At 49.5% G+C, this 57,671-nt stretch carries 52 protein-coding genes and 1 tRNA gene (2 of these 53 only partly in view); 24 read left to right on the forward strand and 29 right to left on the reverse strand.

The features are described 5' to 3' along the window. Both V7P87_RS01235 and V7P87_RS01240 read left to right on the forward strand, forming a co-directional pair. A protein-coding gene (locus tag V7P87_RS01235) for a putative bifunctional diguanylate cyclase/phosphodiesterase (RefSeq protein ID WP_333795795.1) crosses the window boundary here: on the forward strand, nucleotides 1–1,235 show its 3' portion. The gene continues 910 nt to the left of window position 1, outside the view; 1,235 of the gene's 2,145 nt are visible here — the last part of the coding sequence; its start codon lies beyond the left edge, outside the window; its stop codon occupies nucleotides 1,233–1,235. A gap of 36 nt (nucleotides 1,236–1,271) precedes the next feature. Next, entirely contained in the window at nucleotides 1,272–2,855 is a 1,584-nt protein-coding gene (locus V7P87_RS01240) for a methyl-accepting chemotaxis protein (RefSeq protein WP_333795796.1), read from the forward strand. An 83-nt stretch (nucleotides 2,856–2,938) separates the two neighbouring features. Here the strand turns inward: V7P87_RS01240 and V7P87_RS01245 are convergent, their stop codons facing one another. Continuing rightward, nucleotides 2,939–4,660, reverse strand: coding sequence for a M1 family metallopeptidase (locus V7P87_RS01245; protein WP_333795797.1), 1,722 nt, complete (start codon nucleotides 4,658–4,660; stop codon nucleotides 2,939–2,941). A 170-nt stretch (nucleotides 4,661–4,830) separates the two neighbouring features. On the opposite strand from V7P87_RS01245, the gene ggt reads away from it, so the two are divergent. Continuing rightward, nucleotides 4,831–6,570 carry a gamma-glutamyltransferase gene (gene ggt, locus V7P87_RS01250; RefSeq protein WP_333795798.1) on the forward strand — a complete coding sequence of 580 codons (1,740 nt, stop codon included), beginning with the start codon at nucleotides 4,831–4,833 and terminating at the stop codon, nucleotides 6,568–6,570. A gap of 107 nt (nucleotides 6,571–6,677) precedes the next feature. On the opposite strand, the gene V7P87_RS01255 is transcribed toward ggt, so the two are convergent. Next, entirely contained in the window at nucleotides 6,678–7,052 is a 375-nt protein-coding gene (locus V7P87_RS01255) for a DUF3718 domain-containing protein (RefSeq protein WP_333795799.1), read from the reverse strand. 305 nt (nucleotides 7,053–7,357) lie between these two features. Here V7P87_RS01255 and V7P87_RS01260 point away from each other — a divergent pair, with 305 nt between their 5' ends. Beyond that, a complete protein-coding gene (locus V7P87_RS01260; protein ID WP_333795800.1) occupies nucleotides 7,358–8,221 on the forward strand; it encodes a S1 family peptidase in 864 nt (287 codons plus the stop codon). 219 nt (nucleotides 8,222–8,440) lie between these two features. Here the strand turns inward: V7P87_RS01260 and V7P87_RS01265 are convergent, their stop codons facing one another. The 10 genes from V7P87_RS01265 to V7P87_RS01310 form a co-directional block, all read right to left on the reverse strand. Continuing rightward, on the reverse strand, nucleotides 8,441–8,908 hold the full coding sequence (locus tag V7P87_RS01265; RefSeq protein ID WP_333795801.1) for a hypothetical protein: 468 nt from the start codon (nucleotides 8,906–8,908) through the stop codon (nucleotides 8,441–8,443). Nucleotides 8,909–9,091: 183 nt separating this feature from the next. Next, a complete protein-coding gene (leuE, locus tag V7P87_RS01270; RefSeq protein ID WP_333795802.1) occupies nucleotides 9,092–9,748 on the reverse strand; it encodes a leucine efflux protein LeuE in 657 nt (218 codons plus the stop codon). Nucleotides 9,749–9,837: 89 nt separating this feature from the next. Further along, nucleotides 9,838–10,635, reverse strand: coding sequence for an MBL fold metallo-hydrolase (locus V7P87_RS01275; protein ID WP_333795803.1), 798 nt, complete (start codon nucleotides 10,633–10,635; stop codon nucleotides 9,838–9,840). 40 nt (nucleotides 10,636–10,675) lie between these two features. Beyond that, entirely contained in the window at nucleotides 10,676–11,092 is a 417-nt protein-coding gene (locus tag V7P87_RS01280; protein WP_333795804.1) for a GFA family protein, read from the reverse strand. Nucleotides 11,093–11,510: 418 nt separating this feature from the next. After that, entirely contained in the window at nucleotides 11,511–11,999 is a 489-nt protein-coding gene (locus tag V7P87_RS01285) for a peroxiredoxin (RefSeq protein ID WP_333795805.1), read from the reverse strand. Between the two features lie 75 nt (nucleotides 12,000–12,074). Further along, on the reverse strand, nucleotides 12,075–12,839 hold the full coding sequence (locus V7P87_RS01290; protein ID WP_333795806.1) for a class I SAM-dependent methyltransferase: 765 nt from the start codon (nucleotides 12,837–12,839) through the stop codon (nucleotides 12,075–12,077). Further along, nucleotides 12,836–13,570: a DNA-3-methyladenine glycosylase I gene (locus V7P87_RS01295; protein ID WP_333795807.1), complete on the reverse strand. Its 735-nt coding sequence runs from the start codon at nucleotides 13,568–13,570 to the stop codon at nucleotides 12,836–12,838. Before V7P87_RS01295 ends, V7P87_RS01290 begins: the two co-directional genes overlap by 4 nt. A gap of 91 nt (nucleotides 13,571–13,661) precedes the next feature. Then, nucleotides 13,662–14,213 carry a hypothetical protein gene (locus tag V7P87_RS01300; RefSeq protein WP_333795808.1) on the reverse strand — a complete coding sequence of 184 codons (552 nt, stop codon included), beginning with the start codon at nucleotides 14,211–14,213 and terminating at the stop codon, nucleotides 13,662–13,664. Continuing rightward, entirely contained in the window at nucleotides 14,213–16,264 is a 2,052-nt protein-coding gene (prlC, locus tag V7P87_RS01305; protein ID WP_333795809.1) for an oligopeptidase A, read from the reverse strand. The genes V7P87_RS01300 and prlC overlap by 1 nt, the downstream gene beginning before the upstream one ends. A gap of 156 nt (nucleotides 16,265–16,420) precedes the next feature. Beyond that, a complete protein-coding gene (locus V7P87_RS01310; protein ID WP_333795810.1) occupies nucleotides 16,421–16,858 on the reverse strand; it encodes a GNAT family N-acetyltransferase in 438 nt (145 codons plus the stop codon). Between the two features lie 363 nt (nucleotides 16,859–17,221). Here V7P87_RS01310 and V7P87_RS01315 point away from each other — a divergent pair, with 363 nt between their 5' ends. The 4 genes from V7P87_RS01315 to V7P87_RS01330 all read left to right on the forward strand — a co-directional run bounded on the left by V7P87_RS01315 (nucleotide 17,222) and on the right by V7P87_RS01330 (nucleotide 21,675). Continuing rightward, on the forward strand, nucleotides 17,222–19,405 hold the full coding sequence (locus tag V7P87_RS01315) for a M3 family metallopeptidase (protein WP_333795811.1): 2,184 nt from the start codon (nucleotides 17,222–17,224) through the stop codon (nucleotides 19,403–19,405). A gap of 343 nt (nucleotides 19,406–19,748) precedes the next feature. Beyond that, the gene (locus tag V7P87_RS01320; protein WP_333795812.1) at nucleotides 19,749–20,474 is read left to right on the forward strand and encodes a LytR/AlgR family response regulator transcription factor; all 726 of its coding nucleotides are present in this window, start codon (nucleotides 19,749–19,751) and stop codon (nucleotides 20,472–20,474) included. 174 nt (nucleotides 20,475–20,648) lie between these two features. Continuing rightward, nucleotides 20,649–21,152 carry a chemotaxis protein CheD gene (locus V7P87_RS01325; RefSeq protein ID WP_333795813.1) on the forward strand — a complete coding sequence of 168 codons (504 nt, stop codon included), beginning with the start codon at nucleotides 20,649–20,651 and terminating at the stop codon, nucleotides 21,150–21,152. Nucleotides 21,153–21,339: 187 nt separating this feature from the next. Then, nucleotides 21,340–21,675, forward strand: coding sequence for a DUF3718 domain-containing protein (locus tag V7P87_RS01330; RefSeq protein ID WP_333795814.1), 336 nt, complete (start codon nucleotides 21,340–21,342; stop codon nucleotides 21,673–21,675). A 106-nt stretch (nucleotides 21,676–21,781) separates the two neighbouring features. Here the strand turns inward: V7P87_RS01330 and pulA are convergent, their stop codons facing one another. Together pulA and V7P87_RS01340 are read right to left on the reverse strand one after the other, a co-directional pair. After that, a complete protein-coding gene (gene pulA / locus V7P87_RS01335) occupies nucleotides 21,782–25,762 on the reverse strand; it encodes a pullulanase-type alpha-1,6-glucosidase (protein WP_333795815.1) in 3,981 nt (1,326 codons plus the stop codon). A 60-nt stretch (nucleotides 25,763–25,822) separates the two neighbouring features. Next, nucleotides 25,823–28,753, reverse strand: a complete 2,931-nt coding sequence (locus V7P87_RS01340; RefSeq protein ID WP_333795816.1) for a TonB-dependent receptor — start codon at nucleotides 28,751–28,753, stop codon at nucleotides 25,823–25,825. Nucleotides 28,754–29,078: 325 nt separating this feature from the next. Here V7P87_RS01340 and trhP point away from each other — a divergent pair, with 325 nt between their 5' ends. Both trhP and V7P87_RS01350 read left to right on the forward strand, forming a co-directional pair. Further along, nucleotides 29,079–30,446, forward strand: a complete 1,368-nt coding sequence (trhP, locus tag V7P87_RS01345) for a prephenate-dependent tRNA uridine(34) hydroxylase TrhP (protein ID WP_333795817.1) — start codon at nucleotides 29,079–29,081, stop codon at nucleotides 30,444–30,446. After that, nucleotides 30,446–30,673, forward strand: a complete 228-nt coding sequence (locus tag V7P87_RS01350) for a 4Fe-4S dicluster domain-containing protein (protein ID WP_333795818.1) — start codon at nucleotides 30,446–30,448, stop codon at nucleotides 30,671–30,673. The genes trhP and V7P87_RS01350 overlap by 1 nt, the downstream gene beginning before the upstream one ends. A 64-nt stretch (nucleotides 30,674–30,737) precedes the next feature. Here the strand turns inward: V7P87_RS01350 and rsmI are convergent, their stop codons facing one another. Next, nucleotides 30,738–31,604: a 16S rRNA (cytidine(1402)-2'-O)-methyltransferase gene (gene rsmI / locus V7P87_RS01355; RefSeq protein WP_333795819.1), complete on the reverse strand. Its 867-nt coding sequence runs from the start codon at nucleotides 31,602–31,604 to the stop codon at nucleotides 30,738–30,740. A gap of 143 nt (nucleotides 31,605–31,747) precedes the next feature. Here rsmI and V7P87_RS01360 point away from each other — a divergent pair, with 143 nt between their 5' ends. The 4 genes from V7P87_RS01360 to dolP are packed head-to-tail and all read left to right on the forward strand — an operon-like array spanning nucleotide 31,748 to nucleotide 35,251. After that, a complete protein-coding gene (locus tag V7P87_RS01360; RefSeq protein ID WP_333795820.1) occupies nucleotides 31,748–33,679 on the forward strand; it encodes a penicillin-binding protein activator in 1,932 nt (643 codons plus the stop codon). Nucleotides 33,680–33,693: 14 nt separating this feature from the next. Further along, nucleotides 33,694–34,041, forward strand: coding sequence for a YraN family protein (locus V7P87_RS01365; protein WP_333795821.1), 348 nt, complete (start codon nucleotides 33,694–33,696; stop codon nucleotides 34,039–34,041). Nucleotides 34,042–34,064: 23 nt separating this feature from the next. Next, complete coding sequence (locus V7P87_RS01370; protein WP_260655485.1) at nucleotides 34,065–34,649, forward strand: SIS domain-containing protein; 585 nt, start codon at nucleotides 34,065–34,067, stop codon at nucleotides 34,647–34,649. Nucleotides 34,650–34,663: 14 nt separating this feature from the next. Beyond that, nucleotides 34,664–35,251 (forward strand): division/outer membrane stress-associated lipid-binding lipoprotein, encoded by a 588-nt coding sequence (gene dolP, locus V7P87_RS01375; RefSeq protein WP_333795822.1) that lies wholly within the window; start codon nucleotides 34,664–34,666, stop codon nucleotides 35,249–35,251. Nucleotides 35,252–35,346: 95 nt separating this feature from the next. Here the strand turns inward: dolP and V7P87_RS01380 are convergent, their stop codons facing one another. The 3 genes from V7P87_RS01380 to V7P87_RS01390 form a co-directional block, all read right to left on the reverse strand. Then, complete coding sequence (locus V7P87_RS01380) at nucleotides 35,347–36,369, reverse strand: DUF4382 domain-containing protein (protein WP_333795823.1); 1,023 nt, start codon at nucleotides 36,367–36,369, stop codon at nucleotides 35,347–35,349. A 208-nt stretch (nucleotides 36,370–36,577) separates the two neighbouring features. Continuing rightward, a complete protein-coding gene (locus V7P87_RS01385; RefSeq protein ID WP_296294651.1) occupies nucleotides 36,578–37,264 on the reverse strand; it encodes a DUF599 domain-containing protein in 687 nt (228 codons plus the stop codon). Nucleotides 37,265–37,274: 10 nt separating this feature from the next. Beyond that, complete coding sequence (locus tag V7P87_RS01390) at nucleotides 37,275–39,173, reverse strand: ATP-binding protein (protein ID WP_333795824.1); 1,899 nt, start codon at nucleotides 39,171–39,173, stop codon at nucleotides 37,275–37,277. A 132-nt stretch (nucleotides 39,174–39,305) separates the two neighbouring features. Here V7P87_RS01390 and pyrC point away from each other — a divergent pair, with 132 nt between their 5' ends. Then, the gene (pyrC, locus tag V7P87_RS01395) at nucleotides 39,306–40,340 is read left to right on the forward strand and encodes a dihydroorotase (protein WP_333795825.1); all 1,035 of its coding nucleotides are present in this window, start codon (nucleotides 39,306–39,308) and stop codon (nucleotides 40,338–40,340) included. Nucleotides 40,341–40,418: 78 nt separating this feature from the next. Here pyrC and V7P87_RS01400 read toward each other — a convergent pair whose 3' ends face one another. After that, nucleotides 40,419–41,351, reverse strand: a complete 933-nt coding sequence (locus tag V7P87_RS01400) for a LysR family transcriptional regulator (RefSeq protein WP_333795826.1) — start codon at nucleotides 41,349–41,351, stop codon at nucleotides 40,419–40,421. Between the two features lie 152 nt (nucleotides 41,352–41,503). Here V7P87_RS01400 and V7P87_RS01405 point away from each other — a divergent pair, with 152 nt between their 5' ends. From V7P87_RS01405 to V7P87_RS01415, 3 genes are all read left to right on the forward strand, one after another. Next, on the forward strand, nucleotides 41,504–42,523 hold the full coding sequence (locus tag V7P87_RS01405; protein ID WP_333795827.1) for a zinc-binding alcohol dehydrogenase family protein: 1,020 nt from the start codon (nucleotides 41,504–41,506) through the stop codon (nucleotides 42,521–42,523). Nucleotides 42,524–42,636: 113 nt separating this feature from the next. Then, nucleotides 42,637–42,713, forward strand: a tRNA-Arg gene (locus tag V7P87_RS01410). A 289-nt stretch (nucleotides 42,714–43,002) separates the two neighbouring features. Then, on the forward strand, nucleotides 43,003–44,094 hold the full coding sequence (locus V7P87_RS01415; protein ID WP_333795828.1) for a type I restriction endonuclease: 1,092 nt from the start codon (nucleotides 43,003–43,005) through the stop codon (nucleotides 44,092–44,094). Between the two features lie 294 nt (nucleotides 44,095–44,388). Here the strand turns inward: V7P87_RS01415 and V7P87_RS01420 are convergent, their stop codons facing one another. From V7P87_RS01420 to V7P87_RS01440, 5 genes are all read right to left on the reverse strand, one after another. Further along, nucleotides 44,389–44,616 carry a hypothetical protein gene (locus V7P87_RS01420; RefSeq protein ID WP_333795829.1) on the reverse strand — a complete coding sequence of 76 codons (228 nt, stop codon included), beginning with the start codon at nucleotides 44,614–44,616 and terminating at the stop codon, nucleotides 44,389–44,391. Nucleotides 44,617–44,660: 44 nt separating this feature from the next. Next, complete coding sequence (locus tag V7P87_RS01425) at nucleotides 44,661–45,044, reverse strand: hypothetical protein (protein WP_333795830.1); 384 nt, start codon at nucleotides 45,042–45,044, stop codon at nucleotides 44,661–44,663. Further along, nucleotides 45,031–45,603, reverse strand: coding sequence for a hypothetical protein (locus V7P87_RS01430; RefSeq protein ID WP_333795831.1), 573 nt, complete (start codon nucleotides 45,601–45,603; stop codon nucleotides 45,031–45,033). The genes V7P87_RS01425 and V7P87_RS01430 overlap by 14 nt, the downstream gene beginning before the upstream one ends. A gap of 80 nt (nucleotides 45,604–45,683) precedes the next feature. Beyond that, nucleotides 45,684–46,751 carry a hypothetical protein gene (locus V7P87_RS01435; protein ID WP_333795832.1) on the reverse strand — a complete coding sequence of 356 codons (1,068 nt, stop codon included), beginning with the start codon at nucleotides 46,749–46,751 and terminating at the stop codon, nucleotides 45,684–45,686. Between the two features lie 369 nt (nucleotides 46,752–47,120). Beyond that, complete coding sequence (locus tag V7P87_RS01440) at nucleotides 47,121–47,465, reverse strand: hypothetical protein (RefSeq protein ID WP_333795833.1); 345 nt, start codon at nucleotides 47,463–47,465, stop codon at nucleotides 47,121–47,123. A 324-nt stretch (nucleotides 47,466–47,789) separates the two neighbouring features. On the opposite strand from V7P87_RS01440, the gene V7P87_RS01445 reads away from it, so the two are divergent. The 3 genes from V7P87_RS01445 (at nucleotide 47,790) to V7P87_RS01455 (ending at nucleotide 49,849) form a co-directional block, all read left to right on the forward strand. Continuing rightward, nucleotides 47,790–48,191, forward strand: coding sequence for a group I intron-associated PD-(D/E)XK endonuclease (locus V7P87_RS01445; RefSeq protein ID WP_333795834.1), 402 nt, complete (start codon nucleotides 47,790–47,792; stop codon nucleotides 48,189–48,191). 205 nt (nucleotides 48,192–48,396) lie between these two features. Further along, complete coding sequence (locus tag V7P87_RS01450) at nucleotides 48,397–48,768, forward strand: hypothetical protein (RefSeq protein ID WP_333795835.1); 372 nt, start codon at nucleotides 48,397–48,399, stop codon at nucleotides 48,766–48,768. A gap of 97 nt (nucleotides 48,769–48,865) precedes the next feature. Further along, nucleotides 48,866–49,849 carry an alpha/beta hydrolase gene (locus V7P87_RS01455; RefSeq protein WP_333795836.1) on the forward strand — a complete coding sequence of 328 codons (984 nt, stop codon included), beginning with the start codon at nucleotides 48,866–48,868 and terminating at the stop codon, nucleotides 49,847–49,849. Nucleotides 49,850–49,922: 73 nt separating this feature from the next. On the opposite strand, the gene V7P87_RS01460 is transcribed toward V7P87_RS01455, so the two are convergent. Then, nucleotides 49,923–50,714, reverse strand: a complete 792-nt coding sequence (locus tag V7P87_RS01460; protein ID WP_333795837.1) for a thioredoxin family protein — start codon at nucleotides 50,712–50,714, stop codon at nucleotides 49,923–49,925. Between the two features lie 195 nt (nucleotides 50,715–50,909). On the opposite strand from V7P87_RS01460, the gene V7P87_RS01465 reads away from it, so the two are divergent. Further along, complete coding sequence (locus V7P87_RS01465) at nucleotides 50,910–51,626, forward strand: DUF445 domain-containing protein (protein ID WP_333795838.1); 717 nt, start codon at nucleotides 50,910–50,912, stop codon at nucleotides 51,624–51,626. Nucleotides 51,627–51,728: 102 nt separating this feature from the next. Here V7P87_RS01465 and V7P87_RS01470 read toward each other — a convergent pair whose 3' ends face one another. The 4 genes from V7P87_RS01470 to V7P87_RS01485 form a co-directional block, all read right to left on the reverse strand. After that, nucleotides 51,729–52,556, reverse strand: a complete 828-nt coding sequence (locus tag V7P87_RS01470) for a hypothetical protein (protein ID WP_333795839.1) — start codon at nucleotides 52,554–52,556, stop codon at nucleotides 51,729–51,731. Nucleotides 52,557–52,763: 207 nt separating this feature from the next. Beyond that, entirely contained in the window at nucleotides 52,764–53,942 is a 1,179-nt protein-coding gene (locus V7P87_RS01475) for a GGDEF domain-containing protein (protein ID WP_333795840.1), read from the reverse strand. Nucleotides 53,943–54,190: 248 nt separating this feature from the next. Beyond that, the gene (locus V7P87_RS01480; RefSeq protein WP_333795841.1) at nucleotides 54,191–54,418 is read right to left on the reverse strand and encodes a DUF2798 domain-containing protein; all 228 of its coding nucleotides are present in this window, start codon (nucleotides 54,416–54,418) and stop codon (nucleotides 54,191–54,193) included. A 90-nt stretch (nucleotides 54,419–54,508) separates the two neighbouring features. Further along, entirely contained in the window at nucleotides 54,509–55,399 is an 891-nt protein-coding gene (locus V7P87_RS01485; RefSeq protein WP_333795842.1) for a pirin family protein, read from the reverse strand. A gap of 162 nt (nucleotides 55,400–55,561) precedes the next feature. Here V7P87_RS01485 and V7P87_RS01490 point away from each other — a divergent pair, with 162 nt between their 5' ends. Then, entirely contained in the window at nucleotides 55,562–56,413 is an 852-nt protein-coding gene (locus tag V7P87_RS01490; protein WP_333795843.1) for a universal stress protein, read from the forward strand. A 199-nt stretch (nucleotides 56,414–56,612) separates the two neighbouring features. After that, nucleotides 56,613–57,671, forward strand: the 5' portion of a protein-coding gene (locus tag V7P87_RS01495) for a methyl-accepting chemotaxis protein (protein ID WP_333795844.1). 642 nt of this gene lie beyond the right edge of the window; the window shows 1,059 of its 1,701 coding nt (coding positions 1–1,059); its start codon is at nucleotides 56,613–56,615; its stop codon lies off the right edge, out of view.

The following is a 57,671-nucleotide window of genomic DNA, read 5'->3' on the forward strand; positions in this document are numbered from 1 at the left end:
TTGATAATTTTAAAGCCATTAACGACACCAAAGGTCATTTGTTTGGTGATCTATTGATCAAAGCCGTCACAGCCCGTATTGCCGCTTTGCTTGACCAGGATGATTTTCTCGGACGGATGAGCGGCGACGAGTTTTTACTGATCTTCAGCGCATCTTGTACGCTGTCTGAGGTTGAACTTCGGCTCAACCGTATTCTTGAGGTTCTGCGTGAACCCTTTGCGCTGGAAGATAGCAGCCAGCATGTCAATCTGAGCATTGGTGTCAGTCTGTATCCAACAGACGGCACTGACTGTAAAAGCCTGATCGCCAAAGCAGATATCGCCATGTACCACGCCAAAAAAAGTGGCGGCAGCCATGTGCGTTTTTATTGTGCTGAGGTGGGGGCACAATTTTTTGAACAAAGTGATATTGAACTGCATCTGGCCGAAGCCATCAGCCAGGGCGCTATTGTGCCGAAGTTTCAACCCAAAATTGCACTGCAGCACGGTACTATTAGCGGCGCTGAGATCCTGGCGCGCTGGTGCCGCCAAAACGGCGATTATGTTGCCCCTGATAAGTTTATTCCGGTGGCCGAACAACAACGGCTGATCCACAAGTTATCCGATTCGTTATTAAGCCAAAGTGCACTCTGCCTGCAACAGCAGGGCATCACAGTGCCCATCACACTGGCATTTAATGTGTCAGCCCAACAATTGTTAGACCCCAAATTTGGCCGGGATTTTCTCGCTTTACTGCATCACAGGGGGTTGTCACCACAACTTTGTGAAATTGAAATTACCGAATCTTGCCTGATAGAAAACTTTGGCCAGGCCAAAGACTGTATTAACCAGTTACGTCAGCAAGGCATCAAAGTGTCGATTGATGATTTTGGCACAGGTTTTTGCTCGCTCAATTACCTGCGTTCTCTGTCGGTTGACACCATCAAACTGGACCGCAGTTTTATCGCAGAACTGGACCCACAGAATCTGAACAACATCATAGTGGTTAAAGCCATTATTGATTTGGCACACCAGCTTGGCATCAGGGTGCTGGCAGAAGGTGTGGAAACCAGGAGCCAGCTGCACATCCTCAAAACACTGCAATGTGACGAAGTGCAGGGATTTTATTTTGCTCCGGCACTGGCGTGGCGTGATTTTTGTCAGTTTGTCAGCGGCTTTGATGCCAGCAGCATTCAGCAGCTGAACCACAACCTGCCACACTCAGCCCTGGCCGCACTTTTAGCAGACAAGCAATAAGCCTCTCATTTAAAACAACAATAACCAGGGGTCTCCATGAGAATCAACCAACCCATAACAGGCCGTGAGATACAGCTTGCTGACGGCGATATTATTTTGTCTACCACCACACCGGATGGTTTTATTAAATATGTGAACAACGACTTTGTCCGGATCAGCGGTTTTACTGCAGCTGAGTTAATAGGCCAGCCACACAATATAGTGCGCCATCCTGATATGCCGCCTCAGGCTTTTGCCGAAATGTGGACCAGTTTAAAACAAGGCCGCAACTGGATGGGGCTGGTGAAAAACCGCTGCAAAAACGGTGATCATTATTGGGTCAGCGCCTTTGTGACGCCGATTTATAAAAATGGCCGGCTCGCCGAAGTACAGTCGGTGCGAACCAAAGCCCAGCCGGCACAAATAGCCTTAGCCGAGCAGCATTATGCCAGTGTGAAAACATCAAGCAGCAGGCCAAAGTCAGTCAGAGCGCGCTGGCAAGGCTCTTTGCAGCTGCGGCTATTGCTCAGCATGTTGCTGGTTTTTGTTTTTCTGGCCACAGTGCTGGGGCAAGATGCAGCCAGTACGGCACTGCTGCTTGGTGCAGGTGCCGGCCTTGGCTTTTTTATTTATAGCCAGCTGCGACCTTTACGCCAGCTGGAGCAGCAGGCCAAACAGCTGACTGATAACCCACTGTGCACCCCCCTATATACTGGACGAAGCGATGAATGTGGCCGGATCGGCTTTGCCATGCAAATGCAACAGGCGGAAACTGCCGCTGTGGTCGGCAGACTCAATGATGCAGCGCAGCAGCTTGGCAACAATGCCGGCGAACTGTTACAACAAGTGGAGTCAGGCCGCCAGGCATGCCACACCCAACAGGCCGAAACGGATCAGATAGTGGGGGCTGTCACCCAAATGGCGGCCAGTATAGTGCAGGTGGCACACTCGGCCGAAAGTGCATCTCAGGCAGCCAACCAGGCTGATCTGGCGGCAAACACAGGCCAGCAACTGGTCAGCAGCACCAACAATGCCATAGCGCAGCTGGCTGAGAATATCCGTCAGGCCAGTACCATTATGTTGCAGCTGGAGCAACATAGCTGCGATATCAGTGCTGTACTGACAGTGATCGAAACCGTTGCAGCCCAAACCAATTTACTGGCATTAAATGCAGCCATAGAAGCGGCCAGAGCCGGTGAACAAGGCAAGGGTTTTGCTGTTGTGGCTGAAGCCGTGCGCGGATTGGCCGCCAGAACCCAACAATCCACAGCGGACATTCAGCGCACCACAATGGCACTACAAAACTCGGTGCAACAGGTGGTGCTGGTGATGCAACAAAGTTACCAGCAGGCCGAACACTGTGTGCACAACGCAGTACAGGCCAGTGCTGCACTGCAAAATATTGGTGATCAGGTTAATGCCATTACCAATATGAACGCACAGATTGCCACAGCCGCCATGCAGCAGCGTGGCGCAAGCGAAGAAATCAGTCAGAGCATACTGCGGATCCGGCAAAGTGCCGATTTAAACGTACAGCACGGTCAGCATAACCTTGCCAACGCCACCCAGGTGGCCGGCTTGTCTAGCCTGCTGCATGAACTGGCATTTCACTTCTGGCAGGCCAGACAAAAAACCGATTAACAACAATGTTGATGCCAACGGGCGGCTTGTCCCGTTGGCACCTCATGCTGTTGTGTTGTGGGCCAAAGTCCTGCTCACACCGCTTAACTTGCCCTTTTATTTTTAACCTTGGTACGGTTTTCTTCACATAACCCAATCAGTGGCAGCTGGCGCAGCACTTTCATGGCCGGGTCGACCAACAGCTGATCTGTGGTTTTGACTTTAACAGTGGCAGCGCCCTGCCTTAAATCCAGCCGCTGGATTTGGCCATTGATGCTGATGTCAATCGGCATAGGGAAAGGTTTTTTATTCGGCGTTAACCAGCTGAAGGTGACAACATCGCCGTTCTGTTGTTGTTTTAGCTCAGGCAAAGCCGCTTCATATAAATACACATCAAATAACCACTGGTAATTCTGGCCCGTGATGCGGTTGACTATGCTGATAAATTCTTTGCTATTGCGATAACGCGGCTGTATCGGGTATTGCAGCTTTGCCGTATCTGCTGTGCCATACAGCAGCTCGCGGGTGGCCTGCCAGAACGCTTCTTCGCCTATCAGCTGACGTAAGGTATGCAATACCCAGCCGCCTTTGCCATAAATATCCGGGTTAAAAGCCTGATCGGAAGTCACCACATCAGTGCGTACTATAGGTTCGCAGTTTAATAAGCCTAAATAAGACTTATACATCTGGTAGTGATAAGCGGCGCTGCCCAGTTTTTCCAGCGCATAGGCAGGCTGCATATAAAGGCCAAAACCTTCGTGTAACCAGGCGTCGTTCAGCTTTTCATGGGTCATCAGATTGCCAAACCACTCATGCGCCAGCTCATGGTGCAACAGCCAGTCAAAGCCATATTCGTCGCGTTTATAACCTTTGCCATAAGCGTTGACGGTTTGATGTTCCATCCCAAGGTGCGGGGTTTCCACCACCCCCATTTTTTGATCGCCCCAGGGGTAGGGTCCCAGCCGGCGTTCATAAAAAGCCAGCTGAGCACGCACATCATCCTTTATCAATGCTTTGGCTTTGTCGGTATTTTCGGTCAGTGCCCAGAACTCGATAGGCACAGTAGCGCCGTTAATACTTTGATAAGTTTCAGAAATCCGGCTGTAAGGGCCAATATTAAGCGCAATATTGTAGTCGCTGGCCGGCACTGACAATAACCAGTCAAAACGCTGTTTATCATCTGGCAGCTCGTCGATTTTTTGCAGTACGCCGTTAGTCACTGCACTTAACCCCTTGGGTACCGTCAGCTTAATTTGCATCCGGTCGGCTTTGTCGCTGAAATGATCTTTACAGGGCCAGAATAAATCACAGCCTTCGCCCTGCACTGCGGTGGCAATAAAATGCTCGCCTTTGGCAGTTTTGCTCCAGACCGAACCACCGGCCCAGGGGGCGTTTTTGGCCACATGAGGATTGCCACTGTAATACACTGCCACTTTTGCGCTAGCGCCTGCTGGCTGCTCTGCCCCCAGCATGATAGTGATGACCCCGCCCTGGCGTTGGTATTGGGCTGTGTTGCCATTCACTTCAATGCGGCTGATCTTAAAACGGCTGTCGAGTTTGAGCTCCACCTTGTCGCTTGGCTTAAGCAACTCAAACTCTGTCTCACCAACACCTGCAATTTTTTGCTCGTCAGGAAATATCTCTAAATCAAGAGCATAACTTTTGACATCGGCCTTTTGTGCAACGACAGACAAAGGCTGGCCAGTGTCACCAATTACAGGGTCCAGCGGCACGGTACTACTGCAGCCCCACAGCGCCACTGAGCTGCAGCTCAGGCTAAACCAGAGTTTATGTTGTCTGAATTTGGACGGGTGAACCAATGCCATTGCAGCTCCTGAGCGCTTTGATTTGAAAAAATTATCATGCCATGAAAACCAACAACTGCGCTTGTGCGTAGCGCACCGGCCATCGGCGGAACTGGGGCGTTGGTCGTTTGTTGATGGAATTTAGCGATCACTAAAGTAAGCTCAAGGCTAAAAAATCAGCGGAGCCCGCCATGTTGTTAAAACCAATTGTGTTATTCAAACCTGCTTTTGTTGTTGTGTTGTGCGGCCTGGCCATCAGCCCGGCTTATAGCTACGACAGAGTAACAGGCCATGACTTTGCCAGCCGATCTGAAGTGATAGCGCCGCACGCCATGGCCGCCACCAGTCAGCCGCTGGCCACCCAGATTGCACTGGATATTATGAAACAAGGGGGCAACGCCATAGACGCCGCTATTGCTGCCAACGCCGCCTTGGGTTTAATGGAGCCCACAGGCAACGGCATAGGCGGTGACTTATATGCCATTGTCTGGTCGGCCAAAGATAAAAAACTGTTTGGCCTGAACGGTTCCGGTCGTTCACCCAAAGGTATGACGCTGGAGAAAATGCAGGCCGAAGTCAAAAAACTTGGCCGCACCGACATTCCGCCTTATGGCATGTTGCCGATCAGTGTACCTGGCGCAGTGGATGGCTGGTTTAGCTTACATGGCAAGTTTGGCAAATTACCAATGGATAAAATTCTGGCGCCCGCCATCACCTACGCCGAACAGGGTTTCCCGGTATCTGAATTGATTGCCTATTACTGGGGTGTGTCAGTGCCAAAATTATCACCACAACCCGGTGATTTTAAAGGCTCTTTTACTATTAATGGCGAAGCACCAAAAAAAGGTGAGATGTTTAAAAACCCGGCGCTTGCCAATACCTTAAAAATTCTGGCCAAAGATGGCCGCGACGCTTTTTATCAGGGCGACATCGCCCGCAAAATTGATGCTTTTATGCAAAAAGAAGGCGGTTATTTACGTTATGAAGACTTAGCGTCACATAAATCGGAGTGGGTAGAGCCGGTGTCGGTCAATTACCGCGGTTTTGATGTGTGGGAATTACCACCCAATGGTCAGGGGATTGCCGCTTTGCAGATGCTGCAAATTTTAAAAAATTTCGATTTAAAAGCTATGGGTTATAACAGCGCAGAGAGCCTGCACACCTTAATTGAAGCGAAAAAACTGGCCTTTGAAGACAGGGCCAAATTTTATGCTGACCAGGACTTTCACAAGGTGCCAGTGAAAGGCTTAGTTTCTGAAGCTTATGGCCGCGAGCGCGCCAAACTGATCAGCGATAAAGCGGCGCAGCGGGTGGACGCCGGTAACCCTAACCTGTATGAAGGCGATACCATTTATATGACCACAGCCGACAAAGACGGCAATATGGTGTCGCTGATCCAGTCAAACTACCGTGGTATGGGTTCTGGCGTGGTGGTGCCTGGTTTAGGTTTTGTATTCCAGGACCGTGGCCAGATGTTTTCGCTGGACCCGAAACACGCTAATGCTTTTGCACCTGGCAAACGTGCTTTTAACACCATTATTCCGGCTTTTATTACCAAAGACGGCCAACCTTATGTCAGCTTTGGCGTGATGGGCGGCGCTATGCAGCCACAGGGCCATGTGCAGATTGTGGTGAATATGATTGATTACGGCATGAACCTGCAGGAAGCCGGCGACGCCGCCCGTTGGCAGCACCTTGGCAATACCGAACCAACTGACGGTAGCCAGATGTATCTGGAAAACGGCGGTTACACTGAGGTAGAACGTGGTGTGCCTTATCAGACTATTCAGCAGCTGCAGCAAAAAGGCCACGACATCCGTTATGGTTTTGGCGGTTATGGTGGTTATCAGGCCATTATGAAAGATCCAAAAACAGGCGTCTATTATGGTGCTTCAGAGTCACGTAAAGATGGTCAGGCCGCAGGTTATTAAGCCAATCCGTCCTGCAGTGACCAACTGCTGGCTGTGATAAATCCTGACAAACGGACAACAAAAAGGGCGGTCTCAACCGCCCTTTCTTTTTGCTTTTTTGTCAGGGATTAATCCTGACCAATCCGCGCTTTAATATCATTAATTAACGACGATGAAGCCAGGCCGTTGGCACCGGCCCAAGCTTCTAAATCTTCCGCTACCAGCGATTTAGCCGGCATCTGTTTTACAAAAAAAGACCCCACTTCATAAGCGTCACTGCGCATGGCAAATTTAATTAAAGATTCGTTATTGCACTGCACGCTGTCATAAATTTTACGCACGTTCAGTTTGTTGTCGCTCAGCAGCTTGCGGATACGGTTTTTATCGTCCGCCTTGGTATATTCACACATGGACGTGGCCCACTGCTCATTTGCCAGCGCCGAAGGCGCACTAAAAGCCAGCATAGTTACCGCAAGCGCCACTACAGTTACAGTTTTCTTCATAACACCCTCATCCAGACTTGAAAAATTTTCTCCCCCGACACCTGTTACGCGCCGGCACAAGCCAAGTATTGGCGTTTATGGCACAAAGGCAAGGCTACCGGTGTCAAAATCGCTATCGAATTGATTTGATTGCTGGTTTTTTATTCTTGTTGCTATTTTGTGCATACAAATCAGTTGCAAACGCCACATTTAAAAACTTAATACTAATAATTTATTGATATTTTTATGACATCACCCACCAGCGCTGGTTACATCACAAAACTGCTGCAAGGCTAAAGCATCAACACCAAACGGCAGGACAACAAATGCGCCAGCCAATTCAACTTGTCCTTTGTTTCGCAGCCTTATTGTTTGATGCCAACCTTGCTCTGGCCGGCAGCATGGCAGAGCGTTATCCACTGCCATTAATCGCCAGCGGCTGGCCTGTGCCGGCAGAGAGTTTTCGATTTATGGTGTCGGTGCAGCTGGGTGGTGGTCATTATTGCGCTGGCGCCTTGATCAAAGCCGACTGGGTGTTAACCTCGGCCCGCTGTGTCGAACACCATCAAGCCGGTGCTGTGGTCAGATCCGGCCACAGACTGCAAAGCCAGCCTGGCCGCTTACTGAGCGTAAAACAAATTCTGCGCCATCCGCTGTATCAGCCCCATCGCCTGATCCACGATATTGCCCTGCTGCAGCTTGCCGACTCTGCACCGCTGGACGTTCAGCCGCTGCAACTGCCCACAGCCGCTGTAATGGCGCAGCTGCTGTATCCAGGTGTTTATCTGGCAAGCGCCAGTTGGGGCGCGATGACAGAACGGGGCGAAGCGGCCGATGAACTGCAGCAACAAAGTTTGCCGCTGCAAGACTACCACCACTGTAACCAACCTGAGGCATACAACGGCGCTGTGTTGCCTTCGATGTTATGTGCAGGTTTTGCCAGCGATACCGCAGATGATTGTGTTGCCGACAGCGGTGCGCCACTGATTGGCCGTTATCAGGGGGTTGATTATCATCTGGGGGTGGCAAGCTTTGGCCGGGGCTGTGCACAAAACGCTGATCAGCCTGTTATTGCCGCAGCAACCACAACAAATATACAAACCAACAGCAATAGGGCGAGCTACACCATTTATAGCAGCAGCTGGTTTTATCTGGATTGGATAACAGCAACCTTAACAGCCAACCATTAAAAAGCTGCCCAAAAAAAAGCAGCGGACTGCAAAACCGCTGCGCAAAAGGGCCTGAGCCAGGTGATTAGAAAGGGTAAAAAAACGGGTTATGCCGACAGTGGGTTAAAAGCTGCATACAACATAAAAGCTGTTACTGTAGTGTTAGCCTCCATCCAACAGCTTGTACTCACAACTGTTTTTGTTCGTTCTGTTATTCGTGTGATTGCCAATAGCCACTGTTTATTGCCAGTATTCGATGATGCGACTGACTTTATCACCCCGAAATTCAAACACTGCCAGATGATGGTGTGCCACCCCCTGCTGCATTTCCACCCGCTGCACAGCCACAGCGTTGTAACCAGGTATTTGTGTTTGGATCTGATAACGTGGCGCCGTCAGGTTATATTTGCCCAAGGCCTGCAGCCTGAGCGTATTGGCATAAAGTTTTTCTCTGGAATATTCACCGCCATATACCTGATGCTGATACACAAAATCGGTGTGATACATGGTAAAAAGTGCGTCGACATCGGCCTGACTGGAACCTTTTAACATCACTTTGTTTTGCGCTTCGGTAATGGCCACTACTTTGGCTTTCAGTTCTTCAGCATCAAGAACCTTTGTATCCGCAGGCTGCGCCGCCGCACCACTGCAGAACCCCAAAAACAGCACACCAACCAAGCCTGATAATAATCCCATAAATTTTTGCATCATGCTTCCTTGCCCTTATTAAGCTGTTGTAAGTCAGACTAATCAACAAAACAAAAACGCCAGCACCAGCCGTGACCAGTGGTGGCAAATTTGGGATAGGCACAAAGGCCCCAAAGCGGCAGCAGGGTTATTTCAGAGCGGCGGCTGGCGCAAGCGAAAAACGACGCCGATACAGCCCTTATATCAAGCCCAGACCAGCCGGATGGCAAAAGCGCTGAATAACATGCCCAGCAGCAAGTTGCCGGCTTTGGCCGCCAGCGGCTGATGGCGGAAAAAACCGGCAATAGCCCGGCCGGCATAAATCAGCACAGTGAGATAACACAAACTGACCAGCTCTAAGACCAATGCCAGCACCAGATAAGGCAACCAGGCTGGCTGATAGCTGTAGTCGATAAACTGAATAAAAAACGACAGATAAAACAAAATAGCTTTGGGGTTGGTCAGGCTCAATAACAAAGACTTACGAAACACCGAACCGCTAATATTGTGAGGGGTGTGATTTGTGCCGGCGCCCGTTGTGGAATTGTCTGCACTGGCCTTGTGCTGGCGCAGGCTTAATAAAATTTGCACACCCAGATACAACAAATAAGCCGCGCCTAAATACCGCACCCAGCGAAACAACTCAGGAGATGCCAATAACAATGAAGCAACCCCCAGATAAGCCAATAAAATCAGCAGCGCATCACCAAGCAGCACAGCCGCCAGCGCCTGCCAGGCCGCCTGAGCCCCCCGGCTGATACTGGTTTTAAGCACAAACAAACTATTGGGCCCGGGCAGCAAAATAATCACAATGACACCGCTGACAAAAGTCCAGAACTGGAGAATACCGAGGTTTTCCATACTGCTCCTGCAGTGATAAATACGGAATGAAAAAAATGTCCGAGCGCTGAGCTCAACCTGCTGGTTTACCGGCCAAATGCTGTTTGCCGTTATTGCTCTTTTTTAATCAGGGTTAAGGTTCTTTCAATAAAACGCACCAAGGCCTGCTCCGGAACAAAATCCGCTGTAGGTTCAGGGTTAAATTGTTGCAGAATCCGCTTTATTTCCGCATCATTTTTAATGTCGTCTACTGTTTTACCGGCACGAGAAAGCTGTTGCACCCGTGCCACCCAGGCCGTGGTATGGAGCTGAAACTGACGAAGCTCAGCCTTGCTGCCAGGTTTACCATGACCAGGCACTATCAGACTCTGGTTGTCTCCAAGCGCTAAAATAGCGTTGATAGCTTGGTGAAACCCGGCCAGCCCACCAGCGTAAAAGGTTGGATGCCAGCTGCGGTCGTAAATATCTCCAACAAAAATACTGTTGCTGGCTTTGTGGTAAAACACTGTATCCAAAGTGGTATGAGACGCAGCACTTGCTGACTGAAATCCAGCCAAATGACTGCTATCTGCCAACAATACCGCGCCTTTTTGCACAAAATAACTGTTACCGCCCTGATGATCGGCGTGCGCATGGGTATTTAAAATAAATTGCACCGGCGCGCCCAGCAGAGACTTTATTTGTTGTTCAAGCTGCACCAACTGATCTTCACCCGGCATAGGGTCAATCAACACCAATCCCCCAGCAGTTTTAAACACGCCTATATTGGTGCCATAAGCTGGCGTCAAGATATAAGCGTCGTTGCCAATCGGTTGCACTGTCATCGCAGTTTCTGCAGCCAGACCAGCACCGCAGCCAAGAGCTGCGCCAAGATAACAAGTCGTGATTAACCACAGCAGATGTTTCATCAAAATCCTTTTTTATCAGACCGTTACTTTTGCCTTGTGCTTATTTCAGCAAAGCACGACCCGGTTCATGGCCGTCGTAACGCGGTAAATCCGCGTCCAGATCATCCCAGTTAGCTCTTGAAGATACAAAGTTATGTGACATCGGCCGCTCTTCGATATCGGAGTCCAATATACCCAGCCTTAAACGTAACAGCCCAGGAGTGGCGTCGTTACTGCTAAAAATGGGCGAAGCGCAGACTTTGCAAAAATGCCGTTTTTTGCCAGGCGACATTTCATAAAAATGGATGTGTTCCTGCCCTGTTTTAATGCTGAAATCCGCCACAGCCACAAAACCATTGGTTGCATAGGCAGTCCCGCTACTCTTTCTGCACTTTGAACAATGGCAATGGATAATAGACTTAATAGCACCACTGATTTCTAAGGTAACAGCACCACATAAACAGCTTCCCTGATACATCTGATGTCCTTATGTTTTTCTGTTCCTAAAGCAGGCCAGAGCGCAATGTGCTGCAAATGGCTGATGGATCAATATTGACCGGCGATAAAGGCATGTAGGTCAGCCCTGTATTATGCCGAACCTGGATTGGATCAAAATCTAAATTTCACTGCACCTGACTGTAAAGTATTAGAGCAAAATGCAATCTATGACTCGCCTTCATTTTATTTCTTTGGCTACTTTCTTTGTCAGCAAAGAAAGTAGCTCGCCCTTGCGGCGAAACCGCTTTTAAAACAACATGCCGCAGGCATCCATAAACCAGCACAAACCAACTGGCTATCAGCCAAACCAGTGTCACCTATGTGGTTGAACCGAAGTGTCACCTATCAGAGTGAATAGCCAGGCTTACGTAGCCCCGTCAGCCATCAAGCGGCAAAAGCTAAGCAGAACGCTGCTTCACTGCTTCCAAAAGCACTTCTGCTTTGGTCAGCTCAAAAGTCTTAGGTGCGTCCACATTTAACAGCTGCACCACACCGTCTTCCACTATCATGGCGTAGCGTAAAGAGCGCAGGCCGCCAAAGTCGCCGCTGTCGGTTGCTAAACCACAGGCGGTGGCAAAACGGCCGGCACCGTCGGCTAAAAACAGAATGTCACCGGCGTTTTGTTGTTTGCCCCAGGCGTCCAGCACATAAGCGTCGTTGACGGCCGTGCAGATAATACGGTCAACACCTGCCTGAAAAAACTGCTCGGCCAGCTCGACAAAACCCGGTAAGTGCGCCGCACTACAGGTGGGGGTAAAGGCGCCGGGTAATGCAAATAACACCACGGTTTCGCCGCTGAATACTTCTTTGGTGGTTAAAGTCACCACCCCGTTGTCGGTCAGTCGCTGAAAGCTGACTTCCGGTAATTTATCGCCCACCTTGATCATGGGTTGCTCCTGTTGTTCTTCATCATGCGATTAAAATTATTGTTTTTTGTTTCAGATGCAAAAAATCGCGCTGGCTTAATCCAGTGCTGCTTTTACATAAACATCAAATCTGTTGTTTTTGCCTTCAATACTCATACTGGGTTTTTGCCCGGCCAGAAACTCCGCATAACCCGGCCTTTTGACCACCACCCTTTTGCTGGCGAGGTGAAACGCCAGTGGCAGCAAAGCATCGGCATCGGGATCGCTGCCCACCACATCATGAAAAGCACGCATTTCTTTTTTAACTGCAGCGGATTTTTCCCGCGCCGGAAACATCGGATCCAGATAAACCACATCGGGTGCTGGCAAAGTTTGCAGCGCCTCGGCCGCACTTTGAAATACCAGCTGCATGCGCTGCGGCAACCAGTCACACACTTCAGGGTCGAGCCTGGCACGGCGTAAACCGTCCCACAACAGCAACGCCACTGAAGGATTACGCTCGACTAAAGTCACCTGAGCGCCCAGGCTTGCCAGCACCAGTGCATCGCGGCCAAGACCTGCGGTCGCGTCTATCACGGTTAAACCGGCTTTTTTACTCAGGCCTACAGCTTTGGCAATAGCTTCACTTTTACCACCCCCAAATTTGCGGCGGTAAGTGGCAGCGCCACTGGCAAAATCCACCAGAATATCACCTTGTTTGGCAAGTTCGATGCTACGCAGCACCAGCGCTTCACCGGTCCAGGCTAAATGCCAGCCAGTCACAGACGTTGCCAGGCTGATGCCAAAACCGGCGACGGCATTTTGGATTTCTGCCGGCAGATTTTCTGTTGCCAGTAACTGATGTTCAGGCTGTATTGTCATGCGTCGTCCGCCATGTCAGCCGCACCGGCGCCAGTGAGCCCCAGATAATTGTCACCGCTACTGAGCGCCACTAAACGGCTTAAAGTGGTCAGGCTCAAACCCGACTCTTGCTGCCACAGATTAAACTGCGCCTGAATTTTTTGCAGACTGCTTTTGCTGGTTAAACCACCATCAATGACCTGATAAGCCCGTAAATAAGCTTCCACGTCGCTACTCAGTAAAAAAGTGTCTTTGCCCATAGCACGCAGCGCATAAGGGCCGGTGTTGCCCCCCAGCCTGGCACCACGCTGTTTTAACAGCTGCCACAGACCAATAATATTGTCTGTTGGCCACTGCGCCACCAGGGAGGCAAAACTGCCATGCTCACGGGCTAAATCATCAATCATCAGTGCGTTGTGTCTGATGGTCAGCACCTTGCTGCCGTTGCGGATAATACGCGGGTCCTGCGCTTTGGCCGCCAGCATTTCGTCGCTCATCATCAGCATTTTTTCGATGGAAAAATCAAAAAACACTTCACAAAAACCCGGCCACTTTTGCTCGACCACCCGCCAGACAAAACCACTCTGAAATACTTTTTTGCTAAAAGCAGCCAGCCAGTCGCTGTCCTGGTATTGCATCAAAGCGGCAGTGCTGAGCGGCTGTTGTCCTAATAATAACTGCAGCTGAGCTTCACCACCTTTACGCTCCAGTGCCCGCTGATAAATCTGCGACACCTTTTCCACTTTGGCCATAGGCCCATCCTTTTTAAAACCAAAACTCAGCTGCTTTAGCTGAGTCTGCTGTTACTTCATTTGTTTGTGAGCAGGCAATGACATTGCCTTGTTACATCAAATCGCCCGGCGGGCCAGCCTGACAGACACCTTCAACTAACACCACACCGGGTTTGGGCACCACAGCACAGTCAGATATCAGCCCCAGCTGCTGGTTATGCTGTTGCACCAGCAGGTTATAACGTGCCACTTTGGCCAACAGTTCAGTTTCGTTGCCTTGTTCTGCGGAATACACCAGATAAGACTGCGGCCCACCACAAGGTTTGGCACCAAGCCCCACCACCCGGCACTGCGCCACTGTGCTGGCTTTGGCCTGGCCCACCAGCTGCACAATGTCCTGATACATGCTTTGCAGTTCGCTGCTGCTCACCGCTGCCGGAAGCTGTTGTTCTTTTTTCATCACCACCTCTGCATCTGCTGGCATTTGCACCTGCGGTGCCGGCTGCGCAGCAGGCACCTTGCTGTTGGCAGAACCTTGTGTCAAAGCAGTCTGCTGTGATTGCGGGCTGCAACCGGCCAGCACTGCTGCCGAAATGACGGCAAAAAGTGCTGCCTGCCACCAAGACTGCCTGGCTGCTACCGCCTGAATGCCAGCGCCGCGCATCAGGCGGCGGCTCCGGCATGAATGCCCATATGGCGTAATAAGGCGGCATTTGAAGGTTCGCGACCACGGAAGGCTTTAAACAACTCCATCGGCTCGGCGCTGCCACCCCGCTCTAAAATACAGGTCAGGAAGTCGGCGCCTGTGCTGGCATTAAACACCCCTTCTTCTTCAAAGCGGCTAAAGGCGTCGGCCGACAGCACTTCGGCCCATAAATAGCTGTAATAACCGGCGCCATAACCACCGGCAAAAATATGACTAAAGCTGTGCTGGAAGCGGTTAAAACGTGGCGGAACTATTACCGACACTTCTGCACGCACTTCATCCAGCAACTGCTGCACCCGGCCGCCGAGCTCAGGCTGATATTCAGCGTGTAAGCGAAAATCAAACAACGCAAACTCCAGCTGACGCACTAAAAACATCGCGCTCTGGAAGTTTTTCGCCGCCAGCATTTTATCCAGCAACTGCTGTGGCAGTGGCTCGCCCGTTTCATAATGGCCGGAAATCACCTGCAAAGCTTCAGGCGCCCAGCACCAGTTTTCCATAAACTGGCTTGGTAGCTCTACCGCATCCCAGGGCACGCCATGAATACCGGCAACGGCACTGGCGTCTACTTTGCTCAGCATATGATGCAGGCCATGACCAAATTCGTGGAATAAAGTCACCACTTCATCATGGGTAAAAAGCGCCGGCTTGCCGCCCACAGGTTTATTAAAGTTACAGGTCAGGTAAGCCACAGGGTGTTGCAGGCTGCCGTCGGCACGCCATAACCTGTCCTGACATACGTCCATCCAGGCGCCACCGCGTTTTTTGGCGCGGGCGTATAAATCCAGGTAAAAACTACCGCGTAACTCGCCTTTGTTATCCAGAATGCGGTAAAACTTCACATCCGGATGCCAAACATCAACGCCGTCTTGTTGCTCAACCGTGACACCAAAAAGTTTCTGCAGCACAGTAAATAAACCGCTCAGCACCTTAGGCTCAGGAAAATACGGCCTTAATACCTCGTCAGAAATGGCGTATTTGGCCATTTTCAGTTTTTCCGAATAATAAGCGATATCCCAGGCATTGAGGCTGCTTTGGCCATGCTCGGCTCTGGCAAAAGCCTGCAGCTCAGCTAAATCCTGTTTGGCCTGAGGTTTGGCGCGTTTGGCTAAATCGGATAAAAACTCCAGCACCTGAGCCGGGCTCTCTGCCATTTTAGTCGCCAGCGACTCTTCAGCGGCGTTATTAAAATCAAGCAAAGTCGCCAGCTCATGTTTCAGCGCCAGCGTTTCTTCAATAATGGCGCTGTTATCAAACTGACCGGCGGTAGGGCCCTGATCTGAAGCGCGGGTGCAATAAGCACGGTACATTTCTTCGCGAAGCTCGGCGTTATCGGCGTAAGTCATCACAGCGATATAACTTGGGAATTCCAGCGTAAACACATAACCGTCCAGCTCACGGCTTTGCGCAGCTTCTGCGGCGGCAAGTTTGGCGTCTTCAGGTAAACCAGCCAGCAGGCTTTCGTCTGTCACCTGCTTAAACCAGGCCTGGGTGGCATCTAAACAATGGTTGGAGAAGGTGGAGGATAAATCAGATAACCGGCTTTGAATTTCACCATAACGCTGTTTTTTCTCGTCCGACAACCCAATGCCCGACAATTTAAAGTCACGCAGCGCGTTTTGAATCACTTTTTGCTGGGCGCTACTGAGCCTCTGATATTCAGCGCTTTGACTCAGCTCCAGATAAGCCTGATACAAACCTTCATGTTGCCCCACCCAGGTGCTGAAATCCGACAGCAGCGGCAGACAACTTTCATATGCTTCACGCAGCTCTGGTGATGACACCACCGAATTTAAATGCGACACCGGCGACCAGAGCCGGCTTAAATGATCAGAACTTGCTTCGGTCGCCTCAATCAGTGACTGCCAGCTGACCGGACGGCTTTGTACTGCCTGCTCTACCGCAGCGCGGCATTCGGCCAATGCCTTTTCCACCGCAGGCAACACCATATCAGCACTGATTTTGGAAAAAGGCGGTAACGCCGTAAAATTAAATAACAGATTGTCCATAAAAAACCCCGGGGGTTGCGACATGCCAAAAAGATAAACAGGATAATAACCTGAGTTATGGGTGGGTGCAGATTTTCTCAAGCAGCAATACAGAAAATAACGGGGATTCGGGCACTGGCCGGGCTAAATCCACCGGCCTGTGGCTATTTTACACAGTCATGCACTCAACAATTTTTCCATACAAATTGACTGTGAGCTGTATTTGTATTTGCCATAACTGGCGCACTTTTTAAAACCTTTGTGCAGGTAAAAGTTTACCGCTTTGCTGTTGATAATACGTGCTGCACCCACCAGTTTTTGAAAACCATGCTGACGGGCATAGTTTTCCAGATAAGCCAGCACTGCAGTGCCAACGCCGGGTTGACGCGAATACATGCGTTTAATTTCGGCAGTGCTGTCATTGAGTTTTAGCAGCAAACCACAACCCACGGCCTTGCCATCATGCCAGGCCAGCACTGCCACCAGCACATCAGCGCCATTCATGACCAGTTGCTGCGGATCTTCCTGTGCAGTATGACCCAGGGCATCAGATAAGGCTTTAAACAACGCAAGCAAAGCAGGATCGCTCAAGGGTACTTCGGTCATACTGTACATAACTGTCCTCTTGATTTGGGTATAGTCACAGCTGTGGCTTTGGGGTTCGTATCGCAGGCCAGACATGCAGAGCCAGGCTCTTGCCTGTTAAAGCCAGACTGTTTTCACAACAGGCGCTGGCCCACGATGTTAATAAACTGAAAACACTGACAAATAAGCGGCGTTTTGCCATCAGTTTTTGCACCTGCTGCCCCCAGTATGGCTGACAAAATTCAGCTTTTGCAGCAACGGCATGGTTATTTAACGCAAAGTTGAGGCTTTTGGCTGAAAAATTGCGTGACAGCGGCTGGCGCTTTGGCATACTCGAAACGTTTATTTGCCATCAGGCAACAACAGCTCCCCGTGAATTCCAAGGAAAACAACATGAAAAAGACCATGGTTGCAACCACAGTTGCAGCAGTACTGGCATTAAGCGCCTGTACTGACAATAAAGCCCCTGCGCAAGCCGAACAACAAGCTCAGCCTGTCGCTGCTGCCCAAGACAAAACTGCTGCAGTGACAGCCAGCAACCCACTGTTACAACCAAGCCCACTGCAATATCAGGCACCTGAATTTGACAAAATTAAGGTTGAACATTATCAGCCTGCGATGGAACAGGGCATTGCCGAACACGCTGCTGAAATTGAGAAAATTGCCAACAACACTGAAGCCGCCACTTTTGAAAATACCATTGTGGCTATGGAGCAAAGTGGTGCGCTGTTAGACCGCGCCAGCTCAGTGTTTTTTAATATGACAGGCACTATCAGCAACCCGGACATTCTGAAAATTCAATCAGAAATGGCGCCAAAGCTGGCTGCGCACGGTGACAACATTAACTTAAACCCGACTTTGTTTGCCCGCGTCAAAGCCATTTACGACAACCGCGCCAACCTGAATCTGGATGCTGAGTCACTGCGTTTAACTGAAGTGTATTACGACCGTTTTGTCCGCGCTGGCGCTCTTTTAACTGACGAGCAAAAAACCAAGATCCGCGCTTTAAACGAAGAGCATTCCAAGCTGACCAACCAGTTCAGCCAGAACCTGTTAAAAATCACCAAAGACATCGCAATTTTTGTCGATGACAAAGCCAAACTGGCTGGTTTTTCAGAAGCTGAAATTCAGGCTGCTGCTGAAGGCGCCAAAGCCCGTGGTCAGGAAGGCAAATATGTGATTGAACTGACCAACACTACCCGTCAGCCAGCTTTAGCTGTGCTGGAAAACCGTGAACTGCGTCAGCAAATCTGGGAAGCATCTGCTTACCGCGGCACCAAAGGTGACACCGACAACAGACCTCTGGTGGCTCGCCTGGCGCAAATCCGTGCTGAACGTGCACAACTGTTAGGTTTTGATAGCTGGGCTGATTACCAGCTGGAAAAAGCTATGGCGAAAAAACCACAGGCGGTGATGGACATGCTGGGTAGCATGGTGCCAGCCGTGGTTGCCAACACCAAACTGGAAGCTGCTGCTATTCAGGAAATGATCAAAACCACAGGCGGTGATTTTGAGCTGCAGCCATGGGACTGGGAGTTTTATGCTGAGAAAGTGCGTAAAGCCAAATATGACTTAGACGAAAACGAAGTAAAACAATACTTTGAGTTTAACCGTGTGCTGCACGATGGTGTGTTCTTCACCATGAACAAACTCTTTGGTATTACATTCAAAAAACGTGCTGACTTACCGGTTTACCACCCGGATGTAGAAGCTTATGAAGTGTTTGACGCCGACGGCAGCAGCATTGCTATTTTCTACGCTGACTATTTTGCCCGTGACGGCAAACGTGGTGGCGCCTGGATGAGCTCTTTTGTGGATCAAAGCGACCTGGCCGGTACTAAACCAGTAGTGGTCAACGTGATGAACATTCCAAAAGGCCCGGCCGGCGAACCAACCCTGGTGAGCTATGACAATGTGACGACTATGTTCCACGAATTAGGCCACGGCCTGCACGGTATTTTCTCCAAAGTAAAATACCCGACGCTGGCTGGTACTTCAGTATCCCGCGACTTTGTTGAATTCCCGTCAACCTTCCAGGAAGACTGGGCCGCTTACCCTGAAGTGATTGCCAACTACGCCAAACACTACAAAACAGGTGAAGCAATTCCGGCTGAACTTTTGGCCAAAATTATGAAGTCACGCAGCTTTAACCAGGGTTTTGACACCCTGGAATATATGGCGGCCGCTTTAGTGGATATGGAATGGCATGCGTTAAAACCAGGCACTGAGCTCCCTGACGTGGAAAAATTTGAGCAAGACGCGCTGAAAAAACACGGTGTAGACATTGCTGCTGTACCACCACGTTATAAATCAACTTACTTCAGCCACTCTATTGGCGGCGGTTATTCAGCCGGTTATTACGCTTATATGTGGTCAGAAATTCTGGCAGCAGACGCTTACGCTTTTGTACAGTCGCAGGGTGGTCTGAAACTGGAAAACGGCGTGAACTTCCGTAAACACATTTTATCTGTCGGCAACACCCTGCCACCAATGGAAGCTTATAAAAACTTCCGTGGTCAGGAACCAACTACAGATGCACTGCTGATCCGCCGTGGTTTAAAAACTGCGGTGAACTAACAGCACACAACCGCAGCACCATGTATGCTGACTGAACAAAGCCGGTGCCCGCACCGGCTTTTTTTTACTGCTTCTGCCAACTGGCCGCTTAAGTTGACAGCACTGCTGTTGCCCTACCATGTAAGGGCTTCCCTAAAATGTGAAAAGTTGTAAGCAGAACAGCGTTTGGGTTAGCGATTTTCATGAAATCTGTGTTTGCCAGCACAAGAAAATCACAGAAATATAACCCAAACAAGTCAGTTTAACTTATTGTTACCGAATGATTTTTAGCGGTATGTGTCTTGGTGCAGCCAGAGGCCATTGCCTATACTGAGGCACCTGAAACCAGAGCATGGAGCAAGGAATGCCCCCGCTAAAATTGATGGTTGCCGACAGTGATCTGCAATCTTGCCGTCACTTATTAGGACTGTTGAGTTATTACCCCAATTTGCAGCTGCAAAGCTGTTGTCACGACTACAACGAGCTGCAGCAGCAATGTAAAGAACCGCCTGATTTAATTTTTCTGGATATGCATTTGCCAGGTTTACCCGACGAGCAGCTGCTGTTTAGTGACAAAACCCCTTACCAGCCGCCGCTGCTGATAGCTCAAAGTCACCGCGAACAGGATGCTTACCTGGCGGTGGAAAGTTATGCCTTTAATTTTTTATTAAAACCGGTCAACCGGCTGCATCTGGCGCGCACTTTAATGAATGCCCACAGTTTGCTGCGCCAGCAACCGGAACAAAGTTACAGCCCTTACCCGGCCAAACTGAAGTTTCACAATGGCCATTCGATACTGAGCCTGGATGAACCCGGTGTGCTGATGATCCAATCGGCCGGCAATTATTTATGTATTCACACCACGGACGGCAATCATGTGGTGCGTGATACCCTTAAAGCTATTTTGCCCAGGTTGCCCAAATGTTTTGTGCAAATTCACCGTTCCACTCTGGTGAACCTGCATCATCTGAAGCAACTGAGTTTACAACGTGGGGTGTATTTGCTGGAGCTGACCGACCACAGCCTGGTACCGGTGTCGCGCCGTTTTAAACGTGAGCTGCAGTCGTTATTGCGTGACTATTTAAATTAGTGGTTGAAGCAATAACAAGATATACCGCAACAACCCCCTAAGCTGCTGTTTTTCAGCAGATTTTTTAACAGAAGCGGCGCTTTCGCCAGCGCTGCTGTACATTTTTGTACGATTTTTTGCCGCTATAACTGCTACACCTGCATCATCCGCAGTCACAAGTTAGCCAGCTTAGTTATGACGCCTTCAGCACCATTCGACAAGCATTTTGCCAATAGCGCCTGGTCAAGGCCGGGCAAACTGTATCTGCAGCCCGGTGAGTTGTATGTGGGCGCCGGTTATCCTTTGATCCAAACCCTGCTCGGCTCTTGTGTCGCAGTCTGTGCCAGCCACAACCCAACTGGAAATCTGGCTATTTGCCATCTGGTTTTGCCGGGTGGCCAGGGCAAAGTGGCGGCCGATTATCGTTTTGCTGATCACAGCTTGCCGGTGTTATACAGCGCTGTGCAACAGCTGGCACCAGCGCAGCAGTGGCAATGGCGTTTATTTGGTGGTGCCAGCATTGGCGGCGAGCGCGATTATTTTGCTATTGGCCAGCAGAATCTCAACGCTGTGCTGGCTTTTGCCAACACACATCAGATCCGCTTTTGCGACAGTGACACCGGTGGTCAGCAAGGCCGGATTATTCAGCTCAGGCAAGACGGCAGTTATCAGCTGCACTATTGTGGCAACGCGTTTTAACACAGGCGCTGCCACTGAGCTGACGACCAATATCACCAGAGCTGTGACATCCGTCACTGATTTTATGCCGCTTGTCCCTTAGGCTCAAAACTTCACCCTTTAGTCACAATACCTCTGTTTCCGGGCGCGGGCTCTGCCACACTGCAGTCGTGATCAGCAGGGATCACATCACTCAGAGGAAACGCAGATGAAAGCAAGATTCTCGTTAGTTACAGCTCTGGTGGTTGCGTGTTTTGCCTTCCAGGCTGGCGCAGGTCAGACTGAGCAACAACCTTATGGCTACAACGCTTTGGTAAAAATTTGCACCGAAACCCGTCAGGATGACAGACTTGGCCTGAAAAACGCACTGAAAGAACATCGGATTAAAATCCAGACCGCAGTGGATAAAGTGGTTTGTAACGGTTTACCGCTGATTAGTTTTGCCCGGGCAGAACAGTCTTTTAAAGTGGCAAAAATGCTGGCCCCCTATGATCGTAAAGGTGAAGGCCATGTGGATATCAAAGATATCGCAGCGCCAAACTAAGACCCCCAATCAGGATCTTCAAGGTCAACTACAGCTTAAGCTGATGTTAAACATCAAACAAAAAGGCCGGCAATCAAGCCGGCCTTTGTATTTTGCTGATAACAGTTTAAGGCTGTTTAGTCACAGTCAATACGGGCGCAGCTACGTCGCTGGCATTAACACTAAACTGATAATTGCCTGCTTCAGAGAGCGCCAGTTTTAAATTGGCGCCACTGCGTCCCAGCGGTTTTGCTGCGCCTAATACCACATCCACGCCATCACCGGCGGCTGCACCAAAATCAACGGTCGACCAGTCGGCAGAAGCCACTTTAAACTCGTAGTTACCGGCTGCCAGATTCACTGTGACTCTGTAGCTGTTGTTACCGGCATAGTTAAAGGGGTTGTTTTCACTCCAGCCATTGAGGCTGCCGCGTAAATACACTTTGGTGCTGCCATAAGGCACATATTCACTGACGGTCAGCACAGGTGCTGTTGCGACTCTGGCATCAAGCGTAAACACATAGGTACCGGCATTAAAGTTGGCTTTGAGGTTCGCGCCCTGACGGTTCAGGGTTTGTGCCACACCAAACTGCACCTCTTGTTCGCCTGATTTGGCACCAAAGTCGACCGTCGACCAGTCCGCTGAAGCCACTTTAAACTCATGGGTTCCGGCTGATACAGTCACCCGTGCAGTGTAAACCCCTGAACCTTCATAACTAAAGGCATCCACTTCACCCCAGCCATTCATACCACCACGTACAAAGACGGTGGTTAAACCATAAGGTGCAATATCAGGCGCGCCCATAGTGGCATCGGCTTTAAGGCCAGAGCCCTGTGCTCCTTGTTGTGGCTTCACAAAAACCGCCGCTGTGTAAGCTGGCACCACAAATTCACCGTCGTTGCCTACGGTATTAAAGCGGCTGTCCTGCACCTTTGAGTCCGCTGAATTTTGTTGCACGCTGTGCAGCACAAAACCCTGAGCTGTAGGCACTTTATGGGTTTTCTCCATGGCTGTGCCGTTCAGCACCACCACCAGGGCATCATGGGCAGGGTCTAAATCAGTGAGGCCTGTGCCGTCGTCAATGCTCATCACAATCAGGCCCTGGGTCAGGTTTTTACCAATATTGTGAAAACCCACCCGTGCCATCACATCAGCGCCCGTGGTTAAACGGAACAGCGGGCTGCTTTTGCGGATTTGTAAAAACTCGGCAAATACATCGGATGCTAAAGCAATATGCTCCGGATAAGCCGTGGTATTGGGGTTATTGGCCACCTGCGCAATGCGGGTCCAGTTGGCTTTGTTGTCTTGCGCCAGAGGTAAACCCACGTTCCAGTTGTTGCTTTGTTTCGTAAAATCAACAAAGTTAAACCAGTCACCGGCATCATAACTGTTACGGTCCAGTGATTTAGAGCGCAGTAAGTCATCGCCCATTTGCAGGAACGGAATACCCTGACTCAGCATCGGAATCGCCAGCGCCATATTATGAATACGCACCCTGTTGTCGATGTTGATATCTGCGGCCAGCTCCAGCTGCAGTTTGTCCCACAAGGACTCATTATCGTGTTTGGACACATAGTTAATAATGTCCGCCGGATCAGCAGCATAACCTGCTGGTTGACCATTCCAGATCACACCACCAGCAGTGCCCGTGTTGCCCTGATAGTCTTTTAATACAAAATCTTTTAAGGTGCCGGCTAAACCAATTTCAATAAAGTTTTGTTGTTGCAGTTTACCCACATCAGCGTTGTTGCTAAAAAGCGCCGCACCACGCACTGAGTCACGCAGCCTGTCGTTAAAGCTGCCCACTTCAGTACCGGCCAGATTGGCCTGACGCGCCTGCACAAAACGGGCATCGTTGGCGACTTCACCAAAATTCCAGCCTTCACCATAAAAGTAGCTGTCGGCATCCACAGCTTTCACGGCTTCGCGCGCCGCTAAAATCGCGTCTTTTGGATGATGACCCATAATGTCAAACCGAAAGCCGTCAAACTTATATTCTTTGGCAAGCAGCACTAAAGAATCAGCAACAAACTTCTGCATCATTTTGTGTTCAGTGGCGGTGTTTTCACAGCAGGTAGAACGTTCCATCGCACCTGTCACAGCGTTATAACGGTGGAAATAACCCGGCACTATTTTGTCGAACACTGAGTTATCAAAAAGGCCCGATGAACTGGTGTGGTTGTACACCACATCCAGCACTACCCTAAGGCCAAGTCCGTGCAGCGCCTGGTTCATCGCGCGCATTTCTTTAATACGGGCCACACCTTCAGGGCTGGAGGCATAAGAACCTTCAGGCACATTAAAATGATGTGGGTCGTAACCCCAGTTAAAGCTGTCGCTTGGGCGCATGGCGTCGGCTAAGGCCTGGGCGTTTTCACCCGAACTTTGATAGCTTTTAAAAATATCTTCCAGTTTACTGGCGCCATTTTCCAGGCAGACCGCCGCTTTGTTATTAATTTTGCAAAGCTCAGCCACGGTTGAGGTTAAATCCACCCTTTTGCTGACATCTTCATTCACTGTTGCCATATCTGTGGCCGGCAGTACATGAAAGTGGGTTAAGCCACTGTCAGCTAAACGTTTTAAATGCTGCACCGGCGCTGAGTCGGTCTCGGTAAAAGCCAGATATTTACCGCGGTTGGCGGCAGAGACCGACGTATCGCGGGCACTGAAGTCGCGGATATGACCTTCATAAATCACGATATCTTCTGGGTTGGCTGCAGCGGGCACTTCGTGGTTATCCCACAAGGCAGGCTTAGTGTCGGCATCAGCAAGGTTCACAAACTGGCTGTAACGGCCATTGGTGGCGGTATTGACCGAATAGGGGTCAGTCGCTTCAATGGTTTCTACTTTTTTTGTTTGCGGATGGTACACCTCAACCTCAAATCGATAAAAAGCGCGGTTTAAACTGGCCGCTGCGCCACTGTAAGACCAGATACCACTATTGCTGTCGAACGTCATGGCATGGGTAGCGGTTAAAGCTTTGGCGGCGTTATACACTTTTAACTTCACACTGCGCGCTGTTGGCGCCCAGACTGAGGTTTTAATAGTGCTGCCTTCATACACCAGCCCCAACTTCGCTTCGTCGGCATCATTGGCGGCGCTGGTGTATAAGTCATCCAGCACTTTGGCGGCCTGCACATAGGAGGCGCCAATCAGTTTATTGGCCGAGTCGTAAGAGGCCAATGCCAGCTGGTTTTTCACCATGGTTTTAGCTTGTTCAGCGCTGAGGTTGGTTTTGTAAGCGGGCCAGTTTGCCAGATGCGGCACCAGCGCTTTTTGCTCATCGGTTAAGGCTGATGGCGTCAGCTCCACAGCTTCACCGTTGATGGTTAAAGTGTCACTGTCGATGGTTAAATCGGCCGCTGCACTATGGTGCAATTTAAATTTACTGACACCGGCAGTATCGCCATTCCACACCAGAGTGCTGCGATCCAGCCAATGGGCAGCATTGTCGGCAATCTGCACGCCCAATGAATCTATAGGGTAAATATACACCGAGGCATTGGCGTTAAAGGTCCAGCTCATGGCAACCAGTTTTTCCGGTTGTTTGGGTCCTAAATCCATTTTGGCGTCGTTGGCCCCCAGCGCCTTACCGGCGTCGTCTGTACCCACGTGAATAATAAAGTTACCGCAGGCGCCTTCTTTGCCTTTGACACCGGGTTTTAAATTCAGCAGCCAATAAGCACCGTACACAGGGTCAACACCACTGATTTCCAGGCCATTGTCCCAGGATTTTGCTAAAGAGTCGGCGGTATAAGCATCACAGCTTTCGTTATTCCAGGTGTGCAGACGGTAACCGTCATAACCGCCTTTTTTATTAAAAAACACCACGGCCTGATTCTGGCCAGCATAAAGCACAGGCTCAGGTAACTTGGGGTTATAACCGATAACACATTTTTCATTACGCGCGTCCGGGAACTGCGGCGCCGGACACTTCAGCGGCTGAGGATCCACACAGGCTGTACCCTGGGCGTTGGGTACCTGGGGTACATTACAGCTTAACAATAACTGGGCCGGCGCTGTGTCTGAACCTGTACCACCACAGCCGCTCAGCAGCAGGGCGGTCAGGCTAAGGCTGGCCAGATTCACTAACAACATTTTGTTCATTTTGCTCACTCCGTGTATTCGGTTTAGTCGGGGGCCTTTGCCCCGCAACAACAGGCAGCCTTAAAAACTGTAAGTGGCACCCAGGTAATACTGGCGGCCAAAAAACTGGATGGTGCCGGTATAGGCGGTATCACCCCAGTAACTTTTGGTTGGTTCGTCCAATAGGTTATTCACCTGGAACAACAGCCCCAGTTGTTCTGTCACCTGATAGGAGGCCTGATAATCCATCACCATTTCTGCTTCATAACGGATTTCCTGATCCTGCAGCGCCGACTGATCCGACACAAAATCATCACGGAATCTTGTACTTAAGCGGGTCTCAAAACCTTCATATTCAAAGAAGGCTGTGACGGTAAACACATTGGGTGACAAACCTTTTAAGTCAGCTTTAAAACTTTGCCGGCCGTTTTGCACTTCAGTGGAAATTTCACTTTCGGTGTAGGAATAACTGGCGCTCAGACCAAGCCCTTGCCAGAACTCAGGTAAAAACTTAAATACCTGGGTGTAAGCCAGCTCTGCCCCACGGATATAACCACCTTCATCGTTATTCACCGCAGTGGAATAATCGCCAATCGGATTAGGCGTGCGCGGCGGTAAACCATCCGGGTTACCAGGTTCAGTGCCAGGCACATAAGCCGGCAGCGGGAAACCGGCCGCAGCAAAATCAAAGTCGGTAATAGTGTCCTGTTGAATAAAAGATTTAATGTTTTTGTAAAACACCGCAGCAACAAAAGCGCCACTGGAATCTTCAAAATAACGCTCGTACGACAGGTCAAACTGCTCGGCATAAAACGGCTTTAAAAACGGACTTTTGGTGGCACTGCCTGTGACATCACCATTGCTTGCCACATTAAAAGTAGTCACAGCCGACAGCTGGTTAATAGGCGGACGTGACATCACTTTGGCGGCGGCAAAGCGCAGCTGGTCGTTGTCAGTTAAAGCCAGATTCAGGTTGAGCTGAGGTAAATAATCACGGTATTTCATGCCAACAATGGAAGGTGCATAATCGTCTGACACTAAACCGGCTTCGTCGGTAATGTATTGTGCGCCCTGACTGGCATCACCATTCACATAAGTTAAGTTGGTGGCTTGTTGTTTGGTTTCCACCATCCGCACACCCAGGTTGCCGGTCAGCGGTAAACCAAACACCTCAGTGTCGATATTGGCCATCAGATAAGCAGCCGTGACATCCTCATACACATCACCACTTTCAAACACACTCCAGGGCGTGGATTTACCACCAGCAACCGGATTGGCAAGACCGGCATAACCATTACCCCAGGTCTGTTTCGGTTGAGGTACGCCGTTCGGGAACCAGTCGGCCAGCGCTTTATTTAAGTCGATGGCAAGGTAGCTCGGAAAAGCGGCAAAATCGCCTTTAAAATCCACCACTTTCACCATGTTTTGGGTTAAACGCAGCGGCGCTTCACTGGCCAAAAACATATTGTCGGCACCAAACTCAAACACCTGGCGGTCATTGGTGTAATCGCGCTCCGAATAACGCAGGCCCGCTTCAAGTGAGCTGATGATGGGGTTGTCAATTTTGTAGGTAAAATCAAGGCGATATGCATCAACTTCGTCGGTATTCAACGTTGGGTAAATACCATATTTACTGACCAGCATTTTATTAATGTCAGTAAAGGATGCCGCCTGATTAATACCTATGCTGGGCAGGTCCAGCCCGTTCAGCAGATAGGTAATAGACACATTAGGATCCACCACCGGCTTAGCCGCATTGGCGTCGGTGGACGCCAGCGACCAGAGCAAACCGTTTCTGAAGTTACTGCTGGACGATGAATGGGCGATATCCAGATTCACCGATAAATCATCCGTCAGCTGATAGTCGGTGTTAAAACCATAACTGCGTACTTCGTCAAAGTCGGTGTTGTCGTCGTTGACCATTTCAACGCGGGTGTTGCCGTCGCTGGCCCTTTTAATGGTGCCGCCAATCATCAGATTGTCTTTAATAATGGCGTTATCAATAATAGCGCCGCTGCTTTCAAACTTGGCGCGAAAACCCCGGGCAAAAGCTTTGGTGTCAAACTTGGAAATAAAAGCGTCGGCTTTGACGGTGAGCCGTTCATCCGGCGCCCACTCCAGCGCAGCCACATAACCGTTGCGGGTTTCTTCACCGCCGCGATGCTGCATTTCAAAACCTTCACTAATAAGTTCGGCCGGTGTGCTGTCGCCTTTGACAGCATCAACATCTTTTTCATTGTTGTAGTTAAAACCTACAAACTGAGTGGACACGCTGGGCTGGAACAACCTTGCATAACCCAAAGACAAACCTAAAGTGTCATCCAGATATTTGCCCTGATAAGAAAAACTGAATCTGTCGCCCACCTCGGTGGCATCCGACACTTCATCGGCCCTGTCGTTAAAGCTGCCACGGGCATTGACCACAAAGTTATGCTGTTCGGCGGCTTTGAGCGGACTGGCGGTTTGCAGTTCAACTGAACCTGCCACCCCACCTTCAATCAGCGAGGCTTTAGGTGATTTATACACTGCAGCCGAGTTAATCAACTCAGATGGATATTGGTCAAACTCGATATTACGTTTACCATTGGTCGATACCTGCTCACGGCCATTGAGGGTAGAAAACACAAAACCACCTTCCATACCGCGGATATTAATTTCTGATGCCTGACCACCGGTACGCACCGCTGACACCCCGGGCAAGCGGGTTAAGGCATCGGCCATCGACACATCTGGCAAAGCGCCTAAGTCATCAGCCGAAATGGTTTCAGACACAGTGTCGTTAAAACGTTTGACGTTCAGAGATTGGATCAGGCTGCCGGCAAAACTGCGCACCTCAATCACTTCGATTTGTTCTTTGTCACTTTTTTTACTGCTGCTTTCAACAGCGGCGGGAGCCTGTGCCGGCTGATTGTTGTTTTGCTGTAAAGCTGTGGTGTCGGCGCTGGCCAACCAGGGGCAGACACCAGCCGCAGCCAGCGCCAGCATCAAGGCACTTCGTTTAAACTCTGACATTATCATGTCCCCGTTTTGTCTAATCCTAATGGCGGGGACTATTACTGCATCATCCTGAGCCATTTCATTTTTTTATTTACCCAGCCTATTAATTAACCAGTGCTTGCACCAGAAACAACATGAATACGTATTCACAACGACAATGCTGCGCCAGGGCAGCGCAACAACTGTCATCAATGCACTGTACTGGTGCAGCCATAACAACCCCATCAGCCAGTACCCGCTGCTGAATGCCACCCAATGCAACAAAGTTTGCGCCTGATCAAAACCTCTGGCGCCGCTTTTTGCCAAACTTCGCGCCATTTTTTTAAACGGGGTGCTTTTGATGCAAAATTCTGCCGCCACAGCCTTTCAGCCTGAGTTGTTATCACCAGCAGGCACACTCAAAGCCATGCGTTTTGCCTTTGCCTACGGCGCCGACGCTGTGTATGCCGGTATGCCCCGCTACAGCCTGCGGGTACGCAATAACGAATTTGATTTAGCCAATCTGGCCATCGGTATTGCCGAAGCCCATGCCCTGGGCAAGAAGTTTTATTGTGTGCTCAATAGCGCCCCCCATAACGCCAAGCTCGACACCCTGGTAGAAGACATTGCCGAAGTGGTCAAACTGCAGCCAGACGCCCTTATTGTGTCCGATCCAGGTGTGATTTATCTGATGCAACAACATTTCCCGCAGATGGAGCTGCATTTGTCGGTGCAGGCCAATACGGTGAACTGGGCTGCAGTGCAGTTCTGGCAACAGCAAGGCATCAGCAGGGTGATTTTGTCGCGCGAGCTGGCGCTGGAAGAAATTGAGTACATTCGCAACACAGTGCCCGGCATGGAGCTGGAAGTTTTTGTGCACGGCGCCTTGTGTATGGCGTATTCCGGCCGTTGTTTGTTATCCGGTTATATGGACAAACGTGACCCGAATCAGGGCACCTGCACCAATGCCTGCCGCTGGCCTTATCAGGTAACGCAAGCCACTGAAAATGCCGTCGGGCAGTTTGTGCCGGCCAAAACGGCAACAAACCAGGATAAAGCCAGTCCTGTTGACGATATTATTCTGCTCAGTGACCCACAAAAACCGGGTGAACTGATGCCGGCTTTTGAAGATGAGCACGGCACTTATATTATGAATTCCAAAGATTTAAGAGCAGTGCAGCATGTGGACAGATTGACCCGCGCCCGGGTGCACAGCTTAAAAATCGAAGGCCGCACCAAGTCGTTTTATTATGCTGCCCGCACAGCACAAATTTACCGCCGTGCTATTGATGACGCAGTGGCTGGCCGGCCTTTTAATCCGGCATTGCTCGATGAGCTCGATGGCCTGGCATCACGCGGTTATACCGAAGGTTTTTTACGCCGCCATATTCCCATCAGCGAACTGCAAAACTATGACAAAAGTGCCTCCAGCAGCGACAAACAGCAGTTTGTTGGTGAAATCACAGGCAAAGTCGAAGGCACAAACCGGGTCTGGGTTGAGGTGAAAAATCAGTTTTTCGTTGGGGATCTGTTGCTGTTGATGTCACCTCAGGGCAACCAGCATATTTGCCTGATGGAACTTTGGGATAAACAAGGTGTGCCGATACAACGCGCGCCTGGCGCCGGTCATCAGGTGCAACTGCAGTTGCCGGACGGCATGTCGCCGGATTTTGTGCTGATTATCCGCGATCTGCCACCATCTGACAGCCAAATGCAGGGTTGTGCCTGATGGCGCTGACTATCTTAGCCGACTGCATTAATTGTGATATGTGCGCGCCTGAATGCCCGAATAACGCTATTTCACTGCAGCGGCTGCAAAACCCGGACGGCAGCCCTGGCAACAGGATTTACCAGATTGATGCGGACTTATGCACTGAATGTGTGGGGTTTTATGACAAACCCACCTGTGTTGAAGTCTGCCCTATTGATGTGGTGGTGAAACTGCCGGCGCCTTAACCAGCGCCGGTTGTGGTGCCCCAGCTGCAAATTTCAACTCAGCTGCAGCCGGGGGCATATCGTTTTAGTCAGCAGCGCCCCAGCTTAACCCCAGTTTATACAAGGCGTTTTTCTTTTCACCGTGAATTTCTGCCGTTAAGGCCGCGGCTTTTTTCAGTGGCAACTCGGCCATTAACAACTTTAAGCTTTGCTGGGCCACAGCACTGATAGCATCGTCTGCTTTGGCTGCAGGCGGCGCTATCATCAGCACCATCTCCCCCTGACAACGCTGCGGATCTTCCTCCAGCCAGGCGGTGATACTGGCCGCAGTGCCATGGCAAAAATGCTCAAAAGTTTTGCTGAGCTCTTTGGCCAGCACCAGCTCGCGCTCTTCACCATACACAGCGGCCACATCGGCCAGGGTGTCTTTAACGCGGCGCGCCGCTTCATAACAAATCACTGTGCCCACTGCAGGCGGGATCTCTTTCAGTACCTGTTGGCGTTGACCGGATTTAGCCGGTAAAAAGCCAATAAAATGAAATTTGTCTGTGGGCAAACCGGCACAACATAAAGCGGCTATCAAAGCACAGGGGCCCGGAATGGGCACTATCCGCACCCCGGCGTCGCGGCATAACCGGACAAGACTATAACCCGGGTCAGAAATCAGCGGTGTGCCGGCATCGGACACCAGCGCCACATCTTCTCCGGCCTGCAGTTTTTGCAACAAACTGGCAGCACGTTGTTTTTCGTTATGGTCGTGCAACGACAAAAAACGCGCCGAAATATTAAAATGGCTCAGTAACTTACCACTATGACGGGTGTCTTCAGCCGCCACCCAGGCCACTGAAGTTAAAGTTTTCAGCGCACGCTGGCTGATATCATCCAGGTTGCCGATAGGGGTGGCCACAATATACAAAGTTCCGGCAGCCGGGCTTGGGTGGGCAGAAGTCATAAGGTTTTTCCTTTGTCTGGCAAGGCAAGGGGCCCGCGGCAAAAAATCAGCCAGAACAACAACTCAGCCCTGAGGCTGGCGTGATCCGGTCACAGAAATGGTATAAGATGACAGCCATTCGTCGGCTATTGTAACTGTGCATTGTGAAATCCAGCAAATTCCCACTTTGGTGTTCCCTTCATTCGGCATTTGGCCCGGCAATTGCGCCTGTGCTGGGTGCTGTGGTTATTCTGGCCGGTTGCAGCCAAACTCCGCCGCCCGCTGCTACACCTGCTGCAGTGACGACCACCAGCCCTGTTGTGGTGGAAAACCCCGAAGCAGAAGCTGAAGTTTTTAAGCTGGACCCAAACGCTGGTGAAGTCAGTTATCAGCAGGTTGAACAAGCTGTGACCGCTATTGCCGCTGATGCTTTTGAGCAACAACAGCGTGACTTACTGCTGGAAGCCAAAACCCTGCTGGAAGAAAAGCTAAAACCTGAGCGCAGCCTGGCCATTAGCCACAATTTACGTTTGTCGGCTTATGGCCAGATCCGCCAGCAAAACATGCTGCCTCTGTTGCAAAGTTACCTTGTTAATCAGCAATTTGCCGCTGCTGAATTATTGTTAGCACAAAGTGAGCTGACCGAAGTTGCCCCGGTTGACCGCGCTGAATTTACCTTACTGGCGGCGAACTTTTTATCTGACAACAAACAGTTGCAGAGTGCGTTACGCTGGTTGTTTGCCCAGGATGAACTGGCCGGTAATGCCGGTGCCGACGCTGAACTGCAAAATTTACTCTGGCAAAATCTGGTGCAGTTAAGCCCGCAGCAACGCAGCACTCTGGCCAAAGATGCCCGCCCCCGCGCGGCCGCCTGGTTAAATCTGGTGGAGATTGCCGTGACTTTTGCCGGTCAACAACAAGCGATGCGACAAGCGCTGGATGATTGGCAACAACGCCATCCGGGCATGCCACAGCTGTCAGCTTTACCTAAAGCCATTACCGAACTTGCCAGCACACCGGCTTATCGGCCGGCCAGAGTAGGCGTGATTTTACCTTTATCCGGCAATCTGAAAGCCCTGGGTGAAGCAGTGCAACTGGGCATGGTGGCCGCCAGCAACCAGACCCCGGAGCGCAGCCTGCATTTTATCGACAGCAGCCAAAGCCCGGAACAAATTCTGGCCGCTCTTGAAAGCGCACAAATTGACTTTGTGGTGGGGCCGCTACTCAGAGAAGATGTGGATAAGCTGCAAACTTTACCCAACTGGCGCTGGCCGACGCTGTTTTTAAACAGCAAACAGGCCAATAACCAGCCAAACCCTGATCAGTTTTATTTTGCGTTAAGTGCCGAAGATGAAGCGGCACAAATGGTGGAATTATTCCAGCAGCGCCATTACCGGCATCCGGTGCTGATCAGCGCCCGAAGCCCGATTAACCAGCGGATGGCACAGCATTTCCAACAGCTGTGGCAGGCAAAAAACGGCGACAAAGTCGAAAGTTACAGCTTTAACACTCAGGAAGAGCTGCGCAGCCTCATCACCACCTTTTTAGAAACAGCCGCCAGCACGGCGCGGGTCAATGAAATCAGCAAATATGCCGGCAGCACTGTCAATGCCGAAATGCACAGCAGGCAGGATGTCGACGCTATTTACCTGCTGGCCGACCCAACCCAAACCCGGTTATTTAAACCTTTTATTGATGTCAGTGTGAGTCCAACTGCACCGGCTTTACCTATTTATGCCAGTTCGCGCAGCCACAGCCTGGCCATAGATCGCACCGATATCCGTGATTTAGCCGGCATGACCCTAACCGAAATGCCCTGGTTGGTGCCGCAGGAGCCCAAACTGCCACTGCGCGCCGAGTATGAACAACTTTTTGCCGAGCAGGATGAAACCTCACAACGGCTGTTTGCCATGGGTTATGACGCTATGGCGCTGATTGGCCGGTTGAAACAACAACAGCAATTTCCGGCCATGCTGCACCATGGCCTGACCGGCAGTTTACGCCTTGGCCAGGACCAAAATATTCAGCGGCAATTAACTGTGGCCCGTTATGGTAAAGGCAAATTAACGGCGCTGGATGCGGCAAAAAACAACTAAAGGACAACAGCCAGATGCAGGGCGGTAACTCCAAAGGTGCTTTTTTTGAAGACTTGGCCCTGAAATACCTGCAGCAGCAGGGGCTGACGTTGTTGGCACGTAATGTCAGTTGCCGTTTTGGTGAACTGGATTTAGTCTGCCAGCAACAAAAACAATGGGTGTTTGTCGAAGTCAAATACCGGCAAAACAATCTTTTTGGTGGCGCTGCCGCCGCAGTCACCTTGAGTAAACAACAAAAACTCAGGCAAACCGCCGCCTGGTTTTTACAGCAACAGCAAAAACAGGCGGACTGCCGTTTTGATGTGGTAGCTATTACCGGCGACAGCCCCTACCAAATCGAATGGATTAAAAACGCATTTTAACGAACAAGGCAGGACCATCGCGCATGCAAGAACATATCCGGCAGCTGTTTACCGAGAATATCCAGACGATGATCGCCACAGGCGAAGCGCTGGCTGAGCCTATTGAAGCCGCAGCCCTGACCATAGTGCAGGCGTTGGTCAGCGATCGCAAAGTATTGTGTTGTGGTGAAGGTGCAGCCCGGGCGCTGGCCAGCCATTTTTCCCAGCTGCTGCTGGATCAATTTGAAACTGAACGCCCTTGCCTGCCGGCTTTAGCTTTGCAAACCGAACTGTCCGGCCTGCAAAGCGACAATCAACATCAGGATTATCTGGCGCGTCAGGTCAGAGCCCTGGGCCAGGACGGCGACATATTATTGGTGTTGTCGTTAACAGGGCACGAGCATAATCTGATCAAAGCGGTCGAAGCCGCTTTGACCAAAGATATGACCGTTATTGCTTTAACTGTCGACAACAACGGCGAGCTGTCAGGTTTATTGGGCAATACCGATGTTGAACTCAGAGTACCGGCACACCGCCCTGCACGGATTTTTGAGTGTTACGCCTTTTTATTACATTGTGTCTGTGAACTGATCGACAACACCTTGTTCCCGCAACAAGACGACGAATAACCAAGGAGATGATGATGTCTGATGTAAAACCTCTGCTGAAACTGACTGCAATTGTCAGTCTGACGCTGTTATTACAAGCCTGTGCAGCAGCAGTTGTGGCCGGCGGTGCTTCTGCCGTCACTTCAGCTTCTGACCGTCGCACTCTGGGCTCACAAATTGATGACAGCAGCATTGTGGTAAAAGCCGAGCGGGCGCTGGAAGCAAACAAAACGCTGGAAGAACGTGCGCATATTAATGTCAACAGCTACAACGGCATTTTGCTGCTCACCGGCCAGGCACCAAGCCAGGATCTGGTTGATTTGGCGAGCTCTCTGGTGCAGCCCATTCAGGGTGTCAAAGATGTCCAAAACCAGATCCGGGTTGGTAACCCGATATCTTTTACCACCCGCAGCCGCGATAGCTGGATCACCACCAGGGTAAAAAGCCTGCTGGTTGGTGACAAAGAAGTCAGCGCACTGAATATTAAAGTGGTCACTGAAAACGGCGAAGTGTTTTTAATGGGACTGGTTAGCAGCAGTGAAGCCGACAAAGCCGTTGAAATTGCCCGTCACGTGAATGGCGTATCGCGGGTGATTAAAGCTTTTGAGACCAGTTATAACTAACTGCTTTAAAGCCGAAAAAACCGCCCAAAGGCGGTTTTTTTATTTGTGCTGTGATCAGCCAGTCTCTTTGGATGAGCCTGTTGCAATAGCTTCAGTTAGAAATTCAGCACCACAGGGGTTTTATTGGCGCTAATGGCCTGAGTTTTTGTCGCCAGGAAAGTCACTACATCAGCCTGTTCCGGATCGTCCACCGTATTACAGCTAAAAGCTGCAGTATAGGTACCGGCGTCAATAAAACCAATCTGATAGTTATAGCTGGCTGCACCATCAAACAACACCGGCGCGCTGGCATAAGGCAGGTTGGGCTGAGTACCACCATAATCGCCCAATGTGGCCGGTGCTAAGTCAGCCCCCTTATACAGATAAACCACTCCGACCGGCTTGGTTTTGTCGGCCGGCGCTACAGTACATTGATTGTTGATCAATAAGGTTTCGCTGACAGACCCTGTTAAATGACCAATCTGACTGGTATCTACCAGACGCAGCCCCGTTGGTTTTAACTGATAATTTTGCCCTGCTTTGTTGTTCACCACAGCTTTGCGTAAATCAAACTCCAGGGTGTAGCTAAAAGTGCCGCCGGCAGACAAAGTCGGGCCCAGTAACTTCAGCTCATTTGAAGGCACCGATAATGCTTTTTTGCTGCCGTCTTTCAGTTGAATATAAGAACCTTCACTGAGCACCAGCCGCAACTGACCATAATTACCGGCCGGCACTGTAGCGCCAGACACCAAAGATTCAGCCAGTGCACCAGGTAACTTTAATAAGTCCACACCGCGGCTATTGGCAATCACATTACCCTGAGCGTTCTGACACAGGTTATTCGGCGCTGCCGCAACCGCATCTGAACCAATCAGATACTTTTGGGTTGCACTGCCATTGCCCACCAGCTCGATGGCATTAAAACACACCACCACAGCGGCGGCGTCATTGACAGGCGCGTCACTGATCTGCAAACCAAAAGTTGCAGTGGTAGGGGCTGGTGTACTGTCGTCAGAACCACCGCCACCACAGGCGGCCAGCGTCAGCATGCTGCCGGCTAATAAAACTGGGGTGAATACGGCGTTGAATCTGCGGGAATTTGCCGGATTTTTGCCAGCTTGTGTTGTGTGCTTAGACATAAGGAACCTCGATTTACAGCTTTAGGAAAATATTATATTAGGAATTTATAGTTTACCCGATGAATTAAAACTGAATGTTGTTCACAAAACAGGTCTGACAACTGCAGCGCACAGCTGGCTTTGCCAGCAAGGTTCTGTTGTCGGGGGATAAATAAGCAGGCAGCGATTTGCCACTGCCAGCGGTGGATCAGCTGTGTCGCGGACCTCGTTATACTTCCTGCAGCGCTTTGAGCGCTTTTGAGTGGAATTCGCGGTGTTTCATCACCAGCAGCACTATTACTGTGGACAACATAAAGAGCCAGACATTAATAAACCAGGCCAAAGCTGCCAGCGAAAAATAAATAGCACGCAGACCATAGTTAAAAGAATGCGCCGCCTGATCAATCACTTTGGCCGCTCTGTTGGCGTAGAGCTGCACCTCGGCTTCAGATAAATGTTTGCCATCGGGCGCAGCACCAATCAGCACACCACCAAAACCATACTGGCGTAAACTCCAGGTAAACTGGAAGAAGGTAAATACATAAATTAAGCCTAAAAACAGCAACTTAAACTGCAATAGCCCGTCGGTATGATCAAGCCAGGGCATCACCTGCAACAGCACCTGGGCAATTTTGTCACTGGACGCTATGGCGGTCAGCAAACCGGCCAAAATCAGCATAGAGCTGGACGCAAAAAAGCTGACATTACGCTCCAGCGTGGAAATCAGCGCCACATCTGCCATTTTATTGTCGCGGGTTAACATCTGCCGCATCCAGTCGGTGCGTTTACGCCGCAGTTCAAAACTCAGGCAACTGACAGTGCGGGCTTTGCGTTTGGCAAAAAGGGTATAACCCACCCACAACAATAAAAACCACAACACCGCCAACAAATCTAACCAGGGAAAAGCGTTTTGCATTGTTACTCCATCAGGCGTCCGGCCCGGACTCTGTTATTGCCAAATCAAAATAAAAACATGCGCCTTGTGTCAGAGGCTGATAACCAATATCCCCCCCCATCCGTTCAATCAGTTCTTTACAAATGGCGAGCCCAAGACCCGTGCCGCCCAGTTGCCGGCTGTCGGAACTGTCGGCCTGCGAAAACTTCTGAAACAGCCTGGGGATAAAATCGGCTGGCACTCCAGGGCCTTGATCCAACACCTGAATACGCACTTTGTTGCCCAGTTGCAGTGCCTGTAGCCGCACCTCGCCTTGTGGCGGTGAAAACCGAATGGCATTGGCCAGTAAGTTGGCAAACACCTGCTGCAGCCTGCTGTCGTCAACCTTCACTGTCAGTTCAGGGTTAACATCAGGCTGCACCGTTAAACTAACGCCTTTTTGCTGCGCCAGTGGCAGGTTACGGTTTTTGGCTTCAAGCAATAACGACTTCACAGCATAAGGTTGTAACTGCAACAACATTTTACCGGCAGTCAGTTTTTCAATGTCCAGAATATCGTTGATCAACATCGACAGCTGTTCACAATTTTGCCGGGCTATCTCCAATAACTGCTGCTGCGACTGCGGTACTGCCCCCACAGCGCCGCCAGCCAATAAACCAAGAGCACCGCGAATAGCGGTTAACGGTGTGCGCAGTTCATGGCTGACGGTGGAAACAAATTCGTTTTTCAGCCGCTCGACTCTTTTACGCTCACGAATATCGCGCAGCAACAACACTGTGCCGCCCTGCTCTGCCTCGCGGATATGGCTGAGCATCAGCTCTACCAGCACCGGCTGGCCATTGTGTTGCAGCACATCGAGTTCAGCGCCGCCAGCCAGCTCATCCAGGGTACAGCTGTTGGCAAAGAGCCGAGTGTAAGGCTGGCCGATAATGGCATGTGCCTGATAACCCAACAAACTCTGGGCGGCCTTGTTGATTTTTTCAATGCGGCCAAACCTGTCCAGTACCACAATAGCGTCGGCGACATTATCAAGCACAGTGCTGGCATAAGCTTCACTTTGCTCTCTGGCGCTGGCTGTCACTGCCAGCCTGCTGTTGGCGATAAAAATGGTGGCGACCAGCGATAATAACAACAAGCTAATCAGCCAGCCCAGCAAGCGCAGGCTCCAGCCGGCGGCCAATGTCACAGTTTCGGCCGACACTGCCGCCAGCTGCCATTTGGCACCAGATACAGTTAAATCAAACAGCATAGCGTCTTGCAAAAACAGCTCTGGCTCGCCCACCAGCACCTCGGCCCAATGTTGGCCGGCAAGACGCCGCAGTGCCACTTTTACCCCGGCCGCCTGAGCCTGCTGACGTAATAACCCCCACACCGACTCAATATCCAGCACTGTACTGACAATGCCCCAATAACGCTCGTCGGGCAAAAATACCGGTATACGATGGATAAAACCGACACCGCCCTGCGTTAGCTGTACAGGGCCCACCAGCAAGGGTTTGCGCTGCTGAATTAAAGCGGCGATGTCGGGCCATTGCTCGGCTAAATCCGGATAATAAAGCCCAAGCGCTTTTTCATTACCCAGCAGCGGATAAATCATGCTGATCCTGTTACCGGGGGCCAGGCCAATATTGCGGATATGCCGCCCCTGCGCCACCAGGTTGGGCAATAAAAAGGCAAATTCTTCGTCGCGCACCTGGCCATGTGACGCCTGAATATAAGCCACCAGGCCCTGGCTTAAATACAATGAGGAATTCACTTCGGTTTCCAGCAAGGCGCGCAATTCTGCAGCTGCTGCTGCCACATGCCGAAGCTGCACCTGCTGTTGGCGCTGCCTGTCCTGAAACACCAGATATTCGGTGCACAAAGTAAACAGCAACAATAACAAAGTCAGCAGCAGCCATTGCCAGCGGGAAAACAACGTTGTCGCCATGCCTGATCCTAAGCTGAAATGATGGGGAATCTGACGCACTTTGCTTTTTTGCTAAAGCGCAAAGTACTTGCTTAATGATACACTTGGCGCAATTTTCCGGCAGATTAATTTAATAAGTTTGAGGAGCATGGCGTGACGACTTTAACCATTCAAACCCCTGATGACTGGCATTTACATTTTCGTGACGGTGATATGCTCAAAGAAACAGTGCCGGCCACTGCCCGTTGTTTCCGCCGTGCTGTGGTGATGCCCAATTTAGTGCCGCCAGTAACCACAGGTGCTTTAGCCCAGGCTTACCGCGAACGTATTCTGGCCGCCCGCCCGGCCGGCAGCAATTTTGAACCTGTGATGACCATTTATCTGACTGACCAGACTACAGCACAGGACATTGCCGATGCCAAAGCCGCTGGCGTACTCGCCGCCAAGTTATACCCGGCAGGTGCCACCACCAACTCACATTCAGGTGTATCCAGTTTAAGCAGCCTGTACCCTGTGCTAGAAGCCATGGTGGAACACAACATGTTGTTCTTAGTTCATGGTGAAGTCACTGATTCACATATTGATATTTTTGACCGCGAAGCTGTGTTTATTCAGCAGCATTTAACACAAATTGTGGCGAATTTTCCCAAACTGAAAATAGTGCTGGAACATATCACCACCAAAGATGCGGTGGATTTTGTACTGGAGGCTTCCGACAACGTTGCTGCCACTATTACACCACAACATTTAATGATGAACCGCAACGACATGCTGGTGGGCGGTATTCGCCCGCACAACTACTGTCTGCCGGTACTGAAACGCCGTACCCATCAGGAAGCGTTACGTGCTGTAGTAGCAAGCGGCAATAAAAAGTTCTTCCTGGGCACAGACTCTGCGCCACACGCCAAACATAAAAAAGAAGCAGCTTGTGGCTGCGCCGGTTGTTACAGCGCCTGGAGTGCCATTGAACTGTACGCTCAGGTATTTGACGAGCTGGGCGCACTGGACAAACTGGAAGGTTTTGCCAGCCACTACGGCGCTGACTTCTACGGCCTGCCACGCAACAGCGGCACTATTACGCTGGTGAAAGAAGACTGGACTATTCCTGCCGAAATCACCCTGCCGGACGGCAGCCCTATAGTGCCGTTTTTTGCCGAACAACAAGTGCACTGGAAGTTAAAAGCATAAGTTAAAAAGCGAAGTTAAAAGGCTGAGCTTAAACGCTAAGTGATTGAATGGGTTCAACCTTAGAACTCATTCAATCGCTTATTCTACTGGCAGACCAAAACCCTGCTCTGCCAGACGCTGACTTAACAAAGCAAACTTTTGCCGTAAAAAATCTCTGAGCATCAACACAGCTGGTGTCACCTGAGCGCGACTGGCACAAATTAAATTGAGCTGCAGCGCTTTGATCTGATACTGCGGTAACAACACTTGCACCCTGCCGGCCAGCACATCAGCGGCCATATCAAAAGCCGACTTTAAACCGATACCGCGGCCACTGACTATCCAGCGCCTGACCGCATCGGCGTCATTACTCACTCTGTTGCCACTGACATTCACCGCCTGCTCAGCGCCGTCCTTACTAAAAAGCCATTTGTCGTAAGCGCGCTCATCTATCTGATACAACACACAATTATGCTGCGAGAGCTGCATGGGATCTGCAGGCTCACCAAATTGCTGCAAATAAGCAGGCGCAGCACAAACCCAACGTGGTGCTTTGGCTATGGCAAAAGCCACATGGGAAGAGTCGGCAACAGCGCCATAACGCAAAGCTAAATCTACCTGCTCACGGTATAAACCTGCCACTTTGTCACCGAGCTCCAGCCTTAAACTTAACGCCGGATATAAAGTCTGGAATTCATCCAGCCAGGGCAACAACACATTGCGGCCCAAATCACTGGGCGCGGTCAGGCGCAGCTCACCGCTGATATGGCTGTCGAGCTGGCGCAGCGCCTGCTCCCCCAAAGCCAGCGCCTGTAGCGCATTCTGGCAATGCTGCAAAAAGTGCTCACCGGCCGGGGTGAGTTTTAAGCTGCGGGTGGAACGCACTAATAAGGTTGCGCCTAAATGTTGCTCCAGCCGTTTCAGCGCTGCGCTGGCCGCCGCTGGTGTTAAGTCAAATTGCCGCGCTGCCATACTGATATTGCCGGTGCGTACTATTTGCTGGAAAAGTTTGAGATCCTGAACCTGCAGCATTTTCAAATTTCATTTGATAAAGAAAGCAGTATTAGGTGGTTTTTCTTTAGGTGTCAATCGAGCACACTGTGCGTCAGACGTGAGCCCAAGCTGCTATCAACAAAAGTTGAACCTCAGCACCTTAACACCCGGTTTTTCAGCGGAGAAATATTATGCAAGCCATTGGTTATTATCAGTCTTTACCAGCAGACCACCCTGAAGCACTGCTGGATATTGAGCTGCCTATGCCTGTTGCCACAGGTTTTGACCTTTTAGTAAAAGTTGAAGCCATAGCCGCCAACCCGGTGGATTATAAAATTCGCCAGCGCCGCACACCTGTGGACGGCAAAGCCGAAGTGCTGGGCTGGGACGCCGCCGGCACTGTGGTGGCCGTGGGTGAAAACGTCACTTTATTTGCACCGGGCGACACAGTATATTACGCCGGCGCATTAAACCGCCCTGGCGCCAACAGCGAGTTTCATCTGGTAGACGAACGTTTGGTAGGCCGCAAACCCAGCAATCTGAGTTTTGCCGAAGCTGCGGCACTGCCGCTCACAGCCATTACCGCCTGGGAGCTGTTATTCGACCGGCTGCAACTGGATAAACCGGCACCGCAATTTGCAAAAAAAGTGCTACTGGTAAGCGGCGCCGCCGGTGGTGTGGGTTCTATTTTGCTGCAACTGGCACGCGAACTGACAGACGCCACAATTATTGCCACCGCCTCCAGGCCGCAAAGCCAGCAGTGGGTGCGTGATTTAGGCGCACATTATGTGATTAACCATCAGCTGCCTTTGGCCGATGAGCTCAAGCGGATTGGCATTCAGCAGGTAAGCCATGTAATAAGCCTGGTTGACACTGCGCGCTATTATGCTGAATTTATTGAAGCTTTGGCCCCCCAAGGCAAACTGGCCCTGATTGACGACCCGGCAGAGGCGCTCGATATCCGCCCGCTGAAACTAAAAAGTTTAAGCCTGCACTGGGAGCTGATGTTTACCCGCTCTTTATTCCAGACGCCAGACCAAATTGCCCAGCATCAGCTGCTGAATCAACTCAGCACCCTGGTGGAACAAGGCAAAATTAACAGCACTCAGGGTGAGCTGCTTGGCAAGATTAACGCCGCCAATTTAAGACGCGCCCACCAGCAACTGGAAAGCGGCCAAACCATCGGCAAACTGGTGTTGGCTGGTTTCTAAAGCAGAGAAAATGGCGATTGTTCAATTTTTGACTAATTGGCCAACAATCAAAGCCCTGCACCACTTTGCGTCTGGACAAGCGCCACAAGGCACAATACAATGGCCGCCGTCGCGCACCCATAGCTCAGCTGGATAGAGCGCTGCCCTCCGGAGGCAGAGGTCTCAGGTTCGAATCCTGATGGGTGCGCCATATAAATCAACCACTTAGAGGCAACTCAAGTGGTTTTTTTGTGCCTGAAAGAAAATTTTATAGCAGATTTATAGCAAATTTATAGTTCCCAAACCTCAAATAGCCAAGAGCTAAATCTTTTTATCAGCTAAATACTAAAATGACAGCTGCTCCAATCCTCTCAGACGTGCAACGGATGCATTTTAGTTATAGGGCTTCCAACCGCACCTAAATTGGGTATGATGAAATTCACGCTTCCTTTGCTTTTGCTACGTTGTAAGGAAACATCAACTAACAACAGGGACTAACTATGGATTTTATTGACCAGCTAAGGCTTTTGTCGTCACGTATCGCCAATACAATAAACCTAATTCAAACTGAAGAGGCCACCAAAAATGCCATGGTGATGCCCTTTATTAACATTCTAGGTTACAACCCTTTCGACCCATTGGAAGTAACACCAGAGCTAACAGCTGACGTAGGTACTAAAAAAGGCGAGAAGGTTGATTATGCAATTCTAAAAGATGGTAAGCCGATACTAATTTTCGAATGCAAAAAGGCTGGTGGTGATCTTAACATCAAGCATGCTGGGCAGCTTTTCAGGTACTTCCATGTAACCGAAACTCGGTTTGGTGTCTTAACTAATGGCTTGGTCTATCGGTTTTTCACCGACCTCGAGCAGCCAAACAAAATGGATGAAAAACCTTTCTTCGAATTCAACATTTTGGACTTTAAAGAAAAAGACGTTGAAGAGCTTAAAAAGTTTGCGAAATCAGCTTTTGATGTCGACAACATCTTAAACACTGCAAACGACTTAAAGTACGTTCGCGCCGTACATCAAAAAATTAATGAGTTTATGACCGAACCGTCTGACGAATTTGTCAAACTGGTAGCCGCTGATTTGATTGGAACCAAGCGTTTTACTCCCGCACTCAAAGAGCAATTTTCAACAATCACAAAACGCGCATTTGATCAGCTTATTGGCGATAAAATTAATGAACGACTGAAAGGTGCGATGACTCAATCAGGTTCGGCTCCAGTGCAAATTGTTGCAAGTAAATCTGAGCCTATTTCAATAGATGAATCAGCTAGTGAGAAAACGGAACCGCAAGTAATTACCACACCGGAAGAGCTTGAAGGATTTTATGCGGTTCGGGCTATGCTCCGTGATGTAGTTCAACCTAAAAGAATTACCATGCGTGACGCTCAAAGCTACTGCGCTATCTTGTTAGACAACAATAACAGAAAGCCTTTATGCAGACTCCGTTTTAACAATGTTGATAAGCTTAAAGTCGGAATCTTTAATACAGAAAAAGAAGAAGAGATATTCTCATTAGAAAATGTCGATGACTTGTTTAGTTATGCTGATAGCTTGAAAAATACATTGAAAAGTTACGATTGAGTGTTTTGAACTGGAATCACAGTAAATGCTTTGGTTCCAGTTCAAATTCTATCTGTAATTTCGAATTTCAAACTTATTGTTAAAAAATCTACTGCTGAAGATACTATTATCTACACACTGAATCTACACCACTAAGCTAGATATTCTCCGAAAATGAACAATCTGGTTGTATAACTCGAATGGAAGCTAGGAGCGAAAAGCGGGCTTGAACGCCAATCCCAGAGCATGAAGCAAGCTGCTCGAATGCCTTGTTATAGTATTTTAATTTGCATTTTCAATAAATTTTTTATCAAATTACTCATTCCACTTGTTACCAGAACTATCGTAATGATTTCCATCAATGTTTTTCTTGTAGCTATTTCCGTTAACATCCTCCCAGTCCCCCTCATGACTAGGGTTAGATTCAGGGTTATCTAACCAGTCTATTTGTTTTGTCTTATTTATTTTATCATTTCCAGAGATAGATAAGAAAAAAAGCAGAACATTTAAAAGCCCAACAAACAAAAATATAAGATACTTCATCTAACGAATCCTGATAAACACATAACGCAGGCCTTGTTACACATTTATTTGAATTTCCCCTGTTTGACGAAAAGTTTATACAGCAAAATACCATTAAAAACCACAAAGGCGGCTAAAGCATAAACCACCATGACATACAGAGTATCATCAACATCAAAGTTCCAAAGTGCAATTTCGCTTGATGATATAATTTTAACAGCTGAAGGAAGATTGATGTAGAACAGTACAAAAAATGCAACGAACATTGGAAGTACTGTTCCACATAGAGTTTTATTGATTTTTTCTCGGCACCTTTTTTTTGCACTGTCTCCTGATGTAGACTCATCTTGGCTTAAGGCCTCAGTTATTTTTGGCCAAGCAAGGTTAAACAGAAATGTTACGAGAGTAAGCAACAAGCCTGATACCGCAACGATATCACCCAGCTTCATTTAGACCTAACTCCCGCCAAAGTAATGCGTGAGAATCCTCACTTATCTCAAATTGCCCAGCACTGCTTTTTCTTTTGGTAATGGGTTTGTAAGTGGGTTCATTCTGAGTTATAACCATATTTAACTCATCTTTGACAACGTCTGAACTTATTACGACTAGATACATTTCATTTACGTGTTCAGCAGATTTAACAACAGCCTTCATTGTATTCATAAGTACGTCGTCCAATTTATGTCTAAATCGAGAAACAGTATTTTTAAGTAAAGTTTTGCTCTGATTTTGAGTGAGCTGAAAAATTGTTGAAATTTGCGACTCGGTTGGAAGACTCGCTGCAAAATAGCTTTGTATTAAATACAGTAACCTATCTTGTTTTGCCTCATCGGCTCTGTTTGGCATGCCGCCTTCAACTAGCATTGTTAGATATTCTGTAAGAGCCGCTTTTGCAATTTTGTTTAGTGCCCCTTGAATATCCCCATCTTCAATTTTTAAAGTCTTCTTTATTAGCTCTTTCTGTTCTTGCTCAAATTCATGATCATCAATTTGGAATGTGATATCCATTTCTACTCCTTATTTTTAACGCGCGTTTAAAAGGCGCAAGCTTGTTAGCGTCGTACCTAATTTACTCGATTGTTATCTGATTAAAACTCTTGCGCATAGACTACAACTCTTTGACTTGAGGCTTCGCCTATAAATTTACCATATAATTCTTCTAGCTCTGTGTAACTCAATTCCTTAGAACCGATCTTCCCCTTGTTGAAGAGAAACTCAAACATTTCACTTGATAGAGAAATATCTTTAATGTTCTTGTATTCAAGAACATCTGCACCTCTAATACCTTTGCTGGCACATTGCTCAATCTTACATATCGGCAAATGCTCGCCGGTGGATATGAATGTTTGATCCGGCTTTTGTAGCTTATCTGTTGGCCTTAGAAAGGCAGAACAGCACGGAAACCTATACTCATTCTCTTTTGAATTCGACTCGCAAACACCTTTAACACACAAGAATTCATTCATCTTAGATATTTGGTTGAGCATTCTTTCGTCGGAAAGGTAAAGTTTTCGATTTTCCCAAATTTTGTATTGTACTGCGACGATCGCTACAGTTTCGTCACTTGGCGAATGTCTTTCATAAATCAAGTCAGCCCCAGTAATATGTTCAATTTTATCGGGATGGAGGACTCTCAACCTTAATATTTTGTCGTTTGGAAGACTGAAATCTCGGTATCCTTGGCCTTTTGTCAAACAAGGTATTATTCTTTCAACGTTATATGCATCTCTAAATATGAGCTGGTTCTCAGAGTGTTCTCGAGGCTCTAGTTCCTCGCGAGCTTTGTAAAGCTGACCAAGTTTCCTCTTTAACTGATCAACTCGGCTCTTATTTCCTTTCTCTTTTTCAGCAATTTTTAAAAGACCTTCATCTTCCTCAATAGCAGTCTTTACGAGGTCGATGGCATGGACTGTTGAATTATCTCTAATAGACATATAGGCCGCTCTTTGCCTATATTCCTTAGTCGTATCACTAACTCGCTCTCTTTTTAACTCACTAACGTCGTCGCCTAATAGCTCCGGATAAAGTGCGCCACCCAACTCAAGCGCATTGTCATAGGTGGATTTCTCCATATCTCCATTAGATGCAATCTTAGAGAGCCCTCTAAAAGCATTTAAAGAAATCCATTCCGCATTTAATCGATCTATATCTTCCATACGACTCTCGAATTATGTGTTCATATAACATATGTATATCGTGCCCGAACACTTTCGCTGGTTTTACCAGATGACGAGCAATAGTTAACTTACTAATAGAAATCAATCAACTGAAATTGACCACTGCAAGCAGCGACCAAAAGCATACTTGCAAATTATTGCTTTAACCTGCCCCATTATTTTTAGGTTGGTCCATTCAATGTTTTTAAATTAGAGTTTTTTTCCTTCTTCAGCAACAAATAAATGTACCTCTTGATTTACTTAAAGCAGGCTGTTTTATGGTAACAGCAAATAACACTGTGTGTTTGTCCACAATATCAACTAAGGTCTGTTTTTGACACAATGCCTTCCAAACATCAGTACAGTTATTTACAGAACTCCAAGTAAAGGCGAAGAGCGGCCTAAGGCCTGTTCCAGTCGCCACTGGTGCAGGCGGGTAATAATTGCCTGACCTGCATACAGAACACCTTTAAGCTTTAACACAATGAGGTTGTCAAACCAGCTGGTTTTAATCAAGCCGGTTTGTTGGTCTGCTTCAATATGGTAATAAGGCCGGATTAACAGGTCTTTGCGCTTACAGAACACGCCGCCCATTAGTTGCACGTAACTTTTCCAGTCACCTTTATCCGCTGCACTGCGCACCGCTTCAAACTGCTCGTCCTGTTCATTACCTTGTTTTACTCGGCGCAGTTCGCGCCAAGGCGTAACAGGCACACCGCCAATTTGCTGAAACTGACGAATGCCCCAGCAGCTTGTTGATAACTCTGTCTACATGGGGATATCAAATAAACGGTTGACGAGAGCTTTTTGTTTAATTAGTTTGATTACGAACTGGAAACACGCCCCGTCGGGGCTGATAGTAGTATTAACGAACTGTTTCAAGGTATTTGAACATTCGGGATTGGCATCCGTTACTACTCGATACACTCCGTGGCGGTATAGTGCTTCTTAAATTATTTAGAGATTCATCCATAGGGTAATCTCTGCTGTTTTGATGTAGCCATAACACATCAATCGGCATTAATTTCTGGATTAACTATGCCACTTAAAACTTCGGCTCTTGCCTCTGAACAACATCGTCACTATCAAAGTCACTCTTTTGAACAATACGCCGCTTGTCTGCTTATGGCTGATGGTTGGGAAGTTTTTCAGCCATTTTTAGACCATGGCCGTAAAACAGATTTGGTTATATCCGATGGTCATGTTTTTTATCGGGTGCAGATAAAATCGTTAGAAACAACCGACGAATCAGTGATTGTAAAAAATCAGTGGAAAAACACCGACACCAAAATTGACTATGTGATCTATTTCTCACAACAGGGCGAATGGGGCTACATTATTAGACCATTTTCTCGCAATCATATACGGTTAAAATTTGCCGGAGGCATCAGGTTCCGCCAAGATCAAAAGCATTTTTCTCAGGCTTTTGCCAAAATCTGAACCTGTGACATTCAATATCAAGTTGGCACAAAACAAAGCACATTCGGCTTTGCCGGTTGGGGCAGAAATTCAGCCCCTACAAGTGCTTTTTCACTTTTCTTCACTGCGCATCTCTGCCTGGAAAAAACTTTTAAAACCACCCTTGATCTTACCATAACGGCAAGCTTTACCCTGCTTGAAAGTGGAACAAATGGAGTGGGCGACGATGAATATTTTGTTATGGCAGGCCGCAGTGTTACCTGGGCAGGAACAGGAGCTTGAGTTTTTTGCCAACACCGGGTTGCTGCAGTTTTTTCAGCAACAACAGGGTTGTCTTGGTGTTAGCTTTTTGCAACAGGGCCAACAATTCCAGTGTGTCAGCTACTGGCATCAGCAGCAGGACGCGCAGCAGATGCTAACTTCGCCGGCCTATCAGCAGCTGATACTGTTGTTGCTGCAGCGTTATTTAGTCACTGCTATGCCAGCCGGATTTGCCCAGATCCAGGGTGGTTTTTTAAGCCGGCAAGCGCAGCAACAACTGGCGTATTGTCATGCCACTGAAGCAACAGCACCTCGGCCGGCTCTGGCTTATCGCTGACCATGTTAACTTGCGCTCACACTGCAAACGTATGCGGGCCTGAGTGCAATTTTTTTCGCCTATACTGCCCTTTTTGCCAAAAGCGGGGACAAATCTGATGTTATTACGCAGTGCTTTATGGTTGGCGGCAGCACTTTTTAGTGGTTGTGTGGCTGCGCTGCCCAACGTCAGTGCCGGCAGCATAGAGCGGCTGGAACAATTTCCATCGGCGCTGGTGCCACCACGCACTGTCGATATCTGGTTGCCCCAGGGCTTTGACAAAAAGGCGCAGCAGCAAAAATATGCCGTACTTTATATGCACGACGGCCAGATGTTGTTTGATGCCGGCAGTAGCTGGAACAAGCAGGAATGGCGGGTCGATGAAGTAGCGCAACAACTGATAAGTGCCGGTAAAGTCATGCCTTTTATTGTGGTGGCTGTGCATAATGCCGGGCTGAACCGCCATGCCGAATATTTTCCGCAAGCCCCTTTTCAGGCTTTGCCGGCCAAGACTCAGCAAGCGCTGTATCAGCTGGAGCGGCAGCCAGGCCAGAAGCTGTTTCAACGTCAGCTGTATTCTGATCAGTATCTGAAGTTTCTGGTCACTGAACTAAAACCTTATATCGACCGCCATTATCCGGTGTATAGCGACAGCAACCATACTTTTGTGATGGGCTCCAGTATGGGCGGATTAGTTTCGGCTTATGCTTTGGCTGAATATCCGCAGGTGTTTGGTGGCGCGGCCTGTTTATCGACCCATTGGCCCGGCGTATTTCAAACTGACAATAACCCTGTGCCGGCGGCTTTTTTGGCCTACCTGAAAAACAAATTACCGCCCCCTGGCAAACATAAAATTTATTTTGATTATGGCGACCAGACTCTGGACGCCATGTACCCGCCACTGCAGCACAAAGTCGACCAGCTGATGCAACAATTGGGGTACAGTGCACCGCTCTGGCAAAGCCACTTTTTTCAAGGGGCTGATCATTCAGAACAAGCCTGGGCGAAACGCCTGGCTATACCGCTGCAGTTTTTGCTGGGCCACACTGCCAATACAGCCAACACTGCCAAAACCGCAGAAATGCAAACCGAAAAACCTTAACCCGGGTGATCAGCTTGCGGCTAAGCCCTGTGTCTGCGGTCAGAATGGCCGTATTAGCTTCACTGCCTATGGCTCAGAAGCCTGGCGCAGGCGCTGGCAATGTCAGTGCCTCACCAGGGGCTAGTGTTGCCGCCTGCTGCTGCAGCTGATGAACCTGCGGTAAAATATTGCTGCGAAAGGCTTTTACCTGATCCCAGCGCTGCTTAAATTCAGCGCCTGCTGGTTTTCCCGACTCTTTATAAGCTTTTAATAAAGGCCCGAGTTCCAGGTAAGCCTGCGCCAGGGTTTTGGCCTGCTGCTGCTCAAAATCGCTTATTTGTTGTTGTACAGCCGCAGCTATACCGGCTTTTTGCTGCTGCGCTTTGGCATATTGCAGCGGCACTTTGTCCGTTAAAAAATACTGCTGGTATTCAGTCACGGGCAACGAAGCAGCATTGGTCCAATGCATCAGATCTGCCTTATTCAGCAGCTCGCCATTGGCGGGGTTAATCATCAACACTGTTGGTGTGCCGTAATACAAAGGCTGCTGATAACGTGCCATAGTGGCAGCGCCAAATTCGAGATAACCCACATCCACAAAAGCCAGCTGATAACGTTGCTGCAGCGCACTGGCCATGGCCGGCTGGTTAAATTTGTCCAACAAGGCCACACTGTCATGGCACCAGGTTGCGCCCAGCACCAGCAATAACAGTTTTTGTTCAGCAACTGCTTGTTGCTCCAGCTGGCTCAGCTGTTGCAGCACCTGCTGCTCGGGTAAAAACACAAAAGCAGTTGGCGCACTTTGTAGTTTCAGGCTGAACAAGGCACTGCATAACAACAGAATATTGCCTAAGGCTCTTAAGGGAAAAAACACCGCTACAGACACATCACACTCCGGATTTTGCTAAAACCATAGCAGCTCAGTGTGACAAATTTAACCACTATAACCCAGCAATTTTCTGAAGCTAATGCCGGCAACAGCTTTAACCAAAGTGTGCAGACAGATCAGTTGCACTTGGCCTCTTGTACTTGCACCCATGGCTGCCTAAAATTGCCGCCGTTGTTTTTCCCGGGGGATATCATGAATAAAAGTATGATCACCAACCTGCTGGCATTGATTGCGATGGCCGGCGGTTATCTGTTGCAGCTGCCCTGGCTCTGGACTATGGGTTTATTTGCTTTTTCCGGCGCCATTACCAATTGGCTCGCCGTGCATATGTTGTTTGAAAAAGTGCCGCTATTGTATGGCTCTGGTGTGATCCCGGCCCGTTTTACCGAATTAAAACTGGCGCTGCACCAGCTGTTAATGCAGCAGTTTTTTAGCCAGGACAACTTCAGCCGCCTGGCCGCCAGCGCCGCAGACACAGAACCGATGCAGCTAAATCTGCAACCTGTGATTGAAAGCATCGACTTAAATCCGGCTTTTACCGCTTTACTCGACACAGTGCAAAAGTCGTCATTAGGCGGCATGCTGGCGATGTTTGGTGGCGCTCAGATGTTATTACCGCTGCAACAGCCCTTTGTAGATAATCTGCGTGCTTCCCTGATTGAACTTGCCGCAAGTGCCGAAGTGCAACAACAGCTGCAACAACAATTAAGCTCGGCAGAAAATATCAATCAACTGCAACCGAAAATTGCCGCCCTGGTACAGGCCAGACTGGACGAACTGACACCACAACTGGTGAAAGAGCTGATGCAACAACTGATAGCCCAACATCTGGGCTGGCTGGTGGTGTGGGGGGGTGTATTTGGTGCTGCTATTGGTCTTATCAGCAGCTTAGTGCCGGCTCTGGTGTAAACCGCAAAAACTACCCGCAGCTGATGGCCGGGCTGCAGCCTGACTGCCCTGCCTTGTTACTTTTGTTACTCTGGTTGCAGATTGCTTTCAGCTGCTGGCCTGCTAACGGCGCCACAACCACCAGCTCATCCATAAAAACATCACTAAAGCGCCCAAGCCAAGTCCACTAAACTGTTGTAGTTGCGCAGAGTTATTCATTTGCAGTGGTGTCATCACCGGCTCGCGGTAAGCATTGGATTGGGGCTTAAACTCAGCCGGCAAATCAGCTTGTTTGGGCATAGATTGTGGTGACGACACCTGATTAAGCTTCGCGTTGCGCTCAGACAGGTAAGATGGTCTGTCAGCATCAGCGGCTGTCGTCGGAAAAACGCTGCTGTTGCGGGCTTGTTGTGACTGCTTTGTTCTGGTTTTTTCTAAAGCACTTTGTGCCGGTTCGGCAAGCTCAGCACCTTGTGGCTGCCATTGCTGCAAAAAAGCCTGGCGCTGGCGCCATTTATCTTCAGCACAAAATACAAAGTCTTCAGCACTTTGCTCATGTACCCGGCACTGCACTGGCATCTGATAAAAATTATCCCAGGCTTTGGCCATAGCCCCGGCAAAAACCGCGTTATTGGCTTGCATCAGCGGGAAGTTATCACGGATTTGGGTTTGTTGCTGCCGCTGCGTTTTGTGCGGCGCAAGATAAGCCTCTGCCGCCTGATCATCTGGCACCGGATGCACACAATAACGGGCTTGCAACTGAAATAACTTCAGCTCACGGCCGTTCAGAAAGTTATATTCACTAATGTCGTAACCTTTGCGCATTTTGGCCTGAATGGTCGCACGCTCCGCTTCAAGCGCTGCACATTTATTCACACTAAACTGGCGCTCAGCACCCAGCACGTTGGCTGAACCCCAATACCCCATAACCACAAGCCAAAAGTACCGCATGACAATCCCTGTTCCGGTAGCCACAACTGCTATCTAACAGCAAAATGTAGACTTATCCTGATGTTTATTCTGTGTTTTTATCTGAGCTTGCTATTGTGGCAAAAAACGGACCGCAGCAATATAAAAAACTTTTGTGCCTTGCAGGTACCGCTGTAATTGCATCACCAAGTTTTATCCTTTGCTGCAGGTACTACTTCAGGCTGAACTTTAGCGCAGCCATTCCAGCTCCTGATGACTGTTGTAAAAACTAACCCTGTCGCGGCCATGTTCTTTGGCGTGATACAAAGCCCGGTCAGCCTTGTCTAATACGGTTTGCCAGTCTTCGTTCAGTTGCCTTTGGGCATAACCCACACTCACTGTAACTGGAATGTGCAGCTGCCCATGCACTAAGGGTTGTTTCAGCACTTTGCGCCTGAGTCTGGAGGCAACGGCACAGAGTTCGGCACTTTGTACATCGGTCAGCAAGATCACAAACTCTTCTCCACCAATACGGAACAGATAGTCGTAACCGCGCAATACGTCCTGCGCCAGGCTGGTGACATGCTTCAAGGCTTCATCACCGACAGCATGGCCGTAGCTGTCGTTAATTTTTTTAAAATGATCAATATCAAAGGTTAAGATGGCACAGGGCTGGCCTGTCCTGTCACTGCGGGCAAATTCATGGCTGGCAATACGTTGTAAAGCCCGGCGGTTCAGCCAGCCGGTCAGTGGGTCTGTATCTGAAGCCCGGCGCAGTTCAAGCTCCTGACGGCGGATCACAATCAGCGCACAGGCCATAGTTGTTAACATAATAAAAGCAGACATGGCGAGATAACCCGAGGTTTGCAGCAACTCATCGCCGGCCAGGGTCAGCGGCATATCCGGATCCAGCGCCACCAATACAATCTTCACTAGTAACTGCAGGCTAAACAGCAGTTCAATGCCCATCATTAACAGATACACGGTGCGCATCTGCGGATCAGGAGCCCGCCATAAAGTGTATAAAGTGGCCAGACACAACAGCAACACCAGCGGCAACAGCAACATCAGCCGCAGTGCCACCGACTGCTGCACCACAGGCATAAGATTAAGGCCAAACACCAGCAGTGCCAGAACCCCAACCAGCGGCCAGCCGGGCCAGAGGCCAAGATGACGACGCACGCCCACCAAAATGGCGGCGTGGGCACTCAGATATAACGCATTCACCATAGCACCCGACACCAGACTGGTGAGCTGGGGCACAAAATAGGCAACACTCAGACAATTTCGCAGAAAAAACAGCAGGCCAGCGGCACTCCAGTCGAGCAGACACATCTCACGCGAACTGGCGCGATAGAGCAAAAACAAGCTGATCATCATGATGGCGCTGACCAGCGCCGAGGCAACTTGTAAGGTAAAAGAATCCACCACACACTCCCTGTATCAACAAAGGCATTCATCCTGAATCATGCTTGCCGCCATCAGTGCAGCAGGACCTGCACGACTTACAGATCACTGACAACAGACACTGGGAAGCAAAAATAGCGGCTCACTGTAACAGACTTTCCTAAAGCAGGAAACTGTCTGTTTATTGTGCAAAATTAAGTTGCTATGTTCATCTCTGTAGGGATAGAGCAGCCCAACAACGGCACCGGCACAGCCTTGGTGCAATAGCTTTATTGTGGTTTCACCACCCAAGCAACCAGCCGTCTGACCAGCGGTGCCACCAGCATCACAGCCGGGAAAGCCACCACAAAAGCAAACAACCAGGCTCGCAACCAGATTTGGATGATATTGTCGACCAGCCCGACATTAAACAGGCTGATGACCAGAGACATCAGGCAAGACATTAACAAGGCCATAAAAAAAGCAAAAACGATGGGTTGATATTTATGAGCTATCACAACAATACACCAGTCAAAAAAGCGGGCAAAAATGCCACTGCGGTTTTACCGCAAAACGGCAGTTTACCCTTTTTTGGTTCAATACTGCCGCTATGACACCGGATACGGAATAAATTCCTGGTCATCACCGGGCACTTTGGCAAAACGGCCTTGTTGCCAGTCTTGTTTGGCCTGTTCAATCCGCGCTTTGCTGCTGGACACAAAGTTCCAGTTTACAAAACGCGGGCCTATCGCATCCCCACCAATCAGCGCAATACGCGCCTCTTTTTGTGCCGTCACTGTCAGCTGCTGCTCTGTGTCCAGCAAGGTCAGCACCTGCTGTTGCAACGGCTGACCATTGAGCTGTAACTCGCCCGACAACAGATATAAACCAAGCTCAGCGGCCGGTGGCAATACCAGTTGCTGGCCAGGTTCTAAAAAAGCTTCCAGATACAAAGTATCGGAAAACACCGGTACAGGAGAACTGACGCCATAGGCAGTGCCCATCAGCACCCTGACCCCAACCCCCTCTATATCCAGCGCCGGAATATGAGCCGATGGAATATGATAAAAAGCCGGTTCCGTTTCTTCATCGGCCAGCGGCAACGCCAGCCACAGCTGTAAACCATGCAGGCTATGGGCAGTGGCCGTCACCTGGGGCCGCTCGCGCTCTGAATGCACTATGCCCTTTCCCGCCACCATCAAGTTAATGTCACCGGGTTGGATCAGCTGCAAACTACCTAAGGAATCACGGTGCAAAATTTCACCCTGAAATAAATAAGTAACAGTGGCAAGTCCAATATGCGGATGGGGCCGCACCGCAATACCAGAGCCTGGGGCAAACTCAGCGGGTCCCATTTCATCAAAAAATATCCAGGGACCTATGGTTTTACGTTCTTTGACCGGTAATAACCTTCGTACTGAAAAATCACCTAAATCGGCAATTCTGGGCTGGATCACCATCTTTATGGCAGATGTATGGCCTGGATCAAGATGTTGCATCGTGTCTCCTGTAGCTTGTATTGGCGTGCGCTAAATTTAGCAGTATCTGCTTGCGGCTTCACCGCATTTTCCCAAACCTTATGACTCAGAGCATAACAGCGCACAAAATTTGACCACAGCGGCCACAAAGGCTAGGGTATGGATAATTATCAGGAGGTAAACATGCGTAAGATACTGATTATTTGGGATTTCAGTAAAGATGTGGCACCCATGCTGGATAAGGCCGCCGCTTTATTGAAAGGCAGTGCCGCCAGCTTTCATTTTGTCGCTTTTATCAGTCAGGACACCATCGAAAAAACCGGCATCAGCAACACCGCCACCATTGCCGCTCTGGTTGAACAAACCTTGTCGGCTCATCAGCTGTCACAAGCGCCGCATAAAGTATTTGCCGTGCATCAGGACGATATAGCAACCTGGGTGCGCGACTTATGTGCCGACCAACATTATGATCTGGTGATTAAAGCCGGCCACAGAACTGAACAACTGTTTTATACCCCAACCGATTGGCAACTGATCCGGGCGCTGCATATTCCGCTGTTGCTGGTGAGCGACAAACCACAACGCCAGCATAAAGCTGTAGTTGCAGCCATCGATTTACAGAACGACAGTGCTGTGCAACAAGAACTCAACCGCAAAGTTGCTGAATTTGCCTGGCGTATCGCCAGGCATAATGAAGCCATTTTGCATCTGGTACAGGTGGTGCCGGTCAATCCGGTGTTGCAGGATCTGGATTTAACCTCTGGTGCCGCCGTATTGGAAAAATCAGCGCCGGCATTACAGGCCAAACTGGAAGCTTTTGCCGAAGCTGAACAACTAACCGATTTTCAGATCCATCTGCAGGCCGGTGTTGTGGAGCAGGAAATTCAGCAACTGACCAAAAAACTCAAAGCCTCACTGTTAGTGATGGGCAGTATTGGCCGTACAGGTTTGTCCGGTTTGTTGCTGGGGAACACTGCCGAAAAAGTGCTGCAACATCTGCATCATGATGTGCTGATTGTAAAACCCGAGCGCTGAATAAGATTGAGCATCACACAGCAGTAGCATCAACACTTGCTACTGCTGTTGAAATGCCGCCCCCTGCAACGCCATGTACCGCCCGCCTTACCTTTTGCCTCCGCGATGCGCTCACAGGAAAAAACATGATAAGCCGCTATGATTTAACCGGATCGGAGATTGTGCTGCAAAGCACAAATCAATAGCGCTGGAGGGCGTCATGGCATTTTTAAGCACTGTAGGTGGCAGGCTGTTATTAATTCCGTTATTAACTTTTTTTGGTTTTGCCCTGGTGATTTTTGTCACTTTAACGTCATTACAACACAGCCTGATGCAGGGGCGGGAAAGTAAAGTGCAGGCTGTTGTTGACAGTGCCCAGTCATTACTGGCTCATTATCACCAGCTGGAGCAGCAAGGCCAGCTCAACCGGCAGCAGGCGCAACAACAAGCCATTGCAGCCATAAAAGCCCTGCGTTATTCCGGCACTGAATATGTCTGGATCAACGACTTAACCAAACCTCTGCCCACCATGATTATGCACCCGACAGTACCGGCGCTGGACGGCACTATACTGAATAAAGACAGCTTTAACCGCGCTACCTTAATGCGTAGCACTGATGGCAGTTTTACCGCACCGCTTGATAACGCCAACCTCTTTAGCAGTGCCGTGCAGGTAGTGGAACGTTTTGATAAAGGTTTTGTGGAATATCAATGGCCTAAGCCACTGGCAACGGGCGGTGTCAGCACTGAACTTTATTTAAAATTGTCTTTTGTCAGCGCCTTTAAACCCTGGGGCTGGCTGCTTGGCTCCGGTATTTATATTGATGATGTAGAGCAGGAGTTTCAGAGTTTTGCACTGAAACTTGGCGGCCTTATTGTGCTGCTGTTATTGCTGACCGTGGGTCTGGCGCTTTTTATCCGGCGCTGGATTCTAAGGCTGCTGGGTTGTGAAGTGACCACAGCTGTGACCATGGTGCAGCAAGTGGCAGCCGGCGACTTCCGGCTTCATACACAGCAACAGGCCGACAAACAAAGTTTATTGTTTGCTCTGCAACAGCTGGCTATTTCACTTGGCAACATGGTAGCGCAACAACGCAAACTGGCAACTCAGCTGGCGGCCCAGGCGATCGAGCTGGAGCAGCACAGCAACCAAAGCCAAAACACACTGCAGGATGTGATGCACCAGACCACCCAGGTGGCCACAGCTGTGCATCAGATGTCGGCCACCTGTGAAGATATGGCACGTAGCGCTACCACTGCAGCCCAGGCCACCCGCGAC

It is taken from the genome of Rheinheimera sp. (genome assembly GCF_036782235.1).
Lineage (GTDB): Bacteria > Pseudomonadota > Gammaproteobacteria > Enterobacterales > Alteromonadaceae > Pararheinheimera.

Bases quoted from the DNA above. Each gene is read 5' to 3' on its own strand.
- V7P87_RS01425 (WP_333795830.1), bottom strand. From the start codon at position 45,044: ATGAAGCTGGGTGATATCGTTGCGGTATCAGGCTTGTTGCTTACTCTC.
- V7P87_RS01330 (WP_333795814.1), top strand. From the start codon at position 21,340: ATGAAAGCAAGATTCTCGTTAGTTACAGCTCTGGTGGTTGCGTGTTTT.
- V7P87_RS01435 (WP_333795832.1), bottom strand. From the start codon at position 46,751: ATGGAAGATATAGATCGATTAAATGCGGAATGGATTTCTTTAAATGCT.
- V7P87_RS01380 (WP_333795823.1), bottom strand. From the start codon at position 36,369: ATGTCTAAGCACACAACACAAGCTGGCAAAAATCCGGCAAATTCCCGC.
- V7P87_RS01445 (WP_333795834.1), top strand. From the start codon at position 47,790: ATGCCACTTAAAACTTCGGCTCTTGCCTCTGAACAACATCGTCACTAT.
- V7P87_RS01340 (WP_333795816.1), bottom strand. From the start codon at position 28,753: ATGTCAGAGTTTAAACGAAGTGCCTTGATGCTGGCGCTGGCTGCGGCT.
- V7P87_RS01295 (WP_333795807.1), bottom strand. From the start codon at position 13,570: ATGGCCAAAGTGGAAAAGGTGTCGCAGATTTATCAGCGGGCACTGGAG.
- V7P87_RS01240 (WP_333795796.1), top strand. From the start codon at position 1,272: ATGAGAATCAACCAACCCATAACAGGCCGTGAGATACAGCTTGCTGAC.
- V7P87_RS01390 (WP_333795824.1), bottom strand. From the start codon at position 39,173: ATGGCGACAACGTTGTTTTCCCGCTGGCAATGGCTGCTGCTGACTTTG.
- V7P87_RS01470 (WP_333795839.1), bottom strand. From the start codon at position 52,556: ATGCGGTACTTTTGGCTTGTGGTTATGGGGTATTGGGGTTCAGCCAAC.
- dolP (WP_333795822.1), top strand. From the start codon at position 34,664: ATGTCTGATGTAAAACCTCTGCTGAAACTGACTGCAATTGTCAGTCTG.
- V7P87_RS01255 (WP_333795799.1), bottom strand. From the start codon at position 7,052: ATGAAGAAAACTGTAACTGTAGTGGCGCTTGCGGTAACTATGCTGGCT.
- V7P87_RS01400 (WP_333795826.1), bottom strand. From the start codon at position 41,351: ATGCTGCAGGTTCAGGATCTCAAACTTTTCCAGCAAATAGTACGCACC.
- V7P87_RS01455 (WP_333795836.1), top strand. From the start codon at position 48,866: ATGTTATTACGCAGTGCTTTATGGTTGGCGGCAGCACTTTTTAGTGGT.
- V7P87_RS01415 (WP_333795828.1), top strand. From the start codon at position 43,003: ATGGATTTTATTGACCAGCTAAGGCTTTTGTCGTCACGTATCGCCAAT.
- pulA (WP_333795815.1), bottom strand. From the start codon at position 25,762: ATGAACAAAATGTTGTTAGTGAATCTGGCCAGCCTTAGCCTGACCGCC.
- V7P87_RS01325 (WP_333795813.1), top strand. From the start codon at position 20,649: ATGACGCCTTCAGCACCATTCGACAAGCATTTTGCCAATAGCGCCTGG.
- V7P87_RS01450 (WP_333795835.1), top strand. From the start codon at position 48,397: ATGAATATTTTGTTATGGCAGGCCGCAGTGTTACCTGGGCAGGAACAG.
- V7P87_RS01370 (WP_260655485.1), top strand. From the start codon at position 34,065: ATGCAAGAACATATCCGGCAGCTGTTTACCGAGAATATCCAGACGATG.
- V7P87_RS01285 (WP_333795805.1), bottom strand. From the start codon at position 11,999: ATGATCAAGGTGGGCGATAAATTACCGGAAGTCAGCTTTCAGCGACTG.
- V7P87_RS01405 (WP_333795827.1), top strand. From the start codon at position 41,504: ATGCAAGCCATTGGTTATTATCAGTCTTTACCAGCAGACCACCCTGAA.
- V7P87_RS01365 (WP_333795821.1), top strand. From the start codon at position 33,694: ATGCAGGGCGGTAACTCCAAAGGTGCTTTTTTTGAAGACTTGGCCCTG.
- V7P87_RS01350 (WP_333795818.1), top strand. From the start codon at position 30,446: ATGGCGCTGACTATCTTAGCCGACTGCATTAATTGTGATATGTGCGCG.
- ggt (WP_333795798.1), top strand. From the start codon at position 4,831: ATGTTGTTAAAACCAATTGTGTTATTCAAACCTGCTTTTGTTGTTGTG.
- rsmI (WP_333795819.1), bottom strand. From the start codon at position 31,604: ATGACTTCTGCCCACCCAAGCCCGGCTGCCGGAACTTTGTATATTGTG.
- V7P87_RS01290 (WP_333795806.1), bottom strand. From the start codon at position 12,839: ATGACAATACAGCCTGAACATCAGTTACTGGCAACAGAAAATCTGCCG.
- V7P87_RS01490 (WP_333795843.1), top strand. From the start codon at position 55,562: ATGCGTAAGATACTGATTATTTGGGATTTCAGTAAAGATGTGGCACCC.
- leuE (WP_333795802.1), bottom strand. From the start codon at position 9,748: ATGGAAAACCTCGGTATTCTCCAGTTCTGGACTTTTGTCAGCGGTGTC.
- V7P87_RS01315 (WP_333795811.1), top strand. From the start codon at position 17,222: ATGAAAAAGACCATGGTTGCAACCACAGTTGCAGCAGTACTGGCATTA.
- V7P87_RS01385 (WP_296294651.1), bottom strand. From the start codon at position 37,264: ATGCAAAACGCTTTTCCCTGGTTAGATTTGTTGGCGGTGTTGTGGTTT.
- V7P87_RS01245 (WP_333795797.1), bottom strand. From the start codon at position 4,660: ATGGCATTGGTTCACCCGTCCAAATTCAGACAACATAAACTCTGGTTT.
- V7P87_RS01280 (WP_333795804.1), bottom strand. From the start codon at position 11,092: ATGTATCAGGGAAGCTGTTTATGTGGTGCTGTTACCTTAGAAATCAGT.
- V7P87_RS01465 (WP_333795838.1), top strand. From the start codon at position 50,910: ATGAATAAAAGTATGATCACCAACCTGCTGGCATTGATTGCGATGGCC.
- V7P87_RS01430 (WP_333795831.1), bottom strand. From the start codon at position 45,603: ATGGATATCACATTCCAAATTGATGATCATGAATTTGAGCAAGAACAG.
- prlC (WP_333795809.1), bottom strand. From the start codon at position 16,264: ATGGACAATCTGTTATTTAATTTTACGGCGTTACCGCCTTTTTCCAAA.
- V7P87_RS01485 (WP_333795842.1), bottom strand. From the start codon at position 55,399: ATGCAACATCTTGATCCAGGCCATACATCTGCCATAAAGATGGTGATC.
- V7P87_RS01310 (WP_333795810.1), bottom strand. From the start codon at position 16,858: ATGTACAGTATGACCGAAGTACCCTTGAGCGATCCTGCTTTGCTTGCG.
- trhP (WP_333795817.1), top strand. From the start codon at position 29,079: ATGCAAAATTCTGCCGCCACAGCCTTTCAGCCTGAGTTGTTATCACCA.
- V7P87_RS01420 (WP_333795829.1), bottom strand. From the start codon at position 44,616: ATGAAGTATCTTATATTTTTGTTTGTTGGGCTTTTAAATGTTCTGCTT.
- V7P87_RS01265 (WP_333795801.1), bottom strand. From the start codon at position 8,908: ATGCAAAAATTTATGGGATTATTATCAGGCTTGGTTGGTGTGCTGTTT.
- V7P87_RS01300 (WP_333795808.1), bottom strand. From the start codon at position 14,213: ATGCGCGGCGCTGGCATTCAGGCGGTAGCAGCCAGGCAGTCTTGGTGG.
- V7P87_RS01275 (WP_333795803.1), bottom strand. From the start codon at position 10,635: ATGAAACATCTGCTGTGGTTAATCACGACTTGTTATCTTGGCGCAGCT.
- V7P87_RS01260 (WP_333795800.1), top strand. From the start codon at position 7,358: ATGCGCCAGCCAATTCAACTTGTCCTTTGTTTCGCAGCCTTATTGTTT.
- V7P87_RS01320 (WP_333795812.1), top strand. From the start codon at position 19,749: ATGCCCCCGCTAAAATTGATGGTTGCCGACAGTGATCTGCAATCTTGC.